Source organism: Gelidibacter algens (assembly GCF_001678675.1).
In the GTDB taxonomy this organism is placed as follows: Bacteria; Bacteroidota; Bacteroidia; order Flavobacteriales; family Flavobacteriaceae; genus Gelidibacter; species Gelidibacter algens.
On sequence record NZ_LZRN01000005.1, the window covers coordinates 115,344 to 165,765 of the forward strand.

The window sequence follows — 50,422 nt, forward strand, 5'->3', positions numbered from 1 at the left end:
ATTATACTTGTGAAGTTTTGCTCTTTTAATAAAGCGAATTGTTGAAGCAGCAAATTTACGTGATTTTTTCGGTTTTGAAATCGGTGTGCTTTTTAGTGCACACCGCCGGTAATCCCGATCACTTCGCCTGTAATGTAAGAAGCTTTTTTAGAGGCGAGAAAGGCGACTAAATGTGCTACTTCCTCTGGGTTTCCAAACCGGTTGGCTGGAATCATCTTTTTAAGGGTGGCTTCATCAAGGTCTTCAGTCATGTCCGTTTTGATAAAACCAGGAGCTACAGCGTTTACGGTAACATTGCGTTTGGCAACTTCTTGAGCTAGAGATTTTGTAGCGGCAATAACGGCACCTTTTGCGGCGGAATAATTAGTCTGACCGGAAACACCTTTTAGTCCAGAAAGGGACACCATATTAATGATGCGGCCATAACGGTTCAATAACATTTTTTCGATGAGATGCTTGGTGACATTGAAAAATCCGTTGAGGCTGGTGTTTATTACCTCATTCCATTCTTGAGGTTTCATCCACATAAAAAGTCCGTCTTTGGTGATGCCGGCATTATTGACCAGCACTTCAATAATGGCATCTGAGTGCTGTTCTTGCCACGCATTCAAGTTCTGTTGAACATGTTCATAATTGGACACGTCAAATTGAATGATTTGGCCAGAGCCTCCAAAAGCTTCGACTTCTTTTAAGGTTTGAAGGGCAGCTTCCTTGTTGGTGTTATAATTGATAAGAATTTGATAGTCTGAATCTTTCGCAAGTTGGATGCAAATGGCTTTTCCGATGCCTCGTGAACCTCCAGTTATTAGGGCGTATTTGTTTTGTTTAGACATAGATTGTTTGTTTTCTCCCGCAGATCCAGCAGATCACGCAGGTGTTCACAGATCGTTTTTGAATAGGCTTGAGAGATCATCGGAAAAACATGTAATTTTTTAGCTGATCTCGCAAATGTAAGATATAATTTTTTGGGTTTATTCTGCGAAAATCTGTGAGATCTGCTGGAAATTTTTAATTTTTCATTATAAAATCCTTCACCGCATTCACATAAGGATACATAACCACATCTTCCTTAAAAGCAGGAACGATGGCACGGATATCATCAAACATCTGCTTTGTTTTAGAAGAAACTTCATTTTTAACGTCCAAATATTCGATGGCTTGAATTATGGTTATCAATTCAATGGCTAGTACCTCAAAAGCGTTTTCAATCACTTTTTTGGTAATCAAAGCAGCATTGGTTCCCATACTTACAATGTCCTGATTGTCATTGTTATTGGGAATACTGTGCACATACATTGGGTTGGACAACATTTGATTTTCAGCCGTTGTTGAAGTGGCTGTAAATTGAACGCCTTGCATTCCGAAGTTCAATCCCAATTTGCCTAGATTGACAAATGGTGGTAAAATTTGGTTGAGGTTGGGATTGAGCAAATAGTTTAATTGGCGCTCTGCCAGCATGGAAGTTTTAGTCACTACCAATTTCAGTTTGTCCATTTCTAAGGACACATAATCTCCGTGAAAATTCCCGCCATGATACACATTTTTGTTTTTAACATCCACAATAGGATTATCGTTGGCGGAATTGACTTCTTCAATCAAGATAGTTTCTACCTGGTTGAGCGTGTCTAAAACAGGGCCAAGAATTTGCGGTACGCATCGTAAAGAATAATATTCCTGTACTTTGTCTTCAAACACATCAACATTTTTGACATCGTTATACAAATGGTGTTCGCGTTTTTTTATCAGCGTGCTATCTTTTAAATGGGCACGCATGAGTTTGGCAATTACCCGCTGACCTTCATGTTTTTTTGATTGGTTCAATTCAAAAGAGAGATGGTCATCGTAGGCTTTTACAATTTCATTGATTGCTGAAGAAGCCGTGATCATCCAATTTAAAAGCTTGCGTGTGAAAATAGCATTGACAATACCTACGCCTGTCATTACTGAAGTTCCGTTCATAAGAGCTAAACCTTCGCGCAGTTCTATGGAGATGGGTCGTAGATTTTCTTTTTTGAAAACGTATTCTGTCGGCTGTTTTTCACCATGATACATCACTTCGCCTTCACCAATCATCACCAATGCTAAATGTGCCAGTTGCACCAAATCGCCACTGGCTCCAACGCCGCCGTGTTCATAAATAATAGGTGTAATATTTTTGTTGATCAATTGCACCATCAATTCTATCACCGATTTGTGGACACCCGAATTTCCTAAACATAGCGTGTTCAATCGTGCTAACATAGCCGCTTTGACATATAAAGGCGGTATAGGATTTCCTGTGCCTGAAGCGTGACTTCTTATAAGATTATACTGGAGTTGTATGCGTTCAGAATCTTCGATCTTATACTGAGCCATTGGACCGAAACCGGTATTGACACCGTAAATGATCTTGTTTTCTGAAAATAACTTTAAGAATTCAAAGCTTTCTTCAACCGTTTCAAGGACATTTTTGTCTATTTGAATCGATTGATTCTCATACAGTATTTGTTGAAATTCATTGATTCTTAAGGTTCCGTTAAGTGTTAACATTTGGAGCGTATTCACAATAATTTTTAAATAGTATAACAACCAGAAGTAAAGTGGTTATTTTTGCGCTACAAATGTAAAATAATAAATCATTTAAATCCATTTGATGCATGAAGGATGTTGAGGTTGATGTTTTGATTATAGGTGCGGGACCTTCAGGTTGTGTTGCAGCTGCTTATCTACATAAGCATGGGGTATCTGTGAAAGTGGTTGAAAAGAGCGTCTTTCCTCGATTTGTTATTGGCGAAAGTTTGCTGCCAAGATGTATGGATCATTTTGAGGAAGTAGGGTTGTTGGATTGCTTAATTGCTGAAAATTTTGAAATTAAAAGTGGTGCGCGATTTATAAAGGGTGACACTATTTGCGAATTTGACTTTGCTGAAAAACATACCGAAGGTTATGATTGGACGTGGCAAGCTCCAAGAGCTGATTTTGATTATGCCCTCACAGAAGAGCTAAAAAAGCAAGGCGTGGACATTGCATTTGATCAGGAAGTTATTTCAGTCGATTTCAAAGAAGATGGTTGGTCACAAACGGTCGTGAAGACTGAACATGACCAAACATATAACGTGCATGCAAAATTTATCATCGACTCCAGTGGATACGGAAGGGTTTTGCCAAGACTATTGAACCTTGAAAAGCCTTCGGAAATTCCTGAACATTCTTCAATCTTTAGTCATGTAAAAGAGATAGATCGACCTAAAGGAACTGAAGGAACCTTCATCACCTTTGATGTGCTTGATACGGATACTTGGTTTTGGGTCATTCCGTTCAGCAATGGTACTACGAGCATTGGGTTTGTTGGAAAAACAGATTTTATCAACAGTTTTAAAGGGACGCCCAAGGAACGCTTGTCTGAAATGCTCAAGAAATCCTCCTATTATTATGAGCGATTTAAAGATATTGATTTTTTATTTGAACCTAAGATTATCGAGAATTATTCAAAATCGGTTACACAACTCTATGGGAAAGGTTACGCCCTGACGGGGAATAGTGCTGAATTTTTAGATCCTGTATTTTCTTCGGGAGTAACGTTTGCAACAGAATCAGGTTTAAAAGCGGCCAAGTTGATCACTAAGGGATTCAAAAACGAACCAGTTAACTGGGAAACGGACTATGCTGAATACATGAAAAAAGGCGTTTCTGTATTCGGTTCCTATGTTAAGGAATGGTATACCGGGAATTTACAGACCATCTTTTTTGACGGGGCAAACAATGACGATATTAAAAGACAAATTTGTGCAGTTTTGGCAGGTTATGTTTGGGATGACACCAATCCGTTTGTGAAAAATCATGATAGATTGATAAAAACGGTGGCTAATATTATCCATTTAGAGAAGCGGACCTCCAAGCAAATATAAAAAATATAATTAGCGTCCTCAGATTATCAGTTTCTATACTATTGCTTCTGAAGTTTTTTGAAGTAATTTTCTCAGTAAAAACCTTTTTGATTACTTTTATCGCAAGTTTATGACATCCTAACTAAAATAATCAATTCTAGTTGCTGACGTTATATATTGCGGTTAATTTTAGGACGAAAATCAACTTGTAGTTTGATTGATATGCCGATTAATTTTGCTACAATAGACAGATTACAGATTAATCCACTAAAGTGCATTTTATCGTATAAATGTGCATTTTGTGGATGATTTTTTTAAATCTTATTTTGTTAGCTCGCTTTTTTTTATACATTTACGCCACAATGATTATACAGAACAAAAAAATCTTAGCCTCATTCCTACTTATGTCAATAAGTTTTGTCTGCCATACTCAAACTATTGGTAATGGTCAAATGCCACCTCCACCTCAAGCAGGTCCTCCAAATCCACCGGGATTTCCAATTGATGACAGTCTCATATTTCTATTTGCTGCAGCTATTATTTATGGGGCATATATGAGTTTCAAGATGTTGAAAAAGAAAAGCCACGTTTAGACTTTCAATTCATAAAGGCGCTTTATATATTTTCCCAATACATCAAATTCCAAATTCACAACGCTGTTTTCTTTTAATGCTTTGAAAGTAGTATGTTCATAGGTATATGGAATGATAGCCACACTAAATTCATTTTTCTTACTGTTCACAACTGTTAAGCTTACGCCATTTACAGTGATAGACCCTTTTTCAATGGTCATATTATTTAAAGAAGCGTCATATTCAAAAGTAAACATCCAACTTCCATTTTGAAGTTCAATTGATTTGCAAACGGCGGTTTGGTCTACGTGACCCTGTACCATATGGCCATCCAATCTATCTCCTAATATCATGGCACGTTCCAAATTGATGTGATCATCTACAGTTAAACTGCCTAAATTAGTTTTGTCTAATGTCTCTCGGATAGCCGTAACCGTATAGACCTTGTCGTTTAAAGCGGTGACCGTGAGGCACACCCCATTATGTGCAACACTTTGGTCAACTTTCAATTCAGAAGTGATATTGCTTTTTAATGTGATGTGAAGATTGTCACGATCTTGTTCCAAATTGGTAATGACTCCTAAATCTTCAATGATTCCAGTAAACATAGTGTCGAATAATTGGTTAAATTTGCATTATTGCAATGGTTCACAAAGATAAGACTTTAATGAATATTACAGGATGAAGTCTGATGTAACGGAAGAATTTTATCAAATTGCCACTGTCAAAGGATAATAAATTTAAGATGAAAAAAGAAGAGCAAATTAAAGTAGGAATTTCAATAGGTGATTTAAACGGCATTGGATCAGAAATTATCTTAAAGACGTTTGAAGATTCTAGAATGCTTGAGTTTTGTACGCCTATCATTTTTGCTTCTATAAAAACCATGTCCTTCTATAAAAACCATTTTGAAAGTGGCATAAATTTTCATGGCATTAACGATTTGAGTCAGGTTATTGAAGGTAAAGTAAATGTTTTGAATGTGTGGAAGGAAAATGTAGATATAGCCTTTGGGGAAGAAGATTTGAAAGCTGGAGAGTATGCTATAAAGTCTTTAGAAAAAGCTACTGAAGCCTTAAAAAATGATAGTATAGATGTGTTGGTAACCGCGCCTATTAACAAACTGACTGTGCAGTCAGATCAATTCAAATTTCCAGGTCATACTGATTATCTCGCTAAAGAACTTGGTGGAAACAGTCTTATGTTTATGGTTACCGAAAAACTAAAGGTTGGGTTGCTTACAGACCATGTTCCAGTTAAAGATGTTCCATCACACATCAATGCAAAGCTTATTGAAGAAAAAGTACAGACGGTTTATGAATCTTTAGTAAAAGATTTTAAGGTCAATGGACCAAAAATTGCTGTTTTGGGAATCAATCCACATGCAGGCGACAATGGGGTTATTGGAGAAGAGGACGAGAACATATTAAAACCTACACTTTTAAAAATAAGAGAAAAGGGCAAATTGGTTTTCGGACCATATTCGGCGGATAGTTTCTTTGGATCTAAGAATTACCTGAATTTTGATGCCATTATTGCGTCTTATCATGACCAAGGACTCATTCCTTTTAAAACAATAACTTTTGGTGAAGGCGTCAATTATACTGCCGGACTCAATAAAATAAGGACCTCTCCAGATCATGGTACCGCTTTTGAAATTGCAGGAAAAGGAACTGCAGATGAAACGTCCTTTAAGGCAGCGGTTTTTACAGCCATTCAGATTTTTAAGAATAGAAAGGAGTATAAAAGGCTCTCCAAAAACCCTTTAAAAAAGGCGCCAAAAAAGATATAAACATTTTTTGTTAATAGCTTCTTTCTAATACAAAAATATTTTCTATATTTGCGCCCTCAAAATGAATGTGATCATGAAGTCCCTAAAAGAGTATAACATACAATTTGTAGGTTTAAAACTAGGAAAGCACCATTTTGATTATCAAATTGATAAAAAGTTCTTTGAGCATTTTGAGTATGATGATTTTAATGATGTAAATGTAAAGGTCGATTTGTTTCTTGAAAAGAAAACAACGCTTTTAGAGTTGCAATTTAAAGTTACAGGTAATGCAAATGTCAATTGCGACACAAGCAATGAGCCTTATGACCAAGAGATTGAAGGCGAATTTAATTTGGTTGTCAAGTTTGGCGACGAATACAACGATGAAAATGAAGACATTTTAATTGTACCTCATGGAGAGTATGAAATAAATGTGGCACATTACATCTATGAATTGATTATCTTATCAATGCCTGTTAAACGGATCCATCCCGGAATAGAAGATGGCACATTGCAGTCAGAGATACTTGAAAGATTGGAAGAATTGAGCCCAAAAGGTTCAGAAGAAAAAGAACAAACAGAGGAAATCGATCCTCGTTGGAATACATTAAAAAAACTATTAACGGATAAATAATAATATAAAATGGCACATCCTAAAAGAAAAATTTCTAAAACTAGAAGAGATAAAAGAAGAACACATTACAAAGCGGTTGTACCTACAATTGCAACGTGTCCTACTACAGGAGAAGCACACTTATTCCATAGAGCTCATTGGCATGAAGGAAAACTTTATTACAGAGGTCAAGTGCTTATAGACAACTCTGAAAAAGAGGAGAATTTAGCATAATTAGTATGCATGCATATAATAAAACGCTCAATCTTGAGCGTTTTTTTTGTGTTTAATTTTTGAAAGTCTTAAAAACAACTTAATTTGCATCATATTTGACTAAGTTTAAGTAAATTCAATTATTATTTACTGCTTTTGGCTATTTTCAGGTCAATTTTCAGGTCATTCTAATATAATATAATGAGTAAAATCACTGCTGCAATTACTGCCATAGGTGGATATGTACCCGAATATGTATTGACAAACCAAATTTTGGAAACTTTAGTCGATACCAATGATGAATGGATAACCACTAGGACAGGAATAAAAGAGAGAAGAATTCTCAAAGAAGACGGTAAAGGCACTTCTTATTTAGCCATTAAAGCCGCTCAAGACCTCATAGAAAAAAAAGGTTTAGACCCCAAAGAAATTGAACTGGTAATTGTTGCAACGGCAACACCAGACATGAAAGCCGCTGCTACAGCCGCTTATACCGCTACCCAAATTGGTGCGATAAATGCATTTTCATTTGATTTGGAAGCCGCATGTTCTAGCTTTTTATTCGGAATGTCTGTGGCTGCCCGTTACATTGAATCAGGAAAGTATAAAAAAGTTTTATTAATTGGCGCTGATAAAAATTCATCAATGATCAATTATAAGGATAGGGCTACATGTATCATTTTTGGAGATGGCGCAGGTGCGGCCTTGTTTGAGCCCAATATGGAAGGCTTTGGACTTCAGGATGAAATTTTGAAAAGCGACGGGAATGGAAGAGATTTTTTAAGAGCTACCCACGGCGGATCTTCTTATCCATCAACTCCAGAAGCCGTAGCTGAAGGGAAACACTTTATTTATCAGGAGGGGAAAATGGTATTTAAAAATGCCGTTTTCAACATGGCAGACGTTACTGAAAAAATAATGGTGAAAAACAATCTTGAAAAAGATGATATTTCGTGGTTGGTCGCTCATCAAGCCAATAAACGCATAATCGATGCCACAGCTAACAGAATAGATCTTGATGAAAGTAAGGTCATGGTAAATATCCATAAATATGGAAATACGACGTCAGCCACATTACCGTTACTTCTATATGACTATGAAAAACAACTAAAAAAAGGCGATAAATTGATATTTACAGCTTTTGGTGGTGGCTTTACATGGGGTTCAGTGTATCTCACATGGGCATATAATTGATAAACTAACTAACTTTAAATATTTAAATTCTAATCGTTATGGATATAAAAGAAATTCAAAACTTAATCAAATTTGTTGCCAAATCTGGCGCGAGTGAGGTTAAATTGGAAATGGACGATATCAAAATTACCATTAAAACGGGTAGTGATGATAAAGCAGAGTCTACCACCTATGTACAACAAATGCCTATGGGTGCCGCGCCTATGCAGCAAACTCATGCACCTGCAGTTGCGTCACAAACGCCAACAGCAGTTCCTGCATCTGATGAAAATTCAAAGTATATTACCATTAAGTCTCCAATTATTGGAACCTTCTATCGCAAGTCATCTCCAGACAAACCAATGTTTGTTGAAGTAGGCAAAACAATAAAAGAAGGTGATGTGTTATGTGTTATTGAAGCAATGAAATTATTCAACGAAATTGAGTCTGAAGTTTCAGGAAAAATTGTGAAAATTTTAGTCGATGATTCTTCTCCTGTTGAGTTTGATCAACCATTGTTTTTAGTAGATCCATCATAACCAAATGAAAGTTCCAATATGCAAATCCCAAAATCCAATGCTTGGAATTTGGCGCTTGGAATTTGAAATTTTTAATTTGAAATCGTTATGTTTAAAAAAATATTAATTGCCAATAGAGGTGAAATAGCACTGCGTGTTATTAGGACCTGCAAGGAAATGGGCATAAAAACAGTAGCGGTTTATTCTACAGCTGATGCAGAAAGTCTGCATGTTAAGTTTGCAGATGAAGCCGTATGTATTGGGCCTCCTCCTAGTAGTGAGTCTTATTTAAAGATGTCAAATATTATCGCTGCTGCAGAAATTACAAACGCTGACGCCATTCATCCTGGTTACGGGTTTCTATCTGAAAATGCCAAGTTTTCAAAAATATGTGAAGAACACAATATTAAGTTTATTGGTGCTTCTCCAGAAATGATTGAAAAAATGGGAGACAAGGCGTCCGCCAAATCTACTATGAAAAAAGCTGGGGTGCCTTGTGTACCTGGAAGTGAGGGTATTTTGGAATCCTTTGAGCAAACCGAAAAATTAGCAGCTGAAATGGGCTTTCCCGTCATGCTGAAAGCTACCGCCGGTGGTGGTGGAAAAGGAATGCGCGCCGTTTGGAAACCAGAAAACCTTAGAAACGCGTGGGACTCTGCACGTCAGGAGGCCAAAGCATCGTTCGGAAATGATGCGATGTACCTTGAGAAGCTCATTGAAGAGCCACGCCACATTGAAATACAGATTGTTGGCGATTCTAGTGGTAAAGCATGCCATTTATCAGAACGTGACTGTTCTATACAACGTCGTCATCAAAAATTGACAGAAGAAACACCATCACCATTTATGACGGACGAGCTTCGTGAAGAAATGGGATTATCTGCTGTTAAAGCCGCAGAGTTCATTAAATATGAAGGCGCAGGAACGATAGAATTTTTGGTAGACAAACACCGTAATTTCTATTTCATGGAAATGAACACCCGTATTCAAGTGGAACATCCCATAACAGAGCAGGTGATTGATTTCGATTTAATTAGAGAGCAAATTATGGTAGCAGCAGGGATACCAATCTCTGGTAAAAATTATACTCCAAAATTGCATTCTATTGAATGTCGTATCAATGCGGAAGATCCGTTTAATGATTTTAGACCTTCTCCAGGAAAAATAACCACGCTCCATGCACCAGGTGGACACGGTGTGCGCTTGGATACACATGTATACTCAGGGTACACAATTCCGCCAAACTATGATTCTATGATTGCAAAGTTGATTACCACTGCGCAAACACGTGAGGAAGCTATCAATAAGATGAAACGTGCGTTGGATGAATTTGTTATTGAAGGCATTAAAACTACCATCCCGTTCCATAGGCAGTTGATGGATCATCCAGATTATTTAGCTGGAAACTATACCACAAAATTCATGGAAAGCTTCAAAATGGAAGCGCCGGTTGAAGATTAATATCAAGAACTCCGAAGTAATTTCGGAGTTTTTTTATGCTTAAAACCGAAGTGATTCTAACTTTCAGCTTAGCGCTAAAGCGGAAAGGTAGATGTGCCTTGGTTAATCATATAGCGTCAATGAAGTAGTGAACTATCAAAATGGCTTCGATTTTATCTCCATTAATGAGTTCTATATACAGAAATCTTTTTAGCTTTAGTCAAATGCTCAACACATGATGAATCTTTCTTATTGGGAAATAAAAAGCTACCTCTCCAACATCCACTTTACCATTGTTGGCAGTGGTATTGTTGGGCTTAATTGCGCATTAGGTTTGAAAGAACGGTTTCCAGAGGCCACAATTATAATTTTAGAAAGAGGCTGTTTGCCCCAAGGTGCAAGTACCAAAAACGCAGGTTTTGCCTGTTTTGGAAGTCTTAGTGAGATTTTAGATGACCTGAAAATACATTCAGAGGATGACGTTATTGAGCTGATTGGAAAACGCCGCAAAGGTTTAAAACTGCTAAGACAAACTTTATCTGATACTTCCATCGCCTATAAGCAACATGGCGGTTATGAAGTATTTGATCAGCACGACTATGAAGGCTATAACTATTGTATGGCCAATATGGATCGGGTCAATACCTTATTAAAACCTCACTTTAAGGAAGAGGTTTTTAAGGTGAAAAACAATGTTTTCAATTTCAAAAATATACAACAGCAGCTTAGTTTTACACCTTTCGAAGGTCAAATTGATACCGGTAAAATGATGCGGGCATTGACTGACCTAGTTTTAAGCAAAGGCATTCTTATTCTCAATTCAGTTGAAGTAGAACATTTTGAGGAATTGAACGATAGCGTTCACATCAAAACCAATCACTTTGATTTCAAATCGAAACAACTACTTATTTGCACTAATGGTTTCGCATCAACACTTATAAAAGTTGAAACAAAACCTGCAAGGGCACAAGTAGTGATTACAAAACCTATAAAGAATCTAAAAATTAAGGGAACTTTTCATCTCGATAAAGGGTTCTATTATTTTCGTAATATTGATGATCGAATTTTGCTGGGAGGCGGACGTAATCTCGATTTCAAAACCGAGGAAACTACAGAAATGGCTCAAACAGAAATCATCCAAAATAAGCTAGAAGAACTCTTAACAACAACTATTTTGCCTACCACACCTTTTGAAATAGATCATAGATGGAGCGGCATCATGGGTGTCGGTGCCACTAAAAAACCAATTGTTCAACAGTTAAGTTCAAGAGTCTTTTGCGGCGTCAGATTGGGGGGCATGGGTATTGCCATTGGAAGCAATGTGGGCAGAGACTTGGCAGATTTAGTGCAGTAACCAGAAGATGGTTGCTTAACACAATTTCGCACCAGCTTTCATAACTTTGTTTAAATTTGTAAAGTTGGATTTTCAAATTAAATTGATTCAATTTGAACACTAGTAACACGTATGATAAAAAAAATACTCAAATTTTTCTTTAAGGTTCTTTTATGGTTCTTGGCCATTCCACTTATTGGAGTCATTGTTTTCAAATGGGTTCCCGTTCCGGCAACACCTTTAATGGTGATACGATACTTTGAACAAAAGGAAGCCGAAAAAGAAACCGTTTGGAAACATGATTGGGTACCTCTAGAGGAGATTTCCAAAAACTTGCAGTTGGCTGTAATATGCAGTGAAGATCAAAACTTTTTAAAGCACAACGGGTTTGACATGGAGGCTATTGAAAAGGCGTTTGACAATAACCAAAAAGGCAAAAAAGTAAGAGGTGCGAGCACCATCAGTCAGCAAACTGCTAAAAATGTGTTTTTATGGCCACAGCGCAGCTGGCTCAGAAAAGGCATGGAAACGTATGTCACATTTTTGATTGAGTTAATTTGGACCAAGGAGCGTATTATGGAAGTCTATTTGAACAGTATTGAGATGGGTAACGGTGTTTATGGCGCTGAAGCTGCATCGCAACGCTGGTTCAAGAAATCTGCTTCGAAATTATCTAAAAGCGAAGCTGCAGCTATTGCCGCTATTCTGCCCAAACCTTTAAACTATCGCGCCAATCCACCAACAAATTATATCGCCAAGCGCAAACTATGGATTGTAAGACAAATGGGGTATCATGGTGCCTTAAATTATGATTCAAAAGATGAAAAGTGATCTTCACCTCAAGCAACAGCTGTATGACCAATGTGTTGATTTTGTTGAAAAGCGTCATTTAAAGATCCAGAATCAAATAAAGGAGATACAGGAAGCCTTGACTTCTGAGACCAAAAGTAGCGCAGGTGACAAGCATGAAACAGGAAGGGCGATGTTGCAACTGGAACGCGAGAAAGTGGGACAGCAATTGTCAGAAATTGAAAAAGTAATAGAAAATTTATCCAAAATTGATGTTGCTAAATCTTCTGATACTATTGGTTTAGGAAGTGTCATCTTCACCTCTAGCGCCAATTATTTTATTGCGATAAGTGCAGGACAATTGGAAGTTAATTCAGAATTGTTTTATGCCATTTCACCCACTACACCCATAGGGCTCTTGCTGACAGGTAAAAATAGCGGCGATGAGATTGTTTTTAGAGACCAGAGTTTTGTTATTAAAGATTCATATTGAAATTTGAGTGCTTTCTAAACCTGCTCGCGTCACTTTAAAATTGAACAAATCAATAATCCATTGCCATCAGAATATCTTTTCTAATCAAAACCGTTTATCTTTAGTAAAAATTAATTGCTAAAAAATCGTTTTTGAATACTTACGGTAACCCTTTTGATGTTCTTATTATTGGAGGTGGATTGGCTGGTCTTTCGGCGGCTATCCATTTGCAAAAACAGGGTTTTGACGTTATGCTCATTGAAAAAAATGAGTATCCCAAACACAAGGTATGTGGCGAATATATTTCAAATGAAGTCCTCCCATATCTAAACTATTTGGGTGTGGATGTCTTCGCCTTGGGGGCTAAGAACATCACAAAGTTTGAAGTTTCGAGTGCCAAAAGCAAACTCATAGCAGCCAATTTGCCTTTGGGCGGATTTGGCATCAGTAGATACGCTTTAGATGAGGCACTGTATTTAAAGGCCAAAAGTGTGGGTGTTTTGTTTGTTGTGGATACGGTTATGGAAGTACAGTTTTTGGATGATCAATTCTCTGTGGAGACAAAAGAAAACGGGAAGTATACCTCAAAAATTGTCATAGGAGCCTATGGCAAACGCACGAACTTAGATGTGAAATTAAATCGAAATTTCATCAAAAACAAATCCCCCTATTTAGCCGTAAAAACGCATGTGAAGGGCGATTTTCCTGAGGATGTTGTCGCTTTGCATAATTTTGAAGGGGGCTATTGCGGAGTCTCAAAAGTGGAAGATGATAGCATTAATCTGTGTTATATCACCAATTTTGAAGCGTTTAAAAAATACAAAGACATTGAGGAATTTCAGGAAAAAGTGCTCTTCAAAAACACCTATTTAAAATCAATTTTTAAAAACACTACCGCTGTTTTTGAATCGCCATTGACCATCAGCCAAATTTCTTTTGATCGTAAATCGCCCGTAGAGGAGCACATGCTCATGTGTGGGGATTCAGCAGGAATGATTCACCCTCTTTGTGGCAATGGCATGAGTATGGCCATTAGAAGCGCCCAAATAGCTTCAGAACTTATTATTGATTATCTAGATAACAAAACTATCAAGGAATTCATTGGAAAGGTCATACCAAAAGGCATGGAATAAAGCGTTCAAAAACCGCTTGAAAGTTGGTCATGTCGTCGCCAATCTATTTAATAACACTACATTGACTGAAGTGTCGCTACTGGCACTAGAAAAAAATACCTTTTTTGGTGCCATTTATTATCAAACAAACCCACGGAAAACCAATGATTATAAAATGAATTTTCTCGTCAATACCACATACCGTACTGAAGCCGAAGAGATCATGGATGATTTTTCCATTGCTGGCCCTATACTTAATGATGCGCTCGATAAATTGGCAATCATTAATAAGTTGCTCGGTGGCAATAGTGTAACCCTTAACGGACTTAAAGTCTTAGTAAAAAACCAGCCTAAAAATAAGCCTATAACCATTATCGATTTGGGCTGCGGTGGCGGTGATATTTTAAGAGCGATTGCACAATATGGCAAGAAAGAAGGTTACAATTTTCAATTGATTGGTGTGGACGCCAACAAAAATGCCACTGATTATGCCGCAACGTTATCCACAAACTATGAGAATATCAGCTTTGTACATGTAGATGTGTTTTCAGAAGAATTTAAAGCGATGCGCTATGACATTGTGATTACAACCTTGTTCCTGCATCATTTTAAGGGAGCAGTATTGTTGCAATTAGTGAAGCATTTGGTGAAAACAGCAAATATGGGTATCGTCGTCAACGATTTACACCGCCACCGATTGGCGTATTATCTGTTTAAGTTGATCACCATTCCTGTCAAGAACAAAATGATTATTGAAGACGGATTGACCTCAGTGTTGCGCGGTTTTAAAAGAAAAGAACTTGTAGATTTATCAAAACAACTGAATAGTAACCACCAACTCAATTGGAAATGGGCCTTTCGCTATCAGTGGATTCTGAAGAGCTCAGAATTCAAAGTTTAAAATTCAAAGTTCATAAGTGAGCATCAGGAATATTCATGGAATTAGTAAAAACTCGTGAACGACCTTACCAAAAAAAGCGTTTCTAAAATATGAAAGTAAAAATAACATCAGTCGCCAAACAATTACCAAAACACACCAGGGAAACCAAAGACATTATCCCATATTTGAATGTTTGGCTATCTGGGCAAGAAGAACGTTTCCAACGTAAGGTGATCAAATTGTTTGAAAATGCTGGTGTAGACCGTCGCTATTCCATCATGGATGCTGAGGAAGTTTTCCTAAATAGCTCTTTTGAAGAGAAAAATGATATTTACACCCGCGAGGTCATAGAGTTAGGAGAGCAAGCCTTGTTAAAGTCCTTGGAAAAAGCCAAACTTCAACCTACAGATATTGATTACATCATAACGGTGAGTTGTACAGGGATTATGATTCCTTCTTTAGACGCCTATCTTATTAATAGATTGAAAATGCGTCAAGATATTGTCCGTTTGCCAGTCACTGAAATGGGATGTGCGGCAGGAGTTTCTGGAATTATTTATGCGAAGAATTTTTTGAAAGCCAACCCGAACAAACGTGCGGCAGTTATAGCGGTGGAGTCACCAACAGCGACGTTTCAGCTCGATGATTATTCTATGGCAAATATTGTCAGTGCCGCAATTTTTGGTGATGGCGCAGCAAGTGTGATTTTGTCTTCTTATGAAGAAGATGAAGGCCCGGAAATTCTTGACGAAGCCATGTACCATTTTTATGATGCTGAAGATATGATGGGTTTTAAATTGGTCAACACAGGGTTGCAGATGATTTTGGACAAAGCGGTGCCTGAAACTATCTCCAATCATTTTCCACAAATAGTCCATCCCTTTTTGGAACGCAATCAAATAACCATCAAGGATGTGGACCATCTCATTTTTCATCCCGGAGGGAAAAAAATCGTGCAAACGGTTGAAGAGCTGTTCGGCTCTTTGGGAAAAAATATTGATGATACCAAAGAAGTCCTTAAATTGTATGGCAACATGAGTAGTGCTACGGTGCTATATGTGCTGGAACGTTTTATGGACAGAAACTTGCCTGAAGGCGACATCGGATTGATGCTAAGCTTCGGCCCAGGGTTTTCAGCACAGCAGATTTTATTAAAGTGGTAACGTTTAATCATGGAGCTTTCGAAAGCTTTTAGATAAACTCATATGACAAAAGAATTTCAAGATAAAAATTATTGGGCGCTTATTTTGGGTGGCTCAAGTGGTTTGGGTTTGGCAACCGCAAAAAAGCTGGCACAACATGGCATGAATATCTGCATTATACATCGTAATCCGAGAGCCCAAGAAGAACTAATTGAGGCAGAATTTGATGAAATTCGCAAAATTGGTGTAAAATTCAAATCCTTTAATGCCGATGCGTTTAAAGTGGAGAAACGAAACGACATACTTTCAGAATTAAAGAATTCTTTTGGAGAAAATGGACGGATTAGAACCTTGGTGCACAGTGTAGCCAAAGGAAATTTAAAACCGATGCTTTCAGAAGATCAACCCACATTAAATACGGACGATTTCAATTTGACCATCAACGCCATGGCCATCAGTTTATATGATTGGACCCAAGCTATATTCAAATCAAAACTGTTTGCTGATGATGCGCGAATCATCAGTTTTACCAGTGAAGGCAATACCAAAGCCTGGAAAAATTATGCGGCAGTTTCAGCAGCAAAAGTTACTTTGGAAGCTATTACGCGAAATATTGCTTTAGAATATGCGCCCTTCGGAATTCGTGCCAATTGCATTCAGGCGGGCATAACCGATACAGCCTCGTTACGCATGATTCCGGGGAGTGAGCAACTTAAAAAACACGCATTGATAAGAAATCCTTTTAAGCGATTGACCACACCGGAAGATATTGCCAACGCTGTGTATTTGCTAAGTAAAGATGAAGCACGCTGGATCAACGGGTGCGTCATTCCTGTGGATGGCGGGGAACATATTTCATAAATTAAAACAAGCCTTTCAGGTTTTCAAAACCGGAAAGGTTCTCAGAAAAAAATGACAATAAAAGAAATCATAAAAATACTGCCTTACGAGTCTCCGTTTCACTTCGTTGATGGGCTTTCCGCAATTTCCGATGATGGCGTCACAGGTCATTATACATTTAAGGAGACCGAATTTTTCTATGCCGGTCATTTTAAAGAAAACCCAATAACTCCAGGCGTTATTTTAACGGAGTGTATGGCACAAATAGGGTTGGTATGTTTGGGGATTTATCTAATGAGAGCGGAACTTTCTGACGATTTTAAACCCCAAATTGCATTGACCTCAAGTCAAGTCGACTTCTTTTTGCCAGTTTTTCCTGGTGAAAAAGTATCAGTGATATCCGAAAAAGAAGTGTTTCGGTTCAATAAATTAAAATGTAAAGTGAAACTCTTCAACGAAAAAAACGAATTGATATGCCGAGGTACTATTTCAGGAATGCTAAAACCGAACACCCATGACTAAAGTCGTTATTACAGGAATGGGCGTTGTGGCTCCCAATGGTGTGGGGTTGGAAGCGTTTACTGAGGCTATAAAATCGGGGAACTCCGGGATAACATTCCATGAAAATTTGAAAGCCGCTAACTTTTCATGCTGCATTGGTGGTATTCCGCAAGTTTCCAAAGAAAAAAAATTGGAATATCTCACACCTTTGCAACTCCGCGGTTTCAATAGTTCAGGCATTTTATATGGCTGTATGGCAGGAATGGATGCTTGGAAAGATGCTGGATTTGAAGTCAATCGTGACAGTGAACTTGATTATGATAGTGGCTGCATTTTTGGAACGGGCACTTCAGGAGTTGACAAATTTAGGGAAGCCATATATAAATTGGATGCAGGAGACGTCAAACGCATGGGAAGTACGGTGGTATTACAAACAATGGCCAGCGGTATCAGTGCCTATCTTGGCGGTATTTTGGGTTTGGGCAATCAGGTGACCACCAATTCTTCTGCATGCACAACCGGAACTGAAGCTATTTTAATGGGATTTGAACGTATAAAAAACGGCCAGGCAAAGCGAATGTTGGTGGGCAGTTGCAGTGATGATGGTACTTATATTTGGGGCGGATTTGATGCGATGCGCGTCATGACTTACAAACATAATGATACTCCTCATCAAGGTTCTCGACCAATGAGTGCCTCAGCAAGTGGTTTCGTTCCAGGGAGTGGAGCAGGTGCGATGGTTTTGGAATCCTTGGAAAGTGCTTTGGAACGTGGTGCGACCATTTACGCTGAGGTTTTGGGAGGTCATGTCAATTCTGGTGGACAACGAAATGGGGGCACTCTGACGGCTCCAAACTCTGAAGCTGTGCAACGTTGTATAGTAAAAGCCATTGAAAATTCCGGGATCGATGCCAAACACATTGACACGATTAATGGGCATTTAACGGCGACCTCAAAAGACAGTCTCGAAATTGAAAATTGGACCGCGGCATTGGGCCGAAAGGGCAGCGATTTTCCATATATAAATTCTTTGAAATCGATGGTTGGTCATTGTTTAGCAGCCGCTGGAAGTATTGAAAGTGTGGCAACGGTGTTGCAGTTAAAAGAGCAGTTTGTGTTTCCAAATATCAATTGTGACGATGTGCATCCTGAGATTCTGGAATTGATTGATGACGAAAAAATCCCGAAACAAATGATAAAAAAAGTACTGACCATTGCTGCAAAAGCGAGTTTTGGTTTTGGTGATGTCAATGCTTGTATTATCTTTAAAAAGTATAATTAACTCTTAAAAGGCGATCATTTCCTAAAGAGTTTAGACCAAAAATTGCATGAAAAAAGAAGAACTCATTGCCAAATTAAAAACCATTGTCCAACCCTATATTCAAGATGAAGAAGCCTTTAAAAATTTAACAGAAGAGACGACTTTTGTAGGCGATTTAAAAATCAATTCCGCCAACTTGGTAGATGTGATTTTGGATGTGGAAGACGAATTTGATATCCGAATTGAGAACGATGAAATGGAACGAATGCTTTCAGTAAAGGCAGCCATGGAAATTGTAACCTCAAAAATTGCCAAGGAGTGATTGGCAACGATATTGTCGATTTGGAATGCGCTAAACACAATTCTCGATGGCGGGAACAACGGTTTTTGGACAAACTTTTCTCTGCGATAGAGCAAGATTATATTCTATCGGATGGGAAACGGTTTCAAAATATCTGGCGGTTGTGGAGTATGAAGGAAAGTGTCTATAAAATCATTTCGAGAGGTGATGGGATTGTTCGTTTTAATCCGAAAGATTTTACATGTTTGATCATGAATACTACTCAAGCACACGTTAGGTTTGAAAACACAACTGTACCTACACTGACAGAAACACATCCTGATTTCATTCAAACGACTGCTTTTTTAAAACCTGATTGGACTTCTGAAGTAGTTCAACTAGTGCATTCAGATTTTAAATCGCAACACAAACAAAGCTACCAACACGCTATTAAAGCTTATGCCATCTTAAAGAATGTGTCTCAAAACATGGTGGAAATAATTAAAAACAGATTAGGAGTGCCACAGTTTTATATTAATGGCAGCTTACAACCAGAACACTTGTCGCTCACCCATCACGGTCATTTTGGAGCTTTTGCTATTGCCGTTTGATTTCTTCGAGAAAGACTTCTCTATTTTTTTCTAAAGCTGTTGGATGTTCAAACCGAATAATAGCACCCTGGTAATCGGCTTCAATTAAGTAATAATGCCCTTTAAAATAAGAGCGCAAAACAATTGCTTTTAAATCTGAGCTATCAGTTGATTTTAACTGATGCGCAAAAACAATGACATTATCAAGCACATTGACTTCTCCAAAAAAGGAAGCAATTAAGGGTAATTCGGGATGGCGATAAAGTTCTTGTGGTGAATTGTTTGCGATGATTTTTGAATCGTGAAGTACTAGCATTCTATCAGCGTAACCCAATACATCTTCACGATCATGGGTTGCCACAAGGCATGTAATATTTTTTTCTTTTAAATAAGCAAAAACACTTCGGCGTAACGACTGTTTTTGGAAATTATCGATATGGCTAAAAGGTTCATCTAACAAGATGATTTCCGGTTGTTTTGCCAAGGCTCTTGCCAACGCTACACGTTGTTTTTGTCCTCCGCTCAGAGTTTTGACTTTGGTTTTTACAAAGTCCTGTAACTCTACAACAGTTAAAAGTTCTTGAACACGTTCCTTTTTTTCTTCCGGAAAGAAATTGGAAAGGTGCTTCCCTATATTTTCCTCAACGGTGATAAATGGCATCAAATCGAATTCTTGTGCCACATATTTCATGAAATCATAGCCTACGACAAGATTATATTTAGGGCCCAAAATCTCTTTATCTTTCCAAAAAATTTGTCCCTCATTTAAATCATATTCGCCATAAATCAGTTTTAAAAGCGTGGATTTTCCTGAGCCGCTTTCGCCAATTATTGAAATATGTTCGCCTTTATTTACGGTAAAATCAATCGTATTGAGCACCGGAGCATCTGTGCTCTTTACATTGTAAGTGAACGTAATGTTTTCAACTTTTAGCATTTTTGTTTTACAAAAAAAACCTGTCAGTCCCGATGGTTCGGGATCAAAAACCTGACAGGTCTGGAATAAAATCTGATAATTTATCCTTTTACTTTCGAGTTCGTTTTATTTGGCAATACTTTATAACCCATATTGTAAAGCGTAAATCCGAAAATATCAGCGTACTGCTCAATAGTTTTGCTCACAGGAGTTCCTGCGCCATGGCCAGCATCTGTTTCGATTCTGATAAGTGTTGGGTTGGTGCCTGATTGCTTGCTTTGTAATTCTGCAGCAAATTTAAAACTGTGTGCAGGAACTACACGGTCATCATGATCTCCAGTAGTGATCAACGTTGCAGGATATTCAACGCCTTCCTTGACGTTATGTACAGGAGAATAGGCTTTCAAATAGTCGAACATTTCTTTGTTGTCTTCAGACGTTCCATAATCATAGGCCCAACCTGCTCCTGAGGTGAACGTATGGTAACGTAACATATCCAATACGCCCACAGCAGGAAGGGCCACTCTCATTAAGTCTGGACGTTGCGTCATTGTTGCGCCTACTAAAAGGCCGCCGTTTGAACCACCTCGGATTGCCAAATAATCTGAAGAGGTGTAGTTGTTGTCAATCAAATATTCTGCGGCAGCGATAAAATCGTCAAACACATTTTGTTTTTCCATTTTGGTGCCAGCGTCATGCCATTTTTTGCCATATTCTCCACCACCACGAATGTTAGGAACTGCGTACACACCACCTTGTTCCATCCAAACCGCATTGGCAATACTGAAGCCAGGTGTCATAGAAATGTTGAATCCGCCGTAGCTATATAGGATGGTCGGATTTTTACCGTTGAGTTCTACACCTTTTTTATATGAAATGATCATTGGTACTTTGGTACCGTCTTTTGAAGTGTAAAACACTTGCTTGCTCTCAAAATCATCTGCATTAAAATTGATTGCTGGCTTTTTATAAACTTCAGAAGCGCCGTTTTTTGGGTCTAGTGTATATATAGTGCTTGGGGTGATATAGTTTGAAAATGAATAGTAAACAATTTCATCTTCTTTTTTACCGCCAAAACCGCCAGCACTTCCAACACCTGGAAGTTCAATTTCTCTGACCAAATTCCCATCATAATCGTATTGCTTGACCTTAGAAACCGCATCTACCATATAGCTTGCAAAAATATAACCGCTACTGGTAGAAACGCTCAATACATTTTCTGTTTCAGGAATAAAGTCCTTCCAATTTTCAGGATTTGGATTAGAAGCATCAACCGTGACCACTTTTTGGTTAGGCGCATTTTTATTGGTGATTAAATACAGTGTGGTTCCAACGTTTTCAATAACGCCAGTGTCGGTATCAGAATTATCCAAAATGGTTACCATTTTGCTATTTGGCTGAGATAAATTTTGCATCAACAACTTTGTTCCAGAGGTTGAGCTTCTTGGATAGATGAATAAATAGTTGCCATCTTCAGTAACGCTGCCGCTTACATAACGATGTTTTTGTTCAGGCGTACCACCATAAATTAACTGGTCTTGTTTTTGGGAAGTTCCTAATTTATGATAGAAGAGTTTATGTTGGTCTGTTTTGGCTGAAAGTTCACTGCCTTTAGGTTTGTCATAACTTGAATAATAAAAACCTTCATTCTCCTTCCATGAAATACCGCTGAATTTGACATCAACGATGGTATCTTCAATTTGTTTTTTGTTCTCAGCGTCGATAACAATTACTTTACGCCAATCACTTCCGCCTTCAGAAATAGAATAAGCAGCAAGCTTCCCGCTTTTAGAGAAATTGAGACCTCCTAAAGAAATGGTACCATCTTTACTGAAGGTATTTGGGTCTAAAAAAACCTCTTCATTATCATTGCCCGTTTTCTTTCTATAAATAACAGATTGGTTTTGAAGTCCGTCATTCTTGTAGAAATAGGTATAATCACCTTCAACAAAAGGCGCACTGATTTTTTCGTAGTTCCAAATTTCTTCCAAACGATCTTTCAGTTCTTGGCGGTATGGAATTTGTTCTAAATAATTGCTTGTAACCTCATTTTGGGCTTTTACCCAAGCGCCAGTTTCTTCGCTTCTGTCATCTTCGAGCCAGCGGTAAGGGTCTTTTACTTCTTCTCCAAAATAAGTGTCAACGGTGTCTACAGTTTTAGTTTCGGGATATGTCACAGCAATGGCATTAGGATTTCTAAGTTCATTTTCATTTTTGCAGGCGGTTATTGTAGTAAGAATTACCACTGCAAGCGCTAATTTTTTCATAAGAGTTAACGAGTTAAGTGTTGTGTCTCAAAAATAAACAAAAAAGCCCCTACAAATGGATGCAGGCGCCTTTTTAATATTTTGTTAAGAAATTTTACTTCTGATTATCCTTTAAAATGTTGTTGAAATCCCAAGTATGAGACGCCATTTATAATTTTATGAACCCAAAGCTCATGTTTAAAGTAGCTTCTTATTGATTAGGTATTCAGCAATTTGTATGGTATTTGTAGCGGCACCTTTTCTTAAGTTATCACTTACAATCCATAAATTCAAAGAGTTTGGTTGTGAGCCATCACGTCTTATTCGTCCTACAAACACGTCATCTTTTCCATTGGCATAAATAGGCATAGGATAGGTGTTGACGTCAGTATTGTCCTGAACTATCACACCAGGAGTTTCGCTTAATAACTTGCGGACTTCAGTAACATCAAAATCTTTTTCAAACTCAATATTGACAGATTCGCTATGGCCACCTTCTGTTGGGATTCTCACAGCAGTTGCAGTTACCGCTATAGTGCGGTCATCTAGAATTTTTTGAGTTTCTCTAACTAATTTCATTTCCTCTTTAGTGTATCCGTTGTCTTCAAATACGTCACAATGGGGAATGACATTTTTATGGATTGGATAAGGATAAGCCATTTCACCTTTGATGCCCGCCAATTCATTTTCGAGTTGTTTTACAGCTTTCAACCCAGTACCTGTGATGGATTGATAGGTAGACACAACAACTCTTTTTATGCGGTATTTTTTATGAAGAGGTGCCAAGACCATCACCATTTGAATGGTAGAGCAGTTTGGATTGGCAATAATTTTATCCTCTTTTGTAAGTTGGTCTGCATTGATTTCTGGAACAATCAATTTTTTTGAAGCATCCATTCTCCAGGCAGAAGAATTGTCAATAACGGTAGTGCCAGCTTCAGCAAATTTTGGAGCCCACTCTTGAGAGGTACTCCCTCCAGCAGAAAAAAGTGCAAGGTCTGGTTTTTTGGATACAGCTTCAGCCAGTCCAATAACTTTATAGGTTTTATTCTTAAAGCTAATCTCTTTACCGATGGATTTTTCTGACGCTACAAGCATCAATTCTGTAAATGGAAAATTGCGTTCTTCAAGAACTTTTAACATCACTTCGCCAACCATTCCAGTGGCACCAACAACAGCTACTTTCATAATTCAAAAAAATTTAAGTTGCTAAAGTAACCAATAATTTACTGCGTTTGAAGAACATTTTAAAAAAAAGAACCCGATCCTTTTAGGGAATCGGGTTTAAGTTAGAATATGGGTGTAGCGGAATTATTTTTTTAAGGCATCTCTGATTTCCTTCAACAAATCAATTTCAGTTGGACCAGATGGGGCTGCTGGAGCTATAGGTTTTTTGGTTTTGTTGTATGCTTTGACAATCACGAACAATACAAAGCCAACAATAACCAAGTTAATAATAGAGTTGACCCATTTTCCGTACATAATAGCATTTTCTGGTTTCAATACCGTTCCATCAGCAGCAATATTAGCTGGAGATAAGATAATTTTCAAATCAGCAAAATCGACATCATTCGCAAAGTTTCCAACAATAGGCATCATGATATCAGTTACAAAGCCATTGACAACCATCCCAACAGCGCTGGCAAGGATAACGGCTACGGCAAGATCTATGACGTTGCCCGTCATTATAAAATTTTTGAATTCTCTCCACATAATATTTTGATTTGGTTAGTTAATGCGTGACTAATATATAAAAATATAGAATTGTTAAATTCTTATAAAGCTATTATTTTTTAATTACCCGCTTTACGCGCTGGGAAATAGCAGTAATCAGTTCATAAGAAATAGTATTTGCAGCACTGGCCAAATTTTCAGCAGTGTGAGAAGCATCAAAAATAATGACTTCATCACCTTCTTCACACTCAATGCCGGTGATGTTGACCATAATCATATCCATGCAAACGTTTCCGACAATGGGCGCTTTCTTCCCGTCAATGATCACAAACCCTTTTCCCTGACCGTATTGACGGCCAATACCATCAGCATGACCAATAGGAATGGTAGCTGTGATTATAGAAGCGGCGCTTTTGTAAGCGCGATTGTAACCAACAGTGTCTCCTTTCTCAATATGATGTATTTGTGAAATGACCGACTTGAGTTTGGCTATCGGTTTGAAATTTATATTTTCTTTTTCAGAGTTACCAAAGCCGTACAATCCAATCCCGCTGCGCACCATGTCAAGATGTGCCTCAGGATGATTCAAGATTCCAGAAGTGTTGCAAAGATGGAGCATGGGCTTATAATCAAAAACCTTTGTAAACGCGTCTGCAATTTTTTTAAAGGCGATTATTTGATGTTCTGTAAATTCTTTTTCGTTCAAATCTTCACTTGCCGCCAAGTGCGAAAAAATCGATTTGACATAAATTGTTTCAGATCCCTGTAATTTTGAATAAATGGACTCAATATCGTCTTCAGCAAAACCTAATCTATTCAGTCCAGTATTAAATTTCAGATGGATGGGATAATTTTTTTGATTCTTATAGGTAGCAACATCCAAAAATTCTTTTAAAACCTTGGTATTATAGATGCTGGGTTCCAAGCAGCGCTCTATAATTGTATGGAAGCTGACAGGTAGGGGATGTAGGACCAAAATAGGTTTTGTGACCCCAGCATTTCTTAGCGCGACACCCTCACTTGTATAGGCTACAGCAAAATAGTCAACATTGAGATCTTGAAGAAAAAGTGCAAGGTCATCAGCATCATTGCCATAGGCAAAAGCCTTGACAACGGCTAAAAATTTAGTCTCTTTGCGGAGTTTTGATTTAAGATATTCAAAATTTTGTTTTAGAGCGGAAAGATCAATTTCGAGTACGGTTTCTTGCGCTTTAGGCATTGGAATTTTTCGGTTTTTCAGTGAGTTCTTCAGCATCAATCACCTTCATAGTTCTAACTTTGTCCTTTGCCATGGCTTTGTAAAATGCAGCACGACTCAAAGGTTCATATTCATCTACTTCGCCCAACATTACCAAGGCGTCATTTTGGGACTTTCGGTAACTGTATTGTGCCAAATTGCCGGTACGTGTGCAAATGGCATGTACCTTGGTTACATACTCTGCAGTAGCCATCAAATGGGGCATTGGACCAAAAGGATTACCCTTGAAATCCATATCTAAGCCAGCCACAATAACCCTAACACCTTTGTTGGCCAAATCATTGCAAACACGAATGATCTCATCATCAAAAAACTGGGCTTCGTCAATCCCAACCACCGCGCAACCATCCGCCAAAATAGGGATATTTGCAGCTGCGGGAACGGATGTGGAGCGGATTTGATTGGCATCATGGGACACCACCATGCCTTCATCATAGCGCACATCTATAGCGGGTTTAAAAATCTCCACTTTTTGTTTTGCAAACTGTGCACGCTTAAGACGCCTGATCAATTCTTCGGTTTTACCGGAAAACATGGAGCCACAGATAACCTCAATCCACCCAAATTGTTCTTTAGGATTTACTGTATTTTCAAGAAACATTTCGTAATTTTAACACTGAAACAAAGCTTATCTTCGTTTTACATAAAGGTGGCGTAAATTTATTAAAAATCAAAAGCATAAATTAGAATTAAAGTTAAAAGTTATGAAGAAGAAGCTGGAGTCGGAATTGATGAGCATTGCACATAGGATTCTAAAATTAAAGGGGAAAGAGAACGTTACTGAACTGCATCGTGAAACAGGTCTTCTATACGAAAAATTAAGTGTTTTGAAATTTGCCAACGAAAATTTGGAACAAGGCTTGCCAACCATTGGAGTCGATTCTTCATTCTTTGATATGTTGGATGTGGCTTTCAACAATAAAATAAGTGATAACATTGAACGTGGTGATAAAATTTATGTCAATCTTGATGAGATAGAAGATGATGGCATTATGGAACCTGTCATGGAAAAAATCAAAGATCTGGTGGCGCAAATGCCACATGAAGCGAGCGCGGTAGATGCTTTTTTTGAGCAATCTTTGCCACAAATTGATGAGTCCAAAAACGACTTTGATAACTTGACCGCAGGTTTTAAAAACATGCCTGTTTTTGATCCTGTTTCTGCTTCAAAATCTAAAGAACAGCTCAAAAGGTCTTTGAATGATAAACTGAAACATGGTCTTAACATTGGCCTTAATGACAAAATAGCTTTTATAAAGCATCTTTTTGATGGCGAGCGCGAAGATTATGAACGTGTACTTTCTCAAATCAATACGGCGAGTTCTTTTGATGAGGCCAGCAATTTGATCCAAAACATTGTTAAGCCAGATTATAACAATTGGCAAGGCAAAGAAGATTTTGAGCTGCGCTTTATGGGCATTATAGAAGGTAAGTTCGATTAATTAATGAGCAAATTATACATCGTACCTACACCAATAGGTAACCTTAAAGACATGACTTTTAGAGCTGTTGAGGTTTTAAAGGAAGTGGATTTGATTTTGGCGGAAGACACACGAACTTCTGGCAAACTATTGAAGCACTATAATATTGCAACTCCTTCGCAATCCCACCATATGCACAATGAGCATAGAACGGTGGAGCATTTGGTTCAAAAGATAAAATCAGGCACCACCGTGGCGTTAATTAGCGATGCTGGAACGCCTGCTATTTCTGATCCCGGATTTTTATTGACCCGTGCCTGCATTGAAAATAATATTGAAGTAGATTGTCTGCCTGGAGCAACAGCCTTTGTGCCCGCTTTGGTCAATAGCGGAATGCCCAATGATAAATTTGTGTTTGAAGGATTTTTACCCCCAAAAAAGGGAAGACAGACGCGATTGTTGCTTTTGGCTGAAGAAACCCGGACCATTATTTTTTATGAGAGCCCGCATAAGCTTATTAAAACCTTATCTCAATTTTGTGAGTATTTAGGTGAAGATAGGCCCGTTTCTGTGTCTAGGGAATTGACCAAACTCTATGAAGAAACTATAAGAGGCAGCGCCAAGGAAGTTCTTGAACACTACACCGCAAAACCACCAAAAGGTGAAATTGTGATTGTGGTTGGTGGGAAACCCAAAACTTAAATCATTCTTATTCATTACCTTAATAAAGCATCAAGACCGCTTTGCTGCTAAAATCAAGAGCATCACTTTATATCTTCAGAATTGTCTTTAGGCCGCGCTAAAATGATTAAGTTGCATTTTGCAAGTAGCCAGAAAAGAAATGGCATTATTCAGACCAAATCTTGGGGCATTCCTAAACATCTAAATTTTTATCGAACAGAATGTTCTATAATTTCTGAAATTTAGATTTTCCATAACATATTCTGGTTAAAACTTCAGTATCTTATTCTTCTTAAATGAAGATTATGAAAAATAAACATTATAATGTTTTTATAATTGGCAGTGGTGTGGCTGGCCAAACAGCGGCAGAAATATGCCGAAAAAACAACTTGACTGTGGCTATTGCCGACAATAGGGAATTTGGTGGCACTTGTGCAAATAGGGGTTGCGACTCCAAACGGATTCTGCTCCAATTTTCGAAATTGGTCTATCGCAGTCGAAATTTAAAAGGTATAGGCGTCAAACGAGTGCCCAAACTTAACTGGAAAAAAGTTCAGAAATTTAAACGGTCTTTTTCTAATCCCATTCCTCCAAATACGGAAGAGAAATTGACAGATTTGGGCATAGCACTCTACCATCAATCGCCAAAATTTATCAGTGAAAATCAAGTAGAGGTGGAGGGCAAGGTGGTTTCTGCAGACCATTTTATTATTGCTACTGGAAACATTCCAAGGGAATTAGATATTGAAGGCAAGGAATTCTTAAAAGTCAGTGAAGATGTTCTCGACCTGAAGAAAATTCCGAAATCGATCATATTTATTGGTTCCGGTTATATCGCCATGGAGTTTGCGTGTATGTTGGCAACTTTAGGCTGCAAAGTGACCATTCTGGAAAGAGATAATACTTCACTTGCAAATTTTGATCAGTATCTGGTCAAAAAGTTGATAGCTAAACTTGAAAGCTTGGGTGTTGTGTTTGTGTTTAATGCAGATGTGACGGCTATTAAAAAATTAAAGAAAAACTTAAAAGTATCCTATACACACGAGGGGAAATTGAAAACCCATAAATCAAGAAAAGTCATTAATGCTACGGGGAGAGTTCCAGCAATAGAGGCTTTACAACTCGACAAAGCGGGGATTGATGCAGATAAGGATGGTATTGTAGTTAATGACCACTTACAGAGCAAATCCCATTCTAATGTGTACGCTTGTGGAGATGTTTCCAATAAATCGCCTTCATTGACCCCTCTGTCTGGATTACAAGGCTATATCGCTGGGAACAATGTCGTCAAAGAAAAATCAAAAACATTAGATGTACCCTGTGTGCCGTCAACGGTATTTACAACGCCAAATTTATCTTCGGTAGGTTATGGTGAAGAGGACGCCAAGGCGCGTTATAAAAATGTCAAGGTCTACCAGGGTGATTCCAGTGGATGGTACAATGCCAAAAAAGAACAGGAAGACACTTATGCCTACACCATATTGGTCAATGAGCGGACTGATGAAATTGTGGGCGCCCATATATTAAGCACCGAAGCCAATGAAAGCATTAATGTAATGGCAGCAGCAATTTACAATAAAATGACCGTTAAAGAATTTAAGCGTATGATGATGACGTATCCTTCCTTTGGTATGGACATGAAAAAGATGATGGAGAATAAAGAATAGCGAGAAAAATTGATGGAAGACCTGCTCTTAAACATAAGAAACTGCACTTTATGTAAAGCCCATTTGCCACTCGGACCAAGGCCTATTGTTTTTGCGAATCCAGATTCAAAAATTGTGATCGTTAGTCAAGCACCGGGCACTAAAGCTCATGCCTCGGGTATACCTTGGGATGAAGCTAGTGGCAAGCAATTACGAAGATGGTTAGATGTGAGAGATGAAGAATTTTTTGACGAAAAGAATTTTGCGATTTTACCAATAGGATTCTGTTATCCTGGAAGAGGTAAAGGTGGCGACTTACCCCCACGACCAGAATGTGCACCAAAATGGCATGAAAAAGTATGGAATTTGATGCCCAATGTTGAATTGATACTTTTAATAGGAGCCTACGCCCAAAGGTATTATTTGAAGAAAGATGCCAAGAAAACTCTGACTCAAACAGTTGCCAATTACGATGAATATCTGCCCAAATATTTCCCTATACCGCATCCGTCGCCACGCAATCAATTTTGGTTGACACGCAATCCTTGGTATGAAGCGGAAGTAGTGCCGCAATTGAGACGTGTTATAAAAACTATCCTTAGATCGTAATGTGTTTATAATTAAGTTTTAAGATGATAGATTTACGGGTTATAAAATTATTCTCCACAATAATCAACGCTAAAAATTACCAACCTAAAATCCCACCATCTGATGAAGATCGAAAATAGTAGTCTTGCATTCGTGCCAAAAACTTAAAAATTTCATATTTATGAATTAGCGATTTGTAATCGGTGTACAACTATTTAATTTAACTAATATTAGCCTCTTAATTAATAATCCTAACAATCTCCTATCCCTAAATCATCGACTAAGATATTGGTGATGCCAACTCCCTAGTCTTAATATTTAATAGTATTTTTGGGTAAAAGTAGATAACATTAAAAAGTGCTTTTTACTTAAAGTGCTTTCAACCATAAACATAAAAAAATGGAACATAAAGTCATTACCCATTGGAAAGGAAACTCTCAATTTGAATCTGATAACCCGAGCGGAAAAACATTATTGATCGACACCTCAGTAGAAGATGGCGGTTATAATTCGGGCTTACGCCCAAAAGCCATGATGCTGTCGGCACTGGCAGGTTGTTCAGGTTTGGATGTGGTTTCTATTCTTAATAAAATGAAAGTAGATATTTCAGATTTTCGAATGGACACCTATGGCGAATTGACTGAAGAACATCCAAAATACTACCATACCGTTTCTGTGGAATATCACTTTTATGGCGATCAACTAAATGAAGACAAAATAAAAAAGGCGGTCGATTTGTCCATTGAGAAATATTGTGGCGTGATGGAAATGTTCAGAAGATTTGCCAAGGTAAATACGTCTATTCATTACCACAATAAATAATTATTTGGAAAAAGACCTCACAGGTTTCAATCCCGAAGTTTCGGGGCTGTTAGGTCTAAGAAATGTTAGATTGAAACTATACAACCAGAAACCAAAACATGCGTTGGACCATAAAACCAAAACCAGAACCTTCTAAAGTAAAACACTTGAGTCAAGCGCTTCAGGTGGAGGAAGCCATTGCATCGCTGTTGCTTCAACGGGGTATAGAAACTTATGAAGAGGCCAAACACTTTTTCAGGCCAAGTCTTGATGAGTTGCATGACCCCTTCTTAATGAAGGATATGGACAGAGCTGTAGAGCGTATCGAAAAAGCCATTGCTAATGGTGAGAATATTTTGGTTTTTGGCGATTATGATGTAGATGGTACAACCTCAGTCGCCTTAATGTCCTCGTATCTCAAAACCAGAACGGAAGCCGTTGCCACGTATATTCCAGATCGATATGAGGAAGGTTATGGGGTTTCCATCAAGGGTATTGACTTTGCGCATGACAACGATTTTTCTCTAATCATTGCACTCGATTGTGGCATCAAAGCCATAGATAAAGTGGCCTACGCCAAAGAGAAAGGCATTGAATTTATTATTTGCGACCATCACCGGCCAGGCTCTATACTTCCTGATGCTGTGGCCATTTTAGATCCGAAACGTGACGATTGCAGTTATCCTTATGACGAATTGTGTGGGTGTGGGGTCGGTTTCAAATTGGTTCAAGCGTTAGCTTCTCGAGATGGGAAATCTGTTGAAGATTTGACGGAATATCTGGATCTGGTGGCTACGGCAATTGGTGCTGATATCGTTCCTATTACTGGAGAGAATAGAACCTTGGCATATTTCGGATTGCAAGTCATTAATGGCAATCCGCGGGCAGGAATTAAAGCTATTATCAATCAAACCAAAAAAACTGAATTGACCATCACCGATGTCGTTTTTATTGTAGCACCAAGAATCAATGCTGCGGGACGGATGAAACATGGCAATCATGCCGTGACGTTATTGACAGAAGAAAATGAGGAATTAGCGAAAACCTATGCCCTCCAAATTGAGCAGTTTAATACCGACAGAAAAGAAGCGGATCAACAAATCACCCAAGAAGCCTTGCTTCAAATAGAAGAATTTAAGGAACAAGAGCGCTTCACTTCAGTTGTTTATCATGAGTCTTGGCATAAAGGGGTCATTGGCATCGTTGCCTCCAGATTGATTGAAACTTATTATAGACCCACTTTGGTGTTTACCAAAAGTGGTGATAGATTGGCAGCTTCTGCGCGTTCGGTTTCTGGATTTGATGTCTACAATGCCTTAGAAGCGTGCAGTGCACATATAGAACAATTTGGTGGTCATAAGTATGCTGCAGGCTTGACACTTAAATTTGAAAATTATGATGCTTTCAAACAAGCTTTTGAAGACGAGGTTTCAAAAACCATCGATAAAGCGCTTCTAACTCCAGAAATCAGGGTGGATATGCCTATTGATTTTAAGCACATCACTCCTAAATTTTATAGAATTCTAAAACAGTTTGCACCGTTCGGACCGGGAAATATGGCGCCTATTTTTATGACAGAAAATTTACAGGATACAGGTTATGGGAAATGTGTGGGTGGTGATGACAAGCATTTAAGAATCACCGCCAAACAGGGAAATTCAGATAAAATCGTGGGTATCGGTTTTAATTTGGGTAATAAGTGTGATGTGATTACTGATAAAAAACTATTTAAAGCCGTCTACTCCATTGATGAAAACCATTGGCAGGGTAACGTTAGCTTACAATTGAAATTAAGGGATATTAGACCCTAATCTTATTTTATATTTAGAATATATTTATAAGATCTTTCAGGTTTTGAAATCTGAAAGGTTTATCAACCATGGAACAAAAACCAATCAAAAAAGATCCTTATGCGGCACTTCGCATAAAGGAATTCAATATTTTTCTACTAGTTCGTTTTGCACTTGTGTTTGCATGGTCCATGCAATTTATTATCATTGAATGGGAAGTGTATTCCATTACAAAAGATCCCTTATCATTGGGTCTTATCGGCCTCATGGAAATTATTCCAGCGCTTTCAATGGCGCTTTTTGCAGGCCATATTGTAGATCAGACTGAAAAACGCGGACTACTTATTAAATGCATCATCGGGTTTTCAGTCATCAGTCTAGGATTGTTTTTGTTGACCTGGCCATTAGTGGTAGGCAATTGGTCAACCAATATGGTACTTTACAGTATTTACGCTTTGGTTTTTATGGGAGGTTTGGTTAGGGCCTTTATTGGGCCCACCGTATTTTCATTGATTGCTTTGATCGTTCCTAAAAAATTATATCCAAACGCAGCGACATGGAGCAGTTCAACTTGGCAAGTGGCCTCAGTTATGGGTCCAGCATTAGCAGGTTTCAGCATTAGCTGGATTGGCGTGCACTGGTCGATGTGCTTGATATTAGCTTTTGCGCTGTTGGCATTGATTAATTTGTTGCGTATTTCGAAAAAGCCGATTTTAAATCCTAAAATTGGAGAGCCTGTGATGCAGAGTTTAAAAGAAGGCGTCAAGTTTGTGTTTAAAACCAAAGCCATTTTAGGAGCTTTAACCTTGGATATGGTGGCCGTACTTTTTGGAGGTGCTGTAGCGTTATTGCCCATTTTTGCACAAGACATTCTAAAGGTGGGTTCAGAAGGTTTTGGAGTGCTGAGGGCTGCGCCAGCAGTGGGCGCCTTTTTGACCATGTTAATTACAGCCTACATTCCTATAAGTAAAAATGCTGGGATGAAATTATTGGCGGCAATTTTTGGTTTTGGGGTTTGTATTATTGTGTTCGGTCTATCTTCAATATTTTGGGTATCTGTTGCAGCCTTGTTTTTTAGCGGTGTTACTGATGGCGTCTCCATGGTTATCCGCCAAACCATTTTGCAATTAAAAACGCCAGATCATATGCGTGGACGTGTGGCTTCAGTAAACTCAATGTTTGTGGGATCTTCAAATGAGCTCGGAGCTTTTGAAAGCGGATTGACTGCAAAACTCATGGGCACCGTGACAGCGGTTGTTTTTGGAGGTACAATGACCCTAATAACGGTCGTAACAACTGGGATCGTCTCTCCTTCGTTTAGAAAACTTGATTTACGCAAGGATTTGGAGGAGCATGAAAAAGCAGATTAAAATTATGGATTTTAATGGTCCAAACCTTTCAGGTTTTTCAACTTGAAAGGGCCTATCATCCTTCTTTAAAGTTTTCAAATTTTTTCAGCGTCAATTTTTCACCATCAAAAACCCCATAGGTATAATATTGGATCCAATCGCCCAAGTTGAGGTATGAAGAATTGTCATTCAGCTTAATTTCCATAGGAAGATGCCGGTGTCCAAATACGAAGAAATCGCGGTGTTTATCTTCTAATTTACTTTTGGAATACTGCACTAACCACTCTTTGTCTTCACCCAAAAATGTGGCATCGTCATCCCCAGAAATCAGCTTATTTTTGACGGAGAGATGTTGCGCGATTTTTACTCCCAAATCAGGATGCAACCATCTAAAACACCACTTAAAAATCGGATTGGTAAACACCTTTTTCATCCTTTTGTAGCCTTTGTCATAAGGGCCTAGACCATCACCGTGACCAATAAAAAAGATCTTGTCGTTAAATATAAATTCTTTCGGTTTATGAAAGACTTCAATATTGAGTTCTTCTTCAAAATAACCGTGCATCCATAAATCATGATTGCCTACAAAATAGTAGATAGGAATGCCAGAATCGCTTAGTTCGGCAAGTTTGCCTAATGTTCTTGTAAATCCTTTAGGAACAACAGTTTTATATTCAAACCAAAAATCGAACAAATCTCCAAGCAGAAAAATGGCAGCGGCGTCTTGCTTAATGTCATCTAACCAAGCCACGAACTTCTTTTCACGCGGATACGATGTTTCTTTGGTAGGAGCTCCCAAATGGTTGTCAGAAGCAAAGTATATTTTTTTTCCTTTGGGAATATTCATCAAGCTCATTAATTATCACTCGCATACCATTCTGCAAAACTCGTGTCAGTTTCCTGAAGTTTCAAAGAATGCAACTGAATGGTCTCTGGGAGATATTTTTTAATTTTTTCGGCAAAATCAATCACCATCATTTCACTAGTAGGCTGGTAATTGACCAAAAGTACATTATGATCTCTATCTTTCAGTTCTTTCGCCAATTCGACGTGTGGCGTATTTTTGTTGAACACAGTGGCGTGATCAAAGACATCAACGATTTCGCTCTTAACGATTTTCTTCAAATCTGAAAAGTCAATCACCATCCCAAACTTAACATTTGAGCTATCATTTATAGGTGTGCCAATAACCGTGACCGATAATTTATAGCTATGTCCATGCACATTTTTGCACTTACCATCATAACCATAAAGGGCGTGACCAGTTTCAAAAGAAAATTGCTTTGTAATCCGAATTTTGCTCATATAGCGTCAATTTACTGCAAAGATATTCAAATTGTAAAAGGAAACCGTTTTTAGATTACATTTGACCGAAATTTTGAATTCTTTACTCATAATTACCAGATTGCTACCTTATGGCGAACGCTCTTTTTGAGTCTATTTCTTTTGATGAGAATCCTTTGTATGAAAAAATCATCTCGGATATTGTTGCTCAGAAATATGCTGTTGTTGAAGATTTTTTTACTACAGAGGAGGTTCAGCTACTTAGGCAATCATTACTCGACAAACACGAAGAAGACACTTTTAAAAAGGCAGCCATTGGCAATAGGGTCAATGAAATCATCGTAAAATCTATTAGAGGCGATGTCATTTTATGGATCGATGAGGCCTATACAAATGTAGCGGAAGGCTTATTCTTTGATAAAATTAACAATCTCGTCAGCTATTTGAACAAAACTTGTTTTTTAGGAATTCTCCGCAAAGAATTTCATTATGCTTTGTACCCAACTGGCACTTTTTATAAACGGCATTTGGATACGTTTCAAAATGACGACCGCCGTAAACTATCTTTTGTGTGTTATTTGAATGAAGCAGGTTGGTTGCCAGAGAATGGCGGTGAATTGGTGTTGTATTTAGATGATAATGGCAGGGAGGTAGAAAAGGTTATTTATCCGCTTCCTGGTAGGGTGGTTATTTTTGAAAGTCAGATCCTTGAGCATGAGGTGAAACCTGTCAAGACTGAAAGATTGAGTATTACAGGGTGGTTAAAAACCCGATAGGATTATTTGTTTTTTCTTCGGTTGTAAATGTAAATGACAATCAATGCGATGGCCAATATCAAAAACAAGCCGTTACCACTTAAAAATTCAAGAATTCCCATAGTTTTTTATTGAAGGATATACGGCCAAAGTTAAACGTTTTGTTTAGTTGGCAAAAAGAGTTGTCTAAATTTTATGATCAGAGGAACACCTCTTGCAATCATCCAAATCATAAATAAAATAGAAATAACGTATAGTTTATAGCCGTATCTGTAAGGGACAGAATAGGCACTATAACTCGAGTAATTATTGCAGGACCTTCAAGTTTGTGGCTGGTTTTGCGACTGATTATGGAATTTACAGGATACGTTCGTAACAATAAAATGGATGTTCACTTTGCTTCGGAAAATAAATGGATCCCAAACGTTGATACCCGCGAAGCTCGTAAAATCTTTGGTTTCTGTCATTTTGAGAAAAGGTGTCCAATCTGATAGAGAGGTATTTATTTTCTTTCCCAAAGTGTTCAGCAAAACTCATGAGTTGTTGGGCAAAACCGCACCCTTGGTAATCAGGGTGCACTGCCAAACGGTGTATGTAAAGATTTTTGGTGTTAGGTGTAAGCCAGTGTACGGATTGGTACTCCTCATCCATAAAAGAAGACATCACGATAGTGCCAACAATAGTATTTTGATTGGTCAATACATACAGTTCATTTCTTGCAATATCCTGTTCAAAAGCCTCGGCATTTGGATAGTGCTCGTTCCATTGGAAAATACCGTTTTTTATCATGTTCTTGGCACACGCCTTGGTCAGTAATAAAATAAATTCAATATCTATTGAAGTCGCTTTCCGAATCATTTTTAATGTCTATTTTTGTGTGAATTTAGTGTTTATATTAGATATGAAAAATATTTTAGTCCCAGTGGGGTCGTCAAAAAATGCAGAAAGTCACTTACAATATGCAGTTGATTTTGCGCGAGCGTTTGGGGCTAAGTTGTATGTTGTTCAGATATTTAATGTCTATACTAAGGCGGGTACAATGATTAAGGTTGATAATATTTTGGAGCGCGAAAGTTTGGCGTTTTTAAAGTCACATGTTGAGAAAGTGGATATCAAAGGTGTTGAAGTGATCGTTAAAACTTTTAAAGGAAAACTTGTGGAAACCCTGGAGCTTGTATGCCAAACTGCCGATATTGATTTAATTTTGATTGAACCAAGAACGAACTCTGTCAAAGAAGAAGTGTATTTGGGCAAAACCTCAGGGAAGATTATTAAGCAAACCAGTATTCCCGCATTGATTGTTCCTGAAGGCTTTACCTTCAAACCGATGAAGACTATTTTGATAGCTTTAAAATCAGCCATTATAAGAAAAGATGACGTTTTAAAGCCATTAATTTCCATAAAAAACCAATTCAATTCAAAAATTGATCTCTTATTGGTGCAGACACCATTTTACAACGAAGGTGACTTTGATGTCAATGAAGAGTTGGCAGGCCTGATAAGTCATACATCCCACAGTGAAAATACGACTACATTTCAGGGCGTGTTGGACAACTACAAGGAAATTAATCCTGATCTGTTATGTGTGGTGCGAAGAAAGAGAGGATTTTTTACCAAAATTTGGGAAAATAATACCATCTTAAAAAAAGACTTTAACAGCTCAACATTGCCAGTGTTGGTTTTAAGTGGTTTAAAATAAAACAGTTTGTTTCGAAGATTTAAAATTAAAATATAAGCAGGAAACAGATAAAAATGTTTTAAATTTGCCGCTTGTCGAAAGTGGCGTAAAAGTAATTCGGGGATGTAGCTCAGTTGGCTACCCGCCCGTACCGAACGGCACGTTCGGGCGGGGAGCGCTTTTAAGCTGGAGATTATGTTTGTTGCTTACATCATATATAGTACTAAATGTTGCCGTTTCTACGTTGGAATGTCTTCACATTTTAAGGACAGGTTGAAAACGCATAATTCGGGTAGAGTAAAATCCACAAAGGCATTTCTTCCTTGGGAATTATATTACTCTGAAGAATTCGAAACCAGAATAGAGGCGAGAAAGCGAGAAAAATATTTTAAATCGTCCGCTGGCAGAAAGTGGCGTAAAAGTAATTTGGGGATGTAGCTCAGTTGGCTAGAGCGCTTGGCTGGCAGCCAAGAGGTCGTCGGTTCGAGCCCGATCTTCTCCACAGAAAGAGCAATGCGAAAGCATTGCTTTTTTTCGTTCCACTATGATCTGATCCATTTATTTTCATGTCGAAAAAACCATATTAATGGTTTTTTCGTAAGTTTAGAGTGTTTAAAGGCCCCAACCATGAAACAACTACTACTAATTATCTACTTTATTAGTGCAGGATTGCTAGCTCAAAATTCTGCATTTGACCCTGAAAACAGTAAGGGACAACTCTTTGAATATGCCGATTTTACTAATGTTGGTGAAAATGACTACAGCTTCACTGAACTGCTGAAGAATCAGAATTCCATCTTAAATTTTTATGAACTGGAGTCTGAAAATCATAGCGTCGGATTTACGTCTGATCATTTTTGGGTTCGTTTTAAAGTGCAAAATTCAAGTCAGGAAAGCAAAGTTTATTATTTAGAAACCGCACGACCTATAACAGATGAAGCAGATCTTTATCAAATTTCAGAACCTAAAATCTATCATTTTCAAAGTGGAGACCAAATTCAGTTTGACGAGCGCCAATTGCCACATCGATCAACGGTTTTTAAAATTAAATTACCACCACAAACTACCCAACAATTCTATCTCCATTTAAAAAGTGATGGAGAAACCGTCAACTTACCATTGAATTTATATACAGAAACATCCTTCTGGATAATGAACTACAAACAGCAGCTGTTCTTAGGACTTTTTTATGGACTGTTGTTTTTAGCAGGTATTATCTATCTCTTCTTTTATACTAGTTTAAAGGCGAAATCATTTTTATACTATGCCATATATGTGTTTTCCATAGCGTTGTTGCAAAGTGCCTTAGACGGTTTTATTTTTCAATATGTATTTCCTAATGGAGGATTTTTTAACGATAAAGCTGTGTTGATAACGGCGTTAATTACCAATGTTTTTCTCTTGAAATATTGTGAGCATTTTTTAAATGTAAAGCAACAACTTCCATCTTTTTACAAATGGCACAAAGCCGTCTATGCTGTTATAGGAATTTTATTCTTAATGGTGCTAGTAAGTGAAGAAACGATGGCTTTAGCTTATCCATTGAGCAATGTTAATGGATTGCTTAGTTTGATTTTAATTCTTACAACTGTATTTGTGATGCGTTATAAAAGAATGTCAGTTGATGTGTTTTTCTCCATTGGAATATTTTTCTTGGTATTTGGCCTTTTGGGATTTGTCATGAACAATTTAAGTTTGTTGCCAAATAACTTTTACACGCTCAACAGTGCTAAATTCGGTACGGGCTTTGAGGTAATATTTTTGTCCTTGTCGATGACCAATCTCATCAGAAAATTAAGAATGGATAAGGAGACCTCGCAAGAAGTCACCTTACAGAAATCAGAAGAGGTAAGCCAGTTAAAAACCTATTTCATGTCTAATATGAGTCATGAGTTAAGAACTCCTATCAATGCCATAATGGGTATTGCAGAAACGCAGCTGAGCAGTGATTCTGAAAAGCACCACAGAAAAAATTATGAGATCATTAAAAATGCATCGTTGAGCTTATTAAGCAATATCAATGATATTTTGGACTTTGATAAAATTGAAAAGAATGAACTGCAATTACAGATAGAAGAGTTCAATCCGTCAATAGCGCTCAATCAAATTAGCAATAACTGGAAGCTTGAAGCGGAAAAGAAAGGGTTAACCTATCAATTTGAAATGGATTATGAAATTCCTGCGGTTGTAAAAGTAGATTCGGAACGCTTTGTCCAAATTATAAATAATGTTTTGGGTAATGCTGTAAAATTCACAAATGAAGGCAGTGTGGTTTTTAAATTGAGATGTACGCCTCAACCAAATGGACAGTGTCGTTTTTCATTTCATATTGCTGATACAGGTATTGGTATGAAAGATGAAATGAAAAAACATGTATTTGACAGTTTTAGCCAAATGCGTCTTGATCATAAACGCCAGTTTGGTGGCATTGGACTTGGCCTAACAATTGTAAGGCATTTGGTGGAACTATTTCATGGGAACATTAAGGTTGAAAGTAAAGAAGGACAAGGAACGGAGGTGTTTATTGATTTACCTCTAGAAGTCGTTTCTAAACAAATATATCCTGGGAAAATATCAGAACTACCAAAAAGCTCATTTCCGGAAACTCATATATTGGTTGTAGAAGATAATTTACTCAATCAAATGGTGATGAAAAAGCTGTTGGGAAATTCTCAAAATATTAGTTTTGCAGTTGTTGACAACGGACAAAAAGCAATTGAAGCCCTTAAAAAGGATGTCTATGACCTTATTTTAATGGACTTGCAAATGCCAATTATGGATGGTTATGAAGCTACTGAAATTATACGGGGCGGTTTTTTAGGAGATACCATTGGCGGGATCCCTATTATTGCTGTTACAGCAGATGCCTTGCAGGAAACGCGACAGAGAGTATTAGAGATTGGGATGAACGATTACATGACCAAGCCTGTCAATAAAGATGTACTTATGCAAAAAATTTACCATCAAAGAGAAATTACAATGAAAATTGCTTAATGACCAACCTCTTTTTCGATAAATTCAATTTCAGGGTTACAAATTTCGAGAATCAATTTTTTAAGTTCACTATAAAAAGCATCCAAAGTTTCTGTTGTGATGCTGTGGTCTTTATCTCTGCTTCTGGCTGATGGTTTCTTTCCAAATTTCAAAAAATAATCCCCTTGTAAATTTTTAAAAGATATGATGCCTGCCTCAATAGGTTGGGAAAGCTTTTCCGTATTGTTCAACATGTAGGCATACGCCAAAATTTGGAAACTCTTACTGAATCTATCATAATCCAAAGTGATGTCTTCCCAATCCACAATTTCTACTTGCCCTTGGTTAACTTTCCCTGTTTTATAATCGATGATCCTAAGTGTGCCGTTAAATTCGTCAATTCTGTCCACAGTACCTTTTAAATGGACAGGAAAACCTAATTCTGGAATGTCGAGTTTAATGTTTAATTCCTTTTCTAAATCAATTATCTTTATTTGATTCCCAGCTTTTAAGGTGTCTATTTCCTTGTTTATGAAATTTGAAACATAGCGTTTTGCGACCTCAAGAATGATTAGATTCTTCCCTTTGGTCATGTCCCCTTCCTTGTAAAACGATTTAAAATGGAGCGTCACACTATCATTGATCAATGTTTTCATTTCTTGTAAATGGGCTTCAGTCAGTGCTATACCTTTATATGGGGTGTAAAAATCTTCTAATGTTTGATGGATCACACTTCCTAAGGTGTTAGCGGCAACGGTTTCTTCAACATCTTCAAAACTTTCGATTTTTAACACCTTCTGATAATAAAAATCAATAGGGTTTCTGATGTAATTTGTGAGTGAAGAAGGCGAAAATCCGTTAGTTGCAATCTGCTGCAACCTTTGTGAAACGGCTTCTGTTTTTTTAATGATTTGAGGTGATTTCTGTGCGACTTCCACTTTTGGAACTACAATGGAATGTTTGACATTATGGATGTTTTCAATTTGAAGTTGTGTGATAAATCGGCTTTTTTCACCACCATTCAAAACATCAGGTTCAGTGTTGTAGATAATATATATATTTTTTGCACGTTGCAAAAGTCTGTAAAAATGATACGTGTACACAGCATCTTTCTCTTTATAGGTTGGCAGGCCATTTTCAAGTTTCACATCAAAAGGAATAAAAGAGTTGGTGCTTTTTCCTGCCGGAAGGATGCCTTCATTAACTGAGGATATAATCACCGTTTCAAAGTCTAGTACGCGAGATTCCAACATACCCATTATTTGAAGACCCTGTAAAGGTTCTCCTTTAAAATCTAAAGTTTCACTGCTTAGTAACTCTTTGTACAGGTAGTACAACGTTGTACTGTTGCTGATGAGTTTGTAGGTGGTATTGTAGTGTTGAAGCTCGTTGAAGATTTGATTAAATCGGTAAAGATATTCCAGTGCCAGCAGGTTTTTTGATTTCTCTAAATCGAGTTTTGTTTTTAATGTTAACATGAGCTGAGAGCAATGTTTAAGTGCTATTTCAGGGTCATTGTTCCAAGACTGAAAAAGGAGCCTTATAACGTCTTGTTTTGACTCAGAAAGTGTCATTAACTTCTCAACTGAAATGGTAACAATATTGTTGCTCTGAATATAATTTATGATCTGATTACTGTAATTGACATCTTCATGCGTTAATAAAGATTGTATAAAGGGGTGCGATAAAACAGCTACTGCGTCCTTGTAATAAAGTTCGTTAGTGTGGTTTTTTTGGATCTTAAAAAGTGCGTCGAACAGAGAGGCCAAGGGTACCGATTTAAGCGGAAGTCCCATGGTGATATTAATGGCTTCCACTTTTTGAGGTATAGAATTGAGCAAAGGCATTAAAAGCGTTTCATCTCCTAAAACAACAGCGGTTTTTTTCAAATCACTCAAAGGTAAAGTGTCCAGAAGCTCTCCAATGTATTTTACTTGACCGATATTTTTTGGTACGGCAATGGTGTGAATATTTTTCTCTGAAGTGTAGTTTTTACCTATCCACTTAATGTTGTTGTGCTTATAAAATGGCCAATTTTTGAGATGTTGCCGAATGAATAAACCTGCATCGTGGATGGGATTATTTATAAATGCGGAATCAATATCCCAATAGATGCTAGCCAAGTTATGTTGTAGCAGTTCTTGGATGATACGATCTTCCGCTTTGTTTAGGGCATTAAAGCCAATAAAAATATGTGATTTATTAGGGTTGATGGACCTATAATGCTCCATGCCGTTTACTGCTTCTCTATACACTAAACCTTGATACCCTTTTTTCTTCAAGATCAACTCATGCCTAAATTTATTGTAATAAATTTTAAGGCGGTTCCAGAACGCTAAATAGTTTTGGATGTAAGGCGTTTGATGTTCTGACAGAGACCAATGATTAAGTTCTTTGATCGATTTTAGATAATCGAAAATATGATCTGGATCTATGAGGTAGCGATCAATCTCATTAAAATCTTGGAGCAATAGTTGTCCCCATTTTGAAAACTGGTCAAAAGTTTCCTGCTGAGGTTCTGGGGTAAGTTCTCTGTACACCTTATAGAATTCAAATAGAAGTTCTGTACTGGTGGCATAACTGAGTTCAGAAAGGCTCTCAACAAATTCTTCAATGGATAAAATTTCTGGAGCAAATATAGTTTTAGTAGTACTCTGTGATAGGATATCCTTTAAAAAAGTTCCTGCTCTTTTACTGGGTAAAATAAAGGTAAGTTGTGATATATCTTGTCTTTCCTTCTGTATCTGGTCTATTACTTGTTTTAGAAAACTTGTCATGCTATAAAAATAAAAAACGACCCCGAATATCGGAGCGTTTTTTAATTCTAATTATATTTAAAAACTTAGTTTGTAAGTTTTACTTCTACACGTCTGTTGTTAGTTCTACCTGCAGCAGTAGTGTTAGAATCAATTGGATTCTCCTCACCAAAACCTTTTGCAGTTAAACGATCTTGTTTGATACCATTGGCAATTAACCAATCTCTAACAGCGTTAGCTCTTCTTTCAGACAACAACTGGTTAGATTTCTCTGATCCAACACTGTCAGTATATCCTTCTAAAGCGAAAGTTGCTTGTGGATATTTGTGGAAGATAGCATGCATAGACTCTAAAGTTTGAATAGACTCTTTTTTAAATGTAGATTTACCTGTATCAAATAAGATTGTTCTAGCATATTCGTTAAGAGTTTCCATCTCTTCAACAGTTGGCTTAACTTCAGGACAACCATTGTTAGCTACTGTACCAGCTTCGTTAGGACATTTATCATCTTTGTCTAATACACCGTCTCCGTCTGTATCTTTCCAAGGACATCCTTTGTTAGCAGCAGGACCAGCTTCGTTAGGACACTCATCATCTTTGTCAGCTACACCATCAGCATCAGCATCAGGACAACCGTTTAAAGTTTTAAGGCCAGCAACTGCAGGACAATCATCTTTATTGTCTGGAACACCATCGCCATCAGCATCAGGACAACCATTAAATTCAGCTAAACCAGCTTCGTTAGGACAGTCATCTTTAGAATCCTCAATACCGTCGTTGTCAGAATCAGGACAACCATTGAATGCTTCTAAACCAGGAACATCAGGACAAGCATCATCTTTATCATATACACCATCTCCATCAGTGTCTTTTCCACCAAATTTAAGAGCTAAACCAACTGTATGTTGGAAATGTGTTGGCAAATAATCTTCAAACGCATGTTTGTAAGAAGACTGAACAGTTACGCCAATATTTTCAGAAAACCATAAGTTGAAACCCAAAGTTCCGTTAAGAGTACCAGCTCCAACTTCATCAACCCAAGTGTAACCACCACCTACTCCTAGGTAAGGCTCAAATATAGGAGAGTTTACTAAACTTGCGAAGCTATATCTAACTGTACCATCTAGTCCGTAGTAAGATAAGTCATCAGCTGATGCATCTCCTACTTTACTGATTTCATTGATAGTACCTGCTGCGGTTATTGAAAACCCATCAGATAGGTATCTAGAAACAGATACCGAAGATAATGAAGGCAAGATGTTGTAATGATCTCCAAAATTGAAGTATTCATCAAAGATTTCACCTTGTCCGTCTTCACCAGTTGGGTATAAGTCAACTGCGTTTACGCCAACTCCAATTGCCCAAGGGTTGTTTTCGTCTTGAGCGCTGACGTTGCTAAAGCTCAATAAAAGCAACATAGCGAAAAATATTCTGCTAAGATTTTTCATATTCTAATTATTTAATTTTAAGTGTTAATTAATGAACAAAAGTAAGTTGTAAAATATTATTAACAAAGACAAATGGGTAAAAATATTGGTTGATTTCCTTAAAATGTTAGTGTTTGGACTGATTTTAAATAATTTCTAAGCTTTTTCCAACCCTTATAAATGCTGCAATTGCCTTATCCAAATGTTCCCTAGTGTGGGCAGCTGATAACTGTACCCTGATTCTAGCCTTTTCCTTAGGAACTACCGGAAAAAAGAATCCTATCACATAGATGCCTTCCTGAAGAAGCATTTTTGCCATTGTTTGGGATAATTTGGCGTCATAAAGCATCACGGGTACTATTGCTGAATCTCCATTGATAATATCAAACCCTGCCTTTTGCATTGCCTCCTTGAAATATTTTGTGTTGGACTCCAATTGATCTCTCAAGGTGGTGTCAGTTGCCAACATCTCAAATACTTTTATGGACGCACCAACAATAGCAGGCGCCAGAGAATTAGAAAACAAATAAGGTCGAGATCGTTGACGCAACAAGTCTATTATTTCCTTTTTTCCTGTGGTATAGCCGCCCATAGCACCACCCATTGCTTTTCCTAAGGTCCCAGTGATGATATCAATACGGCCCATAACACCTTTGTCTTCCAAAGTGCCACGTCCTGTTTCTCCAATAAATCCTGTAGCGTGACATTCGTCAATCATTACCATCGCATCATATTTATCAGCCAAATCACAAATTTTATCTAAAGGCGCCACCAAGCCGTCCATAGAGAATACCCCGTCAGTCACAATAATCTTAAAGCGCGCTCCATTTTCATTCGCCGCTATAAGTTGTTTTTCAAGATCTTCCATGTCACTGTTTTGATAGCGGTAACGTGCCGCTTTACACAAACGGACACCGTCAATAATTGAGGCATGGTTCAATGAATCTGATATAATGGCATCATCAGCATCCAACAATGGCTCAAATACTCCACCGTTGGCATCAAACGCTGCAGCATATAAAATGGTATCTTCTGTACCATAAAATTCAGCTATTTTATGCTCTAATGTTTTATGGATATCTTGAGTACCACAAATAAACCGAACAGAAGACATGCCAAAGCCGTGGGTGTCCATAGCATCTTTAGCAGCTTGCACTACTTCTGGATGGGATGATAGACCTAAATAATTATTGGAACAGAAATTCAGGACTTTTTCACCTGTATTCAGAGTTATTTCTGCACCCTGAGGTGAGGTGATGATACGCTCCTCCTTATAGAGTCCAGCCTCTTTAATATCTTTAATTTCTTTTTGTAAGTGTTGTTGTAGTTTATTGCCGTACATGATTAATTTGATTTTATGCAAAGTTAAAATTCTTTTATTTGAATGTTCTCATTTATGTATATAAGTATTTTTTTGCTCACCTTAAATCCCATTTCCTCAAGAATTAATTGGTATTCCCTAAGTTGGTTCTGATGGGTGGGACTTGCACTACCAGTTTTATAATCTATAATTACTGCTTCCTCCATGGCATTCACCACAATCCGGTCGGGCCTTAAAATAAGTCCGCCCGATGCTAATATGTCTTTTTCATTATAAACGGTGAGTTCTGGTTGAAAATAATCCTTTAATTTTTCATGATGCACAATGTCTAATATAATTGGCTTGAGCTCTAAGGCTTGTTGTGCATTAATATCACCCTTGTTTTCAAAATCTTCAAAAGCAAGATTGATATCACTTTCAGATTTGATTTTTGACATGATCAAATGGACCAAATTCCCTTTTTCAATAGCTGCTTCTTGCTCGGTGTCCCATAAATAACCTGCATTAGTAACGATCTTTAAGTCATGATCTTCTTTAGCTATTGAAATAAACTGTTTTTGGGTGGTTGCAGTTTCTATTTTTTTGGGAGTCAGGATGCGTGTGGGTGATCCAAACGTGTAGCTTTTTTTAGATTTGTCCCACAAACCTGCCCACTTGAGATAACTTATAAAGAGTCCTGAATACCATCCAAGTTTTTCATTATGCCCTTTATCTAGGTCATATTCTGATATGATATAAAGCTGTTCAACAGCTCTTGTCATTACAACATATAATAGATTAACACTATCCAATTCTAATTGTGTTCGATATTCAGTATACATGGTTTTGCCTAAAGCACCAAGATCTTCCAAGTCTTTATTAACATTGATGAAAACATTTTGAAACCCATTAAAGTCATCTGCTTCTACAGGAAACCACATTTTTGGAGATCTGTCAAAATAAATGTCCTGATTGGCATAAGGGAAAATCACAACCGGAAACTCTAAGCCTTTAGACTTGTGAATGGTCATAATTTGAACCGCATTATTGCCCTGAGGTGAGGTTATGGAAAGTTTCTCTTTTTTAACATCCCAATGGGACGTGAAACTAGAAAACCCAGCATTAAATCTTTGAGAGAAGTCTAAGACTTCATCTAGAAAAAACTGAATATAAGCATTGGATGTTTTGTTTAGATTGAATTGTCTTACCACGCTCTCCACAGCTTCAAAAAAAGGAAGTTGTAAAAACAGATTGAAATCAAAAAAGAGACCGTATTCTAGTAGCTTTTCGAACATTTCATAAGTTTCCAAGTGGACAAGACTTTGAAAAAAGAGATGTTTATTTTCAATGTGAAGTTGATGGTCTGCCAGATAACTTAAGGACTCAATTTTCAACATGTCGTTGTAGGGCTGCGAGGCCAATGCGATGATGTTGGTTAAAAAGTGGACTTCTGGCGAATTTTTAAGCAGTAAAGACTCAGAAGAAATAATAGGAATACCTTCAATGCTCAAATATTCAGCAAGTGCAATACCTTCTTTTGATTTTCTTGCGATGATGCAAATGTCTCGCAATTCAAATTTGTGGTCTTGCGCTTTTTTGATAGCTTGTAAAACGTGTAGGCCATAGGTTGCGTCTTTGTCTTCAGGTTCACACTCTAAAAAGGACAACTCTAAAAAACCTTCACCCTTTAAAGACTGCTCCTGATGGCTTGCTTTATAGATTTCTCGATGGGAAGGCTCTGAAAATACAAAGGAAGACAAATGCTTAAAGAAACTGTTATTAAAATTTACAACGGTTTCTAAGCTTCTATAATTGACAGGTAAATTTTGAACCTTTTGTTGAATTTGAAACGGCTGCTGATGCGCTGTGTATAAATCTATAAACTGTTCAGCCCTTCCGCCTCGCCATCTGTAAATAGCTTGCTTTGCGTCTCCCACCAGCATCGCAGAGCCTGTTTCTCCTTTTAAATTTTGACTTGAAATGGCATTGTCAATTAAAGGAATCAAATTTTCCCACTGTTTTACTGAAGTATCCTGAAACTCGTCAATAAAGTAATGCTTGAATTTCTCACCAATTCGCTCGTAAATAAATGGGGCTGGTTGCGACTTGATTTCTGAACTGATAAGGCTGTTAAATTCTGAAATTAGTACCAAATCCTCATCCTTTTTAATGTCTTGTAGACTCTGGTAAATGGCGTTTATAACGGATAGTGGCGTAATGTTTTTGAGAACGTTTTTAAGAAATTTGAATTGGATGATACGCTGTTTAGTCTCACTAAATGAGGCCGTGATTGCGGGTTGAAGGCTATCTATAGTCGTCATTTTGTGAGCATCCAGACGTTTGGGGTAAAGTGCGTTGCCTTCCAATAAATCGTTTTGCCATTTTAAATTATCACAATTGACGTCAAAATTGCCTTGCGACAGTTTTAAAAAGTGTTTGGGTAGATGACTGCTGGAAAAATCATTAAACTGCAAACCATTATTCTCAATAAGTGTCAAAACCTGCTGTCCTTTTCCGCTAATATCCTTTTCAAGTGTCGAGATTTGCGTAATAAGCTGCGTTTTTAATGCTTTAAAATCGTCGAGCGTTTTATCTTTTAAAGATTCAATAAAAGGAATGTCGTTTTCATTAATCAGTAATTGTGCAATTTGATTGAAATCGAATGAGACATCCCAACTCTTATCATCATCAGCCTTTTCAATAGCAAAATCAACCAATATTTTTGTGAGTTCCTTTTCTGATCCAGCCTTATCAATAAGTTGATCTACCGCTCTTGAAAGAATTGTTTTAGTGTCCAATTCTACCTCAAAGTTTAGAGGCAATTTCAAATCATGGGCAAAGGTTCTAATGAGGCGGTGATTGAACTTATCAATGGTAGAAATATCAAAGGCAGCATAATTATGGGCAATGGTATTTAAGATGATCTTAGCTTTTTCATGTAGCTGTTGGGACCCTATTTGCAGTTCTTTTGAAAGCATATTGAACATTGGGGTTGGCTTCTCTAAAATAGTAGCGTCAGAAAAATCGATGAGCATATCCACAACGCGTGCCTTCATTTCAGCAACAGCTTTGTTAGTAAATGTTAATGCCAGTATATTTTTGAAAGCATTTAGCTGATTTGAGGACAGCAGGATTTTCAAATACGCTTTTACCAGAGTAAAGGTTTTACCGCTACCTGCTGAAGCATTATAGATTGAAAAAGGATGTTGGGTTTCCATTTTTGGAATTTTTATACAAGATAAAAACTAAAGCCGATTTATATACGGAATTTGCAAGAATTCAGTATTCATACCCAATCGATACCTTACTGCTTACCAACGTTAAACTTTTCTTAACACTTAAATACGAAGCGTTTAATATTTTTATAAGCACAGTTTTATGTGTAAATTTGGGTAGAACAAATATTAACACTTAAAAATAGATACATTATGGCTTTCGAATTACCGAAATTAAAATATGCTTTTGATGCCTTAGAGCCTCATATTGATGCGAGAACAATGGAAATACACCATGACAAGCACCACCAAGGATATACAGATAAACTAAACAGTGCTATTGAAGGGACTGATATGGCTGGAAAAACTATCGAAAATATTCTAATCAATTTAGATATGGAAGATAAAGCCGTTAGAAATAATGGTGGTGGCTTTTATAATCACTCCCTTTTTTGGGAAGTGATGAATCCACAAAGTAAAGGACATTTGGCTGGAGATCTTAAAAATGCTATTGAAGCAGAATTCAAATCATTTGATGCTTTTAAAGATGAATTCAGCAAAGCAGCGGCAACACAATTTGGATCAGGATGGGCTTGGTTATGCGTGCACGAGGGTGGAAGAGTCAAAGTATGCTCAACACCAAATCAAGACAATCCATTAATGCCTGGGGTAGGTTGTGGAGGAACACCCATTTTAGGATTGGACGTATGGGAACATGCTTACTATTTAAAATACCAAAATAAGAGACCTGATTATATCAATGCATTTTTTAACGTGATCAACTGGAATGAGGTAGAAAGACGTTATGCAGAAGGAAAATAATGAACTAATTTATCCAAAAGGTTTGCAACACTTTTTGGGTTTATTTGATTTAGGAAAAGCAGACTTTAATAAGTTTGCTTTTTTTGTGCCCATTTGTAAAGTTTTTACTAAAACTAATTATATCAATGAACGGCAGTTCCCGTTAATGTTATTTTAGAAAGAATAATTGAAGTGTTGTTTAGAAGATTCCAATTTGAAGGGAACTAGAAATGAAAAAAGGCGGACGAGTGTCCACCTTTTTTGCCCCAAATCTACCATAAACTTAACCTACTTATGTTATGGTGAAACAAATATAGGTGGACTAAAATGGAATTCTTAAATTTATTAGATAAACGGTGAATAAATTGGGCTGAATGAAATTTTTCGACAAAATTTGAAGTTTTGATTAATCTGGTGATATTCAAGATTTATGGTTCAATTTGCTATGCTAGACGATTGCAAATCAAAAGAATATCTTATAAAAAGAAAGGGCATAA

47 protein-coding genes and 1 tRNA gene (1 of these 48 running past the window's edge) are annotated in these 50,422 nt (G+C 37.5%); 31 read left to right on the forward strand and 17 right to left on the reverse strand.

Going from position 1 to position 50,422, the window contains the following annotated elements; all coding sequences use genetic code 11:
* From A9996_RS03645 to flxA, 3 genes are all read right to left on the reverse strand, one after another.
* Positions 1-2: a 2-nt sliver of a lysophospholipid acyltransferase family protein gene (locus A9996_RS03645; protein ID WP_066430975.1), read on the reverse strand. The gene continues 874 nt to the left of window position 1, outside the view; only 2 of the gene's 876 nt are visible here; the start codon is cut by the window's left edge — 2 of its three bases fall inside, at positions 1-2; its stop codon lies off the left edge, out of view.
* Positions 3-92: 90 nt separating this feature from the next.
* Positions 93-833, reverse strand: coding sequence for a flexirubin biosynthesis SDR family reductase FlxB (gene flxB, locus A9996_RS03650; RefSeq protein WP_066430977.1), 741 nt, complete (start codon positions 831-833; stop codon positions 93-95).
* A 175-nt stretch (positions 834-1,008) separates the two neighbouring features.
* A complete protein-coding gene (flxA, locus tag A9996_RS03655) occupies positions 1,009-2,529 on the reverse strand; it encodes a flexirubin biosynthesis tyrosine ammonia-lyase FlxA (RefSeq protein WP_066431123.1) in 1,521 nt (506 codons plus the stop codon).
* A 107-nt stretch (positions 2,530-2,636) separates the two neighbouring features.
* Here flxA and A9996_RS03660 point away from each other — a divergent pair, with 107 nt between their 5' ends.
* Positions 2,637-3,887, forward strand: coding sequence for an NAD(P)/FAD-dependent oxidoreductase (locus tag A9996_RS03660; RefSeq protein WP_066430983.1), 1,251 nt, complete (start codon positions 2,637-2,639; stop codon positions 3,885-3,887).
* A gap of 568 nt (positions 3,888-4,455) precedes the next feature.
* Here the strand turns inward: A9996_RS03660 and A9996_RS03670 are convergent.
* Complete coding sequence (locus tag A9996_RS03670; RefSeq protein WP_066430986.1) at positions 4,456-5,046, reverse strand: riboflavin synthase; 591 nt, start codon at positions 5,044-5,046, stop codon at positions 4,456-4,458.
* Positions 5,047-5,183: 137 nt separating this feature from the next.
* Between A9996_RS03670 and pdxA the strand changes: the two genes are divergently transcribed.
* The 17 genes from pdxA (at position 5,184) to A9996_RS03755 (ending at position 19,387) form a co-directional block, all read left to right on the forward strand.
* Entirely contained in the window at positions 5,184-6,230 is a 1,047-nt protein-coding gene (pdxA, locus tag A9996_RS03675; protein ID WP_066430989.1) for a 4-hydroxythreonine-4-phosphate dehydrogenase PdxA, read from the forward strand.
* Positions 6,231-6,303: 73 nt separating this feature from the next.
* Positions 6,304-6,843, forward strand: a complete 540-nt coding sequence (locus A9996_RS03680; RefSeq protein WP_066431127.1) for a YceD family protein — start codon at positions 6,304-6,306, stop codon at positions 6,841-6,843.
* Between the two features lie 9 nt (positions 6,844-6,852).
* Positions 6,853-7,056, forward strand: coding sequence for a 50S ribosomal protein L32 (gene rpmF, locus A9996_RS03685; RefSeq protein ID WP_066430995.1), 204 nt, complete (start codon positions 6,853-6,855; stop codon positions 7,054-7,056).
* A gap of 180 nt (positions 7,057-7,236) precedes the next feature.
* A complete protein-coding gene (locus tag A9996_RS03690) occupies positions 7,237-8,229 on the forward strand; it encodes a beta-ketoacyl-ACP synthase III (RefSeq protein ID WP_066430996.1) in 993 nt (330 codons plus the stop codon).
* 38 nt (positions 8,230-8,267) lie between these two features.
* A complete protein-coding gene (gene accB / locus A9996_RS03695) occupies positions 8,268-8,747 on the forward strand; it encodes an acetyl-CoA carboxylase biotin carboxyl carrier protein (RefSeq protein ID WP_066430999.1) in 480 nt (159 codons plus the stop codon).
* 87 nt (positions 8,748-8,834) lie between these two features.
* Complete coding sequence (gene accC, locus A9996_RS03700) at positions 8,835-10,187, forward strand: acetyl-CoA carboxylase biotin carboxylase subunit (protein WP_066431001.1); 1,353 nt, start codon at positions 8,835-8,837, stop codon at positions 10,185-10,187.
* Positions 10,188-10,404: 217 nt separating this feature from the next.
* The gene (locus A9996_RS03705; protein ID WP_066431006.1) at positions 10,405-11,520 is read left to right on the forward strand and encodes an NAD(P)/FAD-dependent oxidoreductase; all 1,116 of its coding nucleotides are present in this window, start codon (positions 10,405-10,407) and stop codon (positions 11,518-11,520) included.
* Between the two features lie 111 nt (positions 11,521-11,631).
* A complete protein-coding gene (mtgA, locus tag A9996_RS03710) occupies positions 11,632-12,330 on the forward strand; it encodes a monofunctional biosynthetic peptidoglycan transglycosylase (protein ID WP_066431009.1) in 699 nt (232 codons plus the stop codon).
* A complete protein-coding gene (locus tag A9996_RS03715) occupies positions 12,320-12,781 on the forward strand; it encodes a 3-oxoacyl-ACP synthase (RefSeq protein ID WP_066431128.1) in 462 nt (153 codons plus the stop codon). The genes mtgA and A9996_RS03715 overlap by 11 nt, the downstream gene beginning before the upstream one ends.
* Before the next feature lie 131 nt (positions 12,782-12,912).
* Positions 12,913-13,893: an NAD(P)/FAD-dependent oxidoreductase gene (locus A9996_RS03720; RefSeq protein ID WP_346210582.1), complete on the forward strand. Its 981-nt coding sequence runs from the start codon at positions 12,913-12,915 to the stop codon at positions 13,891-13,893.
* Entirely contained in the window at positions 13,862-14,773 is a 912-nt protein-coding gene (locus A9996_RS03725) for a methyltransferase domain-containing protein (protein WP_346210583.1), read from the forward strand. The genes A9996_RS03720 and A9996_RS03725 overlap by 32 nt, the downstream gene beginning before the upstream one ends.
* 89 nt (positions 14,774-14,862) lie before the next feature.
* Positions 14,863-15,915, forward strand: coding sequence for a type III polyketide synthase (locus A9996_RS03730; protein WP_066431015.1), 1,053 nt, complete (start codon positions 14,863-14,865; stop codon positions 15,913-15,915).
* A gap of 42 nt (positions 15,916-15,957) precedes the next feature.
* The gene (locus A9996_RS03735; RefSeq protein ID WP_066431016.1) at positions 15,958-16,755 is read left to right on the forward strand and encodes an SDR family oxidoreductase; all 798 of its coding nucleotides are present in this window, start codon (positions 15,958-15,960) and stop codon (positions 16,753-16,755) included.
* Positions 16,756-16,806: 51 nt separating this feature from the next.
* Positions 16,807-17,256 carry a 3-hydroxyacyl-ACP dehydratase FabZ family protein gene (locus A9996_RS03740; RefSeq protein ID WP_066431019.1) on the forward strand — a complete coding sequence of 150 codons (450 nt, stop codon included), beginning with the start codon at positions 16,807-16,809 and terminating at the stop codon, positions 17,254-17,256.
* Positions 17,249-18,517 carry a beta-ketoacyl-[acyl-carrier-protein] synthase family protein gene (locus A9996_RS03745; RefSeq protein ID WP_066431027.1) on the forward strand — a complete coding sequence of 423 codons (1,269 nt, stop codon included), beginning with the start codon at positions 17,249-17,251 and terminating at the stop codon, positions 18,515-18,517. Before A9996_RS03740 ends, A9996_RS03745 begins: the two co-directional genes overlap by 8 nt.
* Positions 18,518-18,563: 46 nt before the next feature.
* Complete coding sequence (locus A9996_RS03750) at positions 18,564-18,818, forward strand: acyl carrier protein (protein WP_066431031.1); 255 nt, start codon at positions 18,564-18,566, stop codon at positions 18,816-18,818.
* Positions 18,815-19,387 carry a 4'-phosphopantetheinyl transferase family protein gene (locus A9996_RS03755; RefSeq protein WP_066431035.1) on the forward strand — a complete coding sequence of 191 codons (573 nt, stop codon included), beginning with the start codon at positions 18,815-18,817 and terminating at the stop codon, positions 19,385-19,387. The genes A9996_RS03750 and A9996_RS03755 overlap by 4 nt, the downstream gene beginning before the upstream one ends.
* Here A9996_RS03755 and A9996_RS03760 read toward each other — a convergent pair.
* From A9996_RS03760 to A9996_RS03785, 6 genes are all read right to left on the reverse strand, one after another.
* Positions 19,374-20,303, reverse strand: coding sequence for an ABC transporter ATP-binding protein (locus A9996_RS03760; protein WP_066431039.1), 930 nt, complete (start codon positions 20,301-20,303; stop codon positions 19,374-19,376). The genes A9996_RS03755 and A9996_RS03760 overlap by 14 nt on opposite strands.
* 80 nt (positions 20,304-20,383) lie before the next feature.
* Positions 20,384-22,549, reverse strand: a complete 2,166-nt coding sequence (locus A9996_RS03765; RefSeq protein WP_066431048.1) for a prolyl oligopeptidase family serine peptidase — start codon at positions 22,547-22,549, stop codon at positions 20,384-20,386.
* A gap of 177 nt (positions 22,550-22,726) precedes the next feature.
* Complete coding sequence (locus tag A9996_RS03770; RefSeq protein WP_066431050.1) at positions 22,727-23,716, reverse strand: aspartate-semialdehyde dehydrogenase; 990 nt, start codon at positions 23,714-23,716, stop codon at positions 22,727-22,729.
* Positions 23,717-23,839: 123 nt separating this feature from the next.
* Positions 23,840-24,241 carry a large conductance mechanosensitive channel protein MscL gene (gene mscL / locus A9996_RS03775; protein ID WP_066431052.1) on the reverse strand — a complete coding sequence of 134 codons (402 nt, stop codon included), beginning with the start codon at positions 24,239-24,241 and terminating at the stop codon, positions 23,840-23,842.
* Between the two features lie 73 nt (positions 24,242-24,314).
* Positions 24,315-25,421, reverse strand: coding sequence for an alanine racemase (alr, locus tag A9996_RS03780; protein WP_066431055.1), 1,107 nt, complete (start codon positions 25,419-25,421; stop codon positions 24,315-24,317).
* The gene (locus tag A9996_RS03785) at positions 25,414-26,061 is read right to left on the reverse strand and encodes a thymidine kinase (protein WP_066431058.1); all 648 of its coding nucleotides are present in this window, start codon (positions 26,059-26,061) and stop codon (positions 25,414-25,416) included. The genes alr and A9996_RS03785 overlap by 8 nt, the downstream gene beginning before the upstream one ends.
* Before the next feature lie 103 nt (positions 26,062-26,164).
* Here A9996_RS03785 and A9996_RS03790 point away from each other — a divergent pair, with 103 nt between their 5' ends.
* From A9996_RS03790 to A9996_RS03820, 7 genes are all read left to right on the forward strand, one after another.
* Positions 26,165-26,902, forward strand: a complete 738-nt coding sequence (locus A9996_RS03790) for a hypothetical protein (protein ID WP_066431060.1) — start codon at positions 26,165-26,167, stop codon at positions 26,900-26,902.
* A 3-nt stretch (positions 26,903-26,905) separates the two neighbouring features.
* On the forward strand, positions 26,906-27,583 hold the full coding sequence (gene rsmI / locus A9996_RS03795) for a 16S rRNA (cytidine(1402)-2'-O)-methyltransferase (RefSeq protein WP_066431061.1): 678 nt from the start codon (positions 26,906-26,908) through the stop codon (positions 27,581-27,583).
* A 284-nt stretch (positions 27,584-27,867) separates the two neighbouring features.
* Positions 27,868-29,229, forward strand: a complete 1,362-nt coding sequence (locus A9996_RS03800) for a dihydrolipoyl dehydrogenase family protein (RefSeq protein ID WP_066431130.1) — start codon at positions 27,868-27,870, stop codon at positions 29,227-29,229.
* Positions 29,230-29,241: 12 nt separating this feature from the next.
* Positions 29,242-29,817 (forward strand): uracil-DNA glycosylase family protein, encoded by a 576-nt coding sequence (locus A9996_RS03805; protein WP_066431063.1) that lies wholly within the window; start codon positions 29,242-29,244, stop codon positions 29,815-29,817.
* 378 nt (positions 29,818-30,195) lie between these two features.
* Positions 30,196-30,618 (forward strand): OsmC family protein, encoded by a 423-nt coding sequence (locus tag A9996_RS03810; RefSeq protein ID WP_066431066.1) that lies wholly within the window; start codon positions 30,196-30,198, stop codon positions 30,616-30,618.
* A 98-nt stretch (positions 30,619-30,716) separates the two neighbouring features.
* The gene (recJ, locus tag A9996_RS03815; protein ID WP_066431068.1) at positions 30,717-32,408 is read left to right on the forward strand and encodes a single-stranded-DNA-specific exonuclease RecJ; all 1,692 of its coding nucleotides are present in this window, start codon (positions 30,717-30,719) and stop codon (positions 32,406-32,408) included.
* A 68-nt stretch (positions 32,409-32,476) separates the two neighbouring features.
* Positions 32,477-33,757, forward strand: coding sequence for an MFS transporter (locus tag A9996_RS03820; RefSeq protein ID WP_066431070.1), 1,281 nt, complete (start codon positions 32,477-32,479; stop codon positions 33,755-33,757).
* A 55-nt stretch (positions 33,758-33,812) separates the two neighbouring features.
* Here A9996_RS03820 and A9996_RS03825 read toward each other — a convergent pair whose 3' ends face one another.
* Positions 33,813-34,583 carry a UDP-2,3-diacylglucosamine diphosphatase gene (locus tag A9996_RS03825; protein WP_066431140.1) on the reverse strand — a complete coding sequence of 257 codons (771 nt, stop codon included), beginning with the start codon at positions 34,581-34,583 and terminating at the stop codon, positions 33,813-33,815.
* Positions 34,584-34,591: 8 nt separating this feature from the next.
* Entirely contained in the window at positions 34,592-35,041 is a 450-nt protein-coding gene (locus tag A9996_RS03830) for a 6-pyruvoyl trahydropterin synthase family protein (RefSeq protein ID WP_066431072.1), read from the reverse strand.
* A 110-nt stretch (positions 35,042-35,151) separates the two neighbouring features.
* Between A9996_RS03830 and A9996_RS03835 the strand changes: the two genes are divergently transcribed.
* Positions 35,152-35,796, forward strand: coding sequence for a 2OG-Fe(II) oxygenase (locus tag A9996_RS03835; RefSeq protein WP_066431073.1), 645 nt, complete (start codon positions 35,152-35,154; stop codon positions 35,794-35,796).
* 336 nt (positions 35,797-36,132) lie between these two features.
* Here the strand turns inward: A9996_RS03835 and A9996_RS03840 are convergent, their stop codons facing one another.
* Positions 36,133-36,633 carry a GNAT family N-acetyltransferase gene (locus A9996_RS03840; protein WP_066431076.1) on the reverse strand — a complete coding sequence of 167 codons (501 nt, stop codon included), beginning with the start codon at positions 36,631-36,633 and terminating at the stop codon, positions 36,133-36,135.
* Between the two features lie 43 nt (positions 36,634-36,676).
* Between A9996_RS03840 and A9996_RS03845 the strand changes: the two genes are divergently transcribed.
* The 4 genes from A9996_RS03845 (at position 36,677) to A9996_RS03855 (ending at position 40,447) form a co-directional block, all read left to right on the forward strand.
* Positions 36,677-37,474, forward strand: a complete 798-nt coding sequence (locus A9996_RS03845) for a universal stress protein (RefSeq protein ID WP_066431079.1) — start codon at positions 36,677-36,679, stop codon at positions 37,472-37,474.
* A gap of 174 nt (positions 37,475-37,648) precedes the next feature.
* Positions 37,649-37,891: a GIY-YIG nuclease family protein gene (locus A9996_RS19500; RefSeq protein ID WP_083993831.1), complete on the forward strand. Its 243-nt coding sequence runs from the start codon at positions 37,649-37,651 to the stop codon at positions 37,889-37,891.
* Positions 37,882-37,955 (forward strand) — tRNA-Ala (locus A9996_RS03850). The genes A9996_RS19500 and A9996_RS03850 overlap by 10 nt, the downstream gene beginning before the upstream one ends.
* A 125-nt stretch (positions 37,956-38,080) precedes the next feature.
* Entirely contained in the window at positions 38,081-40,447 is a 2,367-nt protein-coding gene (locus tag A9996_RS03855; protein ID WP_066431081.1) for a hybrid sensor histidine kinase/response regulator, read from the forward strand.
* Here A9996_RS03855 and A9996_RS03860 read toward each other — a convergent pair.
* From A9996_RS03860 to A9996_RS03875, 4 genes are all read right to left on the reverse strand, one after another.
* Positions 40,444-43,203: a PD-(D/E)XK nuclease family protein gene (locus A9996_RS03860; protein WP_066431084.1), complete on the reverse strand. Its 2,760-nt coding sequence runs from the start codon at positions 43,201-43,203 to the stop codon at positions 40,444-40,446. The genes A9996_RS03855 and A9996_RS03860 overlap by 4 nt on opposite strands.
* A 65-nt stretch (positions 43,204-43,268) precedes the next feature.
* Positions 43,269-44,630, reverse strand: a complete 1,362-nt coding sequence (locus tag A9996_RS03865) for an OmpA family protein (protein ID WP_066431091.1) — start codon at positions 44,628-44,630, stop codon at positions 43,269-43,271.
* A 124-nt stretch (positions 44,631-44,754) separates the two neighbouring features.
* Positions 44,755-45,951: a glycine C-acetyltransferase gene (kbl, locus tag A9996_RS03870; RefSeq protein WP_066431093.1), complete on the reverse strand. Its 1,197-nt coding sequence runs from the start codon at positions 45,949-45,951 to the stop codon at positions 44,755-44,757.
* A 23-nt stretch (positions 45,952-45,974) separates the two neighbouring features.
* The gene (locus tag A9996_RS03875; RefSeq protein WP_066431095.1) at positions 45,975-49,127 is read right to left on the reverse strand and encodes a UvrD-helicase domain-containing protein; all 3,153 of its coding nucleotides are present in this window, start codon (positions 49,125-49,127) and stop codon (positions 45,975-45,977) included.
* Between the two features lie 210 nt (positions 49,128-49,337).
* On the opposite strand from A9996_RS03875, the gene A9996_RS03880 reads away from it, so the two are divergent.
* Positions 49,338-49,946 carry a superoxide dismutase gene (locus A9996_RS03880; RefSeq protein WP_066431098.1) on the forward strand — a complete coding sequence of 203 codons (609 nt, stop codon included), beginning with the start codon at positions 49,338-49,340 and terminating at the stop codon, positions 49,944-49,946.
* Positions 49,947-50,422 lie beyond the last annotated feature (476 nt).

Coding starts and splice junctions, on each gene's coding strand:
- A9996_RS03840 (WP_066431076.1), bottom strand. CDS start 36,633: ATGATTCGGAAAGCGACTTCAATAGATATTGAATTTATTTTATTACTG.
- A9996_RS03770 (WP_066431050.1), bottom strand. CDS start 23,716: ATGAAAGTAGCTGTTGTTGGTGCCACTGGAATGGTTGGCGAAGTGATG.
- accB (WP_066430999.1), top strand. CDS start 8,268: ATGGATATAAAAGAAATTCAAAACTTAATCAAATTTGTTGCCAAATCT.
- A9996_RS03835 (WP_066431073.1), top strand. CDS start 35,152: ATGGCGAACGCTCTTTTTGAGTCTATTTCTTTTGATGAGAATCCTTTG.
- kbl (WP_066431093.1), bottom strand. CDS start 45,951: ATGTACGGCAATAAACTACAACAACACTTACAAAAAGAAATTAAAGAT.
- A9996_RS03765 (WP_066431048.1), bottom strand. CDS start 22,549: ATGAAAAAATTAGCGCTTGCAGTGGTAATTCTTACTACAATAACCGCC.
- A9996_RS03830 (WP_066431072.1), bottom strand. CDS start 35,041: ATGAGCAAAATTCGGATTACAAAGCAATTTTCTTTTGAAACTGGTCAC.
- accC (WP_066431001.1), top strand. CDS start 8,835: ATGTTTAAAAAAATATTAATTGCCAATAGAGGTGAAATAGCACTGCGT.
- A9996_RS03810 (WP_066431066.1), top strand. CDS start 30,196: ATGGAACATAAAGTCATTACCCATTGGAAAGGAAACTCTCAATTTGAA.
- A9996_RS03820 (WP_066431070.1), top strand. CDS start 32,477: ATGGAACAAAAACCAATCAAAAAAGATCCTTATGCGGCACTTCGCATA.
- A9996_RS19500 (WP_083993831.1), top strand. CDS start 37,649: ATGTTTGTTGCTTACATCATATATAGTACTAAATGTTGCCGTTTCTAC.
- A9996_RS03865 (WP_066431091.1), bottom strand. CDS start 44,630: ATGAAAAATCTTAGCAGAATATTTTTCGCTATGTTGCTTTTATTGAGC.
- A9996_RS03855 (WP_066431081.1), top strand. CDS start 38,081: ATGAAACAACTACTACTAATTATCTACTTTATTAGTGCAGGATTGCTA.
- recJ (WP_066431068.1), top strand. CDS start 30,717: ATGCGTTGGACCATAAAACCAAAACCAGAACCTTCTAAAGTAAAACAC.
- flxB (WP_066430977.1), bottom strand. CDS start 833: ATGTCTAAACAAAACAAATACGCCCTAATAACTGGAGGTTCACGAGGC.
- A9996_RS03735 (WP_066431016.1), top strand. CDS start 15,958: ATGACAAAAGAATTTCAAGATAAAAATTATTGGGCGCTTATTTTGGGT.
- rpmF (WP_066430995.1), top strand. CDS start 6,853: ATGGCACATCCTAAAAGAAAAATTTCTAAAACTAGAAGAGATAAAAGA.
- A9996_RS03705 (WP_066431006.1), top strand. CDS start 10,405: ATGAATCTTTCTTATTGGGAAATAAAAAGCTACCTCTCCAACATCCAC.
- alr (WP_066431055.1), bottom strand. CDS start 25,421: ATGCCTAAAGCGCAAGAAACCGTACTCGAAATTGATCTTTCCGCTCTA.
- A9996_RS03785 (WP_066431058.1), bottom strand. CDS start 26,061: ATGTTTCTTGAAAATACAGTAAATCCTAAAGAACAATTTGGGTGGATT.
- A9996_RS03750 (WP_066431031.1), top strand. CDS start 18,564: ATGAAAAAAGAAGAACTCATTGCCAAATTAAAAACCATTGTCCAACCC.
- A9996_RS03825 (WP_066431140.1), bottom strand. CDS start 34,583: ATGAATATTCCCAAAGGAAAAAAAATATACTTTGCTTCTGACAACCAT.
- A9996_RS03875 (WP_066431095.1), bottom strand. CDS start 49,127: ATGGAAACCCAACATCCTTTTTCAATCTATAATGCTTCAGCAGGTAGC.
- A9996_RS03660 (WP_066430983.1), top strand. CDS start 2,637: ATGAAGGATGTTGAGGTTGATGTTTTGATTATAGGTGCGGGACCTTCA.
- rsmI (WP_066431061.1), top strand. CDS start 26,906: ATGAGCAAATTATACATCGTACCTACACCAATAGGTAACCTTAAAGAC.
- A9996_RS03860 (WP_066431084.1), bottom strand. CDS start 43,203: ATGACAAGTTTTCTAAAACAAGTAATAGACCAGATACAGAAGGAAAGA.
- A9996_RS03740 (WP_066431019.1), top strand. CDS start 16,807: ATGACAATAAAAGAAATCATAAAAATACTGCCTTACGAGTCTCCGTTT.
- flxA (WP_066431123.1), bottom strand. CDS start 2,529: ATGTTAACACTTAACGGAACCTTAAGAATCAATGAATTTCAACAAATA.
- A9996_RS03790 (WP_066431060.1), top strand. CDS start 26,165: ATGAAGAAGAAGCTGGAGTCGGAATTGATGAGCATTGCACATAGGATT.
- A9996_RS03845 (WP_066431079.1), top strand. CDS start 36,677: ATGAAAAATATTTTAGTCCCAGTGGGGTCGTCAAAAAATGCAGAAAGT.
- A9996_RS03690 (WP_066430996.1), top strand. CDS start 7,237: ATGAGTAAAATCACTGCTGCAATTACTGCCATAGGTGGATATGTACCC.
- A9996_RS03800 (WP_066431130.1), top strand. CDS start 27,868: ATGAAAAATAAACATTATAATGTTTTTATAATTGGCAGTGGTGTGGCT.
- A9996_RS03880 (WP_066431098.1), top strand. CDS start 49,338: ATGGCTTTCGAATTACCGAAATTAAAATATGCTTTTGATGCCTTAGAG.
- mtgA (WP_066431009.1), top strand. CDS start 11,632: ATGATAAAAAAAATACTCAAATTTTTCTTTAAGGTTCTTTTATGGTTC.
- pdxA (WP_066430989.1), top strand. CDS start 5,184: ATGAAAAAAGAAGAGCAAATTAAAGTAGGAATTTCAATAGGTGATTTA.
- A9996_RS03805 (WP_066431063.1), top strand. CDS start 29,242: ATGGAAGACCTGCTCTTAAACATAAGAAACTGCACTTTATGTAAAGCC.
- A9996_RS03670 (WP_066430986.1), bottom strand. CDS start 5,046: ATGTTTACTGGAATCATTGAAGATTTAGGAGTCATTACCAATTTGGAA.
- A9996_RS03760 (WP_066431039.1), bottom strand. CDS start 20,303: ATGCTAAAAGTTGAAAACATTACGTTCACTTACAATGTAAAGAGCACA.
- A9996_RS03745 (WP_066431027.1), top strand. CDS start 17,249: ATGACTAAAGTCGTTATTACAGGAATGGGCGTTGTGGCTCCCAATGGT.
- A9996_RS03715 (WP_066431128.1), top strand. CDS start 12,320: ATGAAAAGTGATCTTCACCTCAAGCAACAGCTGTATGACCAATGTGTT.
- mscL (WP_066431052.1), bottom strand. CDS start 24,241: ATGTGGAGAGAATTCAAAAATTTTATAATGACGGGCAACGTCATAGAT.
- A9996_RS03680 (WP_066431127.1), top strand. CDS start 6,304: ATGAAGTCCCTAAAAGAGTATAACATACAATTTGTAGGTTTAAAACTA.
- A9996_RS03730 (WP_066431015.1), top strand. CDS start 14,863: ATGAAAGTAAAAATAACATCAGTCGCCAAACAATTACCAAAACACACC.